This is a genomic window from Bradyrhizobium nanningense (genome assembly GCF_004114535.1).
GTDB lineage: Bacteria > Pseudomonadota > Alphaproteobacteria > Rhizobiales > Xanthobacteraceae > Bradyrhizobium > Bradyrhizobium nanningense.
In genome coordinates this window covers 1-52,091 of sequence record NZ_LBJC01000019.1, presented here as the reverse complement: position 1 = coordinate 52,091, position 52,091 = coordinate 1, and the positions used below count along the sequence as shown (strand labels likewise).

The following is a 52,091-nucleotide window of genomic DNA, read 5'->3' as shown; positions in this document are numbered from 1 at the left end:
TCCAGGATCTCAACCTCGCGGTCGAGCGCCTCGAGCACGCGCAGCCGGCGGATGTACCGGACTGGCGGCCGGGGGCGATCCTGCGCATGCCGTTTTCGGAGCGGCTGTGCCGGAACGGCGGCGTGGTCTGCGGCCAGGCCCTGATGGCGCTCGCCGACACCGCGATGGTGATCGCGAACCTCGCGGCCAATCGCGGCTACCGCCCGATGACCACGGTCGATCAGACCACGCATTTCATGCGCGCGGTGTCCTCGTCGGACGTGCTGGCGGACGCGCGCGTGGTGCGGCTCGGGCGCACCATGAGCTTTGGCCGCGTCACGCTGCTCTCGGCGACCGACAACAAGCCGGTCGCGATGGTGTCCAGCGCATTCGCGATGTTGCCGGGCTGACCTTAAGAAACGAGAGCCGCGTGAGCGCAAAGCGCACCGCGGCTCTCCATCACGATCGCGTCGAAGCAGACCAAAACGCGATTGCAGTCACGCGTCGGTCAAATTACTTGCCGAGCACTTCGTCGGCCGCGGTGACGATGCTGGATGTCGGATTCTTTCCACAATAGGCACCGAATTTCTTGGCGTTCTCGATGAACACGTCGGTGTCGATGATCGCGTTGTCCTCGTCGCCCTTGTACCAGCCGTCCATCCAGGTCAGCACGACCTGGATGTTGTCTTCGCCGCTCTCGAGGAACTGCTTGCAGCTCATGGTCGAAAGGTCCCATTTGACGGCGTGGGCAGGCATCGACGACAGCGAGAGCGCTGCGGCGAACAGAAGCGAAAGCGTGGTCTTCATCGGAATCTCCATCGGCGCCGTAACGCCATAAAAGTAAGGCTTGCGGGAAAATCGTCGGAGAAACTCTCCGCTCGAACATCGTAAACGAAGTCTGAATCGCCGTGCGAGCAGCGGCGGCATTGAGTTCAGTTCAACGTAATTTTTATGCATTACTCCACAATCATCGTGATGGATCGACGCGAATGATCGAGAAGCGTACAGCGCAGCGTCACCGTGTTTTCAAGGGTGGAACGATCACCTTCGAAAACAACGGCATCGCCTGCACGGTGCGCAACATGTCGGAAGGCGGCGCGGCGATCGACCTCGACGCTCCCGTCACGTTGCCGCAATCGTTCACGCTCTCGATCGCGCGCGACGACTTCGTGCGGAAGTGTCGCACAGTTTGGCGCAGTGACAAGCGCGTCGGCCTCGCCTTCGTGCAATAGCGCGCGCGATGTGAACGAGCGTTCGCATCGCATCCACAATACGATGATGATTGCGCGACACGACGACGCCAACGCCATCGCAGGCTTGCGATCACGCGCGCGGCGATCGCGGACGCCTCGTCGGCGATCCCGTAAGTGAGGCCGCGGCAAACGTAACGATTCGCGGGACGAAGATTGGCGCCGCGAGATCGCCGGTGCGAAATTGGAGGACCCGGGCCGGAGCGCGCCTGCCCTATTTCAGCTTCTTGGCCGGTTCGCTCGGGCGGGCCCCGCCCCATGGGTCGTACTTGTCCTTGGGCTCAGGAATGCGCTCGAGCGCAGCTTTGTAGGCTTTCTCGTCGACCTTGGGCTTGTTGTCCGCAGGCTTGGCCGCGTCCTGGGGCGGGCGCCGGCCCTGCGCCTGGGCCGAGGCGGCCGTCAGTGCCAGCACGGCGGCCGCGATGGCCAAAATCCTCATTGATGCAATCCCCTTTGTCTGGGGTACAAACTAGCCTGCAATCGCGGGATAGCAAATGCCGCGGGTCCAAGGCCCAGTTCGAGGCCTCAGCAAATCTTGATCGGCAAGGACTTCGCCGGACCGCATTCGTGCCTATCTGTTGGCCCGCAGGGGACTTTCACGGATGTTACGAATTGTTGCTCATGCGGCGCTGCTCGCCGGCGCGCTCGCGCTCGGTGCCTGCGGCTTTGCCGACAGCCGCGCGCCTGTGCCTGAGTTCATGCGCATGAAGGAGGCCGAGCAACCGCTGCCCGAAGCGCCTCCCGACGTCAAGCGTTTGGTGCGCGAGCAGATCGATGTCGTTTTCCTCACGACCTCCTATCCGCGCGAGGTGCGCGTCGCCCCGCCCCATCGCGAGGTGCGAGGACCGGGCTGGACCGCTTGCGTCCGCGCGCAGCTCACCTCCGCGACCGGCACCTCGCTCGGCGCCCAGACCTACATCGTGACGATCGCCGGCGGGAAGGTCATCGACCGCCGGCGCGCGGAAGCCGACGACATTTGCGGGACCGAGGCGTACGAGCCGATCTAGATCTCCATCGCGGAACGAAGCCACAGTCCCTTCGGTCGTTTTCGGACCTGGCCATCGGATCAAGCTGGCCCTGCGATACCGCATGGCGGGCTTACGGCCACTTTGCTCGACCGCTGCATGGGGCTGGCGATCCAGTCGACGCTCGACAAGGGGATCGGCCAGACCACGCTCGAGTTCAAGATTTCGCTGCTGCGGCCGATCACGCCGGAGACCGGCCCGATCACGGCCGAGGGCAAGATCCTGAATTGCGGCCGTCGCATTGGAACTGCCGAAGGTCGCGTGACGGATGCCAAGGGCCGATTGCTCGCCCATGGCACCACCACGTGCCTCATCTTCACGACCTGGTTAAGAGGAACAAGCACAAGAGGAACAAATCGCGGCAAGGAGCCGGTTCCGGGAAAAACGAGCATCGCGGCCGGGAACGATCGCCGCCTCCCCTTCTTGTTACCGCCGAGGGCAGTTTCGAGGAGGACATGATGAGGACATTCACGATTGCGCTGCTGGCAGGCGTCGGCGCACTGGCTGCCGCAACGGGCGCCAAGGCTGCGGATATCTATACGACCAGCGAATACATGAACCCTGATCTCGTTCAGGAAGTTCGGCTCGTCTGCGACGATGCCGGCAATTGCTATCGCACCCGCAGCGGTGCGCGCGTGATCGTGCGCGACTCCTACGCCAGGATGCCTCGCGAGCGCTATTACGAGCGTCGCACCTATCGCGACTGGGACGACGGTCCGCGTGCCGGCGTCGGCATCCGTGCTCCCGGCGTCAGCGTGGGCGTCGGTGTCGGCGACGACCGCTGGTAGTTGATGAAGCCGATAGGCTGGACCGGTCGAGGCGACTCGTCCGGTCCCGGCCGCGTGTCAGCATGCCGGACAGGGGGAAATCAGGCGACAACCGATTGCCGCTGAAACTGCTCGTAGGCCGCAATCGCATCGGCGGCGTACATCAGCGACGGCCCGCCGCCCATGTAGACGGCCATGCCTAGCGTTTCCTCGATCTCCTCGCGGCTCGCACCGAGCTTGACGAGCGCCTCGGCGTGAAAGCCGATGCAGCCGTCACAATGCGCGGCGACGCCGAGCGCCAGCGCCATCAGTTCCTTGGTCTTCTTGTCCAGCGCGCCGTCACGCGTCGCGGCCTGGGTGAGGGCGGAAAATCCCTTCAAGGTATCGGGAATGTCGCTCCGCAGCTTCTTCAGGTTGGCCGAGATGTTCCTGGTGATGTCGACGTAGTTCTTGTCCATCGGATCCTCGTTAGCTGGATTTGGCTGTGGTCGGAGCCGCCTCGCGCGGAGCGCGCAGGGCGATATAGATCGCGGGAATCACCAGCACGGTGAGCAGCGTCGACGAGGCAAGCCCGAACAGCAGCGAGATCGCCAATCCCTGGAAGATCGGATCGAGCAGGATGGTCGCAGCTCCGATCATGGCCGCAAGCGCGGTGAGCAGGATCGGCTTGAAGCGGACCGCGCCGGCCTCCAGCACCACCTCGCGAAGCGATTTGCCGTCCCCCCCGCTGTGCCTGATGAAATCGACCAGCAGGATCGAGTTGCGCACGATGATGCCGGCGAGCGCGATGAAGCCGATCATCGAGGTCGCGGTGAACGGCGCACCCAGCAGCCAGTGCCCGATCAGGATGCCGATCAGCGTCAGCGGAATCGGCGTCAGGATGACCAGCGGCAGACGGAAGCTCCTGAACTGGGCGACGACCAGCACGTAGATGCCGAGGATGGCTGCACCGAAGGCGGCGCCCATGTCGCGGAAGGTCACCCAGGTGATCTCCCATTCGCCGTCCCACAGCAGCGTGGGACGCGACTCGTCCGATGGCTGGCCGTGCAGGCTGATCACAGGCTTCGGCAGCTTGCCCCAGTCATGGGCATCCACACGATCGGCAACCGCGAGCATGCCGTAAAGCGGCGCCTCGAAGCGCCCGGCGAGCTCGGCCATCACCATGTCGGCGAAGCGGCCGTCGCGGCGGAAGATCGTCGGCGAGCCCTCCTCCATGGCCGCCTTCACGACCTGACCGAGCTCGACCACCGTCTTGCTGCCGGGCAAGGTGTTGGCCGGCACCGGCGTCGAGGCCAGCGCCTCGTCCCAGACCAGATCGCGCTTTCCGAGATGCACCGCGATCTCGATCGGGTTGCGGTCCTCGCCGCGATGCGAATAGCCGATCGAGATGCCGCCGAACAGCGCCTGGATGGTGTCGTAGACGTCGCGCTGCTCGACGCCGAAGAATTCGAGCCGGTCCTGGTCGATCGAGAGCCGCAGCCGTGGCCGCTTCTCGCCGATGGAATCGTCGATATCGACGATGAACGGCACCTCCGCGAAAACCTTCTTGAGCTCGGCCGTGACCGCACGGCGCGTGGTCGCATCGGGACCGTAGACCTCCGCGAGCAGCGTCGAAAGCACCGGGGGCCCGGGCGGCACTTCGACCACCTTGATGCTGGTACCCCCTGGCGGATCAAGCGCCTTCAGCTTCTCGCGCAGCTCGAGCGCGATCTCGTGACTCGCGCGCTTGCGCTCGCCGCGTGCGGCCAGGTTGACTTGCAGCTCGCCCAGCTCCGGCCTCTGGCGCAAGTAATAATGACGCACGAGACCATTGAAATTGAAGGGTGCCGGCGTGCCGGCATAGGATTGCAGCGAGGTGACCTCCGGTAGTTGCCGCGCGATCTCGGCCGCACCGAACAGCGTGCGCTCGGTCGCCTCCAGGCTTGCTCCTTCCGGCAGGTCGACGACCACGGCGATCTCGGACTTGTTGTCGAACGGCAGAAGCTTGACCGTCACCGACTTGGTCGCAAACAGCGTCATCGACAGCAGCGTTGCGATGCCGACACCGAGCAGGAAGATCCAGGCCGACCGCTTGCTCCGCACGATCGGCGCGGCGAAGCGCCGATAGAGCCGGCCGAGCCGGCCTTCATCGTGCTCCCCATGCGCTGAGGCAACATCGCCGCTCGGCGCGAGCTTGAGCATCAGCCAGGGCGCGACCACCATCGCGACGAAGAACGAGAACAGCATGGCGGCCGACGCGTTGGCCGGGATCGGCGCCATATAGGGGCCCATCAGGCCCGACACGAACAGCATCGGCAACAGCGCGGCGACCACGGTCAACGTCGCGACGATGGTGGGGTTGCCGACCTCCGCCACCGCCTCGATGGTGGCCTGCAGTCGCGGCCGGCCGTCGCGCATGCCCCAGTGCCGCGCGATGTTCTCGACCACGACGATGGCGTCGTCGACGAGAATGCCGATGGAGAAGATCAGTGCGAACAGGCTGACGCGGTTGATGGTGTAGCCCATCAGGTTAGCGGCGAACATGGTGAGCAGGATCGTGGTGGGAATCACGACGAAGGTCACCAGCGCTTCGCGCCAGCCGATCGCGATCGCAATCAGGACGACGATTGACACGGTCGCAAGACCGAGATGGAACAGCAGCTCGTTGGCCTTCTCGTTGGCGGTCTCGCCATAGTCGCGCGTCACCGTCACCTGGACATCTCCAGGGATCAGGCGCGACTTCAATCCTTCGAGGCGCTCCGCGATATTCTCGGACACGACGACCGCGTTGGCACCGGCCCGCTTGGCCAACGCCAGGCTGACGGCTGGCGTCCGCGCCCACTGCCCGGCGGCGTCGCGCGAATCCGTCCAGACCCGATGCTCGATGGTGCTCGGACCGACCACGACAGAGGCGACGTCCTTGACGTAGACCGGCCGGCCGTCGCGGCTCGTGATCAGCAGCAATCCGATGTCGGGAATGCCGGACAGCGTCTGCCCCGCCGCGACGCTGCGCACGATGCCGGCATCGCGAACCTGCCCAGCCAGGAACGAGCGGTTGGCGTCCTTGACTTTGGCCACGAGCTGCTGAAGCGTGACGCCGAACAGCGACAGCTTCTCCGGATCGGGCTCGACCCGGATCTGTTGCGCCGCGCCACCGGATATGTAGGTTAGACCGACGTCGTCGACCTTCATCAGCTCCGCGCGCAGCTTGTCGGCGAGCTCAAAGAAGTCCTTGTCGGTCCAGCGGCTGGCGGCCTCGGGCTTCGGGGACAATGTCAACACCGTCACCGCAACGTCATTGATACCCCGCCCGACGATCAGCGGCTCTGGAATGCCGACGGGAATGCGGTCGAGGTTGGCGCGGATCTTCTCGTGCACCCGCAGGATGGCATCTTCGAACTTGGTGCCGACCAGGAAACGCGCGGTGACCATGACGCGGTCGTCTTCGGTCTGGCTGTAGACATGCTCGACGCCGTCGATGCCCTTGACGATCGATTCCAGCGGTTTGCTCACCAGCTCCACCGCGTCCGGCCCGCGCAGGCCGTCGGCATTGACGCGGATATCGACCATGGGAACGCTGATCTGCGGTTCCTCTTCGCGTGGGATCACCACGACGGCGATCAGCCCCACGACGAGGGCCCCGAGCAGGAACAGCGGCGTCAGCGGCGATGCGATGGTCGACCGGGTCAACCGTCCTGACAGACCGAGATTCACGGCCGCACCAATTGGTCACCGGCCCGGATGCCCGACAGGATTTCGAGGCCGTCGGGAAGCGAAGGCATCGGCATGTCGCGACCGCGCTGCACCGGCACGTCGATCGTCTCGTCGCCTTTCCGGAGCTGGACGTAGTCGATGCCGAATCGGGTCGTCACATAGTTCGAAGGGACGACGAAGGCTGTTCGCGTTCCGCCGGCGACCCAGACCCGCAAGCGGTCGCCGACGAAATATTCGCCGAGCCCCTCCACGGTCGCATCCGCAATGACGCGACCCTCCTCGATCTGCGGATAGACGAGGTCGATCACGCCCGACTTGGCGGCTTCGCCGGCGAACTCCGCGCCGTCGATGCGAATCTTGTCCCCCGCCTTGAGGAAGCGTGCATGCCGCTCCGGCACGCGAAGCCGCAGTTTGAAATTCTGCTGGGCGACGGTGACGATCGGATCGCCCGCCAGCACCACGGATCCCACCGTGATGAGCTTCTTCAGCACGCGACCATCCGCCGGCGCGAGCACCTGCCCCTGGTTGAGCTGCTCGTTGATCACCGCACGTTCGGCGGTTTTGGCTCGCAGGCCGTTCTCGGCGACGTTGAGCGCGGTGCGCTGCTCGTCGAGCTTGATCCGTGGCAGGATACCGCGCTCGACCAGACCTTCGGTCCGGGTGAAGTCGAGCTGGGCCTGGTTCGCCTGCGCCTGCAGCGCCTCGATCTGCGCATCGAGCGATTTCATCTGCAGCACGAGCTTGTCGTCGCCAATGGTCGCGATCGCCTGGCCGGCGGCAACGCGATCCCCTTCCCTGACCTTGAGCTGGGCCACCGTGCCGCCGATACGTCCGCGCGCCGGAACCACGCTGATACTCTCGACAGTGGCGAATACGGCCTTTTCGTCCGTGATCGGTTGCGGCGTGACGACGAGTGTCTCGGCCGCCGTCACCGGTGTTCCAGACAGGCCGATTGCCGCGAAGACGGCCAATAAGCCCAAATATCTCGCCATACATCGCATGGAACGATTCCGTGTCATGATCAAACCATCACCACGCTGCTGCGCGGCTCATTTCATCTGCATCGGGATGGGGCGCGTTGATCTTGCTCAAGGCACCCTCCCCCGAGCGCTCCTAGGTTTCATCTGGTCCTGGCGGACTTCGGCGCGCAGAACGCTTGGTAGAGCGTCTTCAACACCTCGCGCGCCGGCTCGCTGGCGATCGAATAGAAGATCGTCTGCGCCTCACGCCGGGCGGACACCAGGCCATCCTTGCGAAGGAGCGCAAGATGTTGCGACACCGTGGAGTCCCGCAGGTTCAGGAACTCGGCCAGCTCGCCGACCGACCGCTCGCCGTCGATCAGCTGGCAGATGATCAGAAGACGGTGACGGTTCGAGAGTGCCTTCAGCAGCTCGCTCGCCTGATCCGCCGCCCGCTCCATAACTTCAGCATTCATCTTCATACTTGCGTATATACGAACTTACGCATATATAGTCAAGCGCTGCACGACGGCCGGAACTGAACTGGCGAAGCAGCCTGGTCCAACGGAGGTACCCATGGCGGAAGTTGTCGTAATCGGAGCCGGTCTGAGCGGAACGCTGATGGCCTATGAATTGCTGCCCCAGTTGAGAAAGGAGGATCGCGTCAGCGTCATCTCGCAAGGCGCCGTCTATCATTTCGTCCCATCGAACCCTTGGGTTGCCGTCGGATGGCGCAAGCGCGAAGAGATCGAGATCGATCTCGCGGATGTCATGAAGCGCAAGGGCGTGCGGCTGCTGACGCAGGGGGCAAAGGGCGTCCACCCGACAGAGAACCGTGTCGAGCTCGGCGACGGCACATCGATCGACTATGATTATCTGGTCGTGGCGACCGGTCCTGAACTTGCCTTCGACGAAATCCCTGGTCTTGGGCCGCAGGGCCATACCCAGTCGATCTGCCACGTCGATCACGCTGCACATGCCCGTGAAGCCTTCGAGAAGCTCGCGGCCAATCCCGGTCCAGTCGTGATCGGAGCTGTTCAGGGCGCCTCCTGCTTCGGCCCGGCCTACGAATTCCTCTTTATCCTGGAGACAGAGCTGCGCCGGCGGAAGCTGCGCGACCGGGTCCCGATGACGTTCGTCACCTCGGAGCCGTATATCGGCCATCTCGGTCTCGACGGCGTCGGGGACACCAAGGGTCTCCTCGAAAGCGAGATGCGCGAGAAGCACATCAAGTGGATCACCAACGCCCGCGTCGACAATGTCGCCCCCGGCTTGATGACGGTGGAGGAGTTTTCCGACAATGGCACGTCTCGCAAGGCTCATGAGCTGCCATTCGCCTATTCGATGATGTTGCCCGCCTTTCGCGGCGTCGAGGCGGTGCGCGGCATCGAGAAGCTGACCAACCCGCGCGGCTTCGTCATCGTCGACAAGCATCAGCAGAACCCCGCCTTCCCCAACGTGTTTGCAGTCGGCGTCTGCGTCGCGATCGCGCCGGTCGGCGCGACACCGGTGCCGGTCGGCGTCCCCAAGACCGGCTTCATGATCGAATCCATGGTGACGGCGACCGCGATCAACATCGGCGCCCTGCTCCGCGGCAAGGCACCGACGGCGCAGCCGACCTGGAACGCGATCTGCCTCGCCGACTTCGGCGATTCCGGGGTCGCCTTCCTCGCGCAGCCGCAGATCCCGCCGCGCAACGTCAATTGGTCGTCCAAGGGCGAATGGGTGCACTTCGCCAAGGTCGCCTTCGAGAAATACTTCCTGCGCAAGATGCGGCGCGGCGAGAGCGAGCCGTTCTACGAGCGCTTCCTGCTCGACAGGCTGAACATCGCCAAGATCAAGGAGGTCCGAACCGGCACATGAGCACGACACGCCAGATCGTCTGCGGACATTGCGGGCGCATCAACCGCCTGCCGGCCGAGCGCGCACCGGAAGGTGCGCGCTGCGGCGCCTGTCACCAGCCGATGTTCACCGGCCAACCGATCGAGGTGGACGAAGCCGCCTTCGGCCGCCATGTCGCCAGCAGCGACATTCCCGTGCTCGTCGACGTCTGGGCGCCATGGTGCGGGCCCTGCCGCGCCATGGCGCCGATGTTCGAGCGCGCGGCGCAACAGCTCGAGCCCGGCGTGCGGCTCTTGAAGCTGAATTCGGACAACGCACCCGCATTGTCGTCGCGGCTCAACATCAGCGGCATTCCGACGCTGCTGTTGATGCGCGGCGGCCGCGAGATCGCCCGCCATGCCGGCGCGATGGATACGCGCAGCCTCGTCGCCTGGACCGAAGCCAACCTGACCCGTTCGTAAAAGTTCGCAAGAAGAAGGAGCCTGCCATGAATGTCGATAAAGCCGTTCTCGCCTTTGCGGGATGCGTCGTCCTGCTCGGTCTCGCACTGGGCACCTATGTGAATGCGTATTGGTACCTGCTGACGGCCTTCGCCGGGCTGAACATGTTGCAGGCCTCGTTCACGGGCTTCTGCCCGGCGGCGATCGTGTTCAGGAAGCTGGGCCTGAGCAGCGGCTGCGCGTTCTCCTGAACGCGCGAATGCGGCCTGTGATGCGGGGGAATTTGCCATGACCGACGACACCTTTATTGAGGGACCTCTCTACGAGAAGCGTAGGAAGGTCTATCCGCAGTCGGTCCACGGGCCGTTCCGCCGCATCAAATGGGCGATCCTCTGCGTCACGCTCGGGGCCTACTATCTCTTGCCGTTCGTGCGCTGGAATCGCGGCCCCGGCCTGCCCGACCAGGCCGTTCTGATCGACCTGCCGCATCGCCGCTTCTATTTCTTCTTCATCGAGTTATGGCCGCAGGAGGTCTATTACTTCACCGGTCTGCTCATCATCGCGGCGATGACGCTGTTCTTGATGAACGCGGTCGCAGGGCGATTGTGGTGCGGCTATTTGTGCCCACAAACGGTGTGGACCGACTTGTTCTACGCCGTGGAGCGCTGGGTCGAGGGCGACCGCCGTGAGCGCATGCAGGGCGACAAACGCTACTGGACGTTCGACCACGTCCGAAAGGTCGCGCTGAAGCATTTCCTCTGGATCATGATCGCCTGGTGGACTGGCGGCGCCTGGGTGCTGTACTTCGACGACGCGCCGACGCTGGTGAAGGAGCTCGCCACGTTCCAGGCCCCGTTCATCGCCTATCTCTGGATCGGCATCCTGACCGCAACGACCTACGTCTTCGCCGGCCACGCCCGCGAGCAGATGTGCATCTATATGTGCCCGTGGCCGCGCATCCAGGCGGCCCTGACCGACGAATGGGCGCTCAACGTCACCTATCGCCGCGACCGCGGCGAGCCGCGCATGTCGGTGAAAAAGGCGGAAGCTGCCCGTGCCCATGGTGATTTCGCCGGCGATTGCGTCGACTGCCACCAGTGCATCAATGTCTGCCCGACCGGCGTCGACATCAGGCACGGCATCCAGCTCGGCTGCATCCAGTGCGGCCTGTGCATCGACGCCTGCGACAACGTCATGCGCGAGATCGGCCGGCCCACAGGCCTGATCGGCTACGACACCGACATCAACATGCAGCGCCGGCGCGAGGGCAAGCCGCCGCTCTATCGCATCGTCCGGCCGCGCACGCTGGTCTATGCCGCAGCCATCGCCGTCGTCGGCAGCATCATGGTCTACACGCTCGCGACCCGTAGCACGATGAGCATCAACGTCCTGCATGAGCGCAATCCGTTGTTCGTCCAACTGGCCGATGGCGGGGTGCGCAACGACTACACGGTGCGTCTGCTGAACAAGGGCGCAACGCGATCCTTCGCAATCGAGGTCAAGGACTTGCCGGGCGCGAGCGTGCGCATCGCCGGCGTCGAACGAAAGCCCGACGGCCGCATGATCGTCGAGGTCGGGCAGGATCAGACCCGAGAGATCCGGATGTCGGTGCAGGTCGCGCCCGCGCAGATGCCGAAGGCGGCCACCGACATCGAGATCGAGGCGACCGAGATTGCTAGCGGCCAGACCGCGACCGCGCGCGACCACTTCGTGCCGTCAGAACGATGAAGGGGTCGACCAACGAGCGATGCAGCACATAGCTGTCCATCATGTCTGGAAATCCGTGGCGGCCGGCTTGTGCGGCAACGCCGCGCACTCTGGCGTGATGTTCCTGAAGCGGTGGATGAACTGGCTTCCAACCTTCCATCCGTATCAAGATCTTCAGCTCGGCCTTGGCCATTGGCTGGGCGGCGGCCCAGTCCACCCCGCCGTGCCATGGGCGATGTCGTTCGTTAACGGCACGCTCGTGCTCGGCATCCTGTTCCGTTCCACCTATCATCTTCTGCCCGGCCACAACGCGGTCATGAAAGGCTTCCTCTTCGGCATCATGGGCTGGATCGCGATGGGATTGCTCTACTTCCCCATACTCGGAAGAGGGTTGTTCGCCTCCGACCTGGGACTAGGCGTACTTCCCGCCGCGTTCTCGCTTGCGATGGTGCTTGCCTACAGCACGTTCATGGGCATCGCGTTCTCGGCGCTGCATTCCGAACCGGGCCGGTTGTGGTCAACGCGCGGTTAACGCTATCATTCGAATTGAAACGGCGCCCCAACGGTATTTTCCATTCTTTGCGCTAGCATGACCGCGCAACACGGGCTCAGCCCGCGTGATTGGGGACGGCGGGACGTGGTCGACATCGCGCAGCAGGCGGCGATCAATCCGGCATCGGCAAAGGAAGCCGGAGCCGCGCGCGCGCGCGTCCCGCTCACGACGATCGATACCGGCCAGTGGCGCGCACTCGCGCAGCGCGCGGCCGAGCCGAATGGATATTACCTGCCCGCCTGGGAGCTCGCCGTCAGCGCCACCGCACGTGGCCGCACCGAAGCCTCGGCATTGCCCGCATTCGACGGCTCTTCGACGCCGCTGATCGGGCTGATGCCGGTGATCTCGCTGTGGCGTGCCCTAAAGATTCCCCTGCCCGCGCTGGTGAGCGCGCATCCCTACGGCACGCTGTGCAGCCCGCTGATCGATCGCGACGCCCCGATCGAGGCGGCCACGGGCCTGTTGCAGCGCGCGCGCGAGGCCGGTGCGCATGCGCTCGTGCTGAACGATGTCGCGCTCGACGGCGCCGCGATGAATGCGCTCGAGCAGGCCTTGAACCGCGACGGCCTGAAGCCGCGCGTACTGTCCTCCTACCTCCGCGCCAGCCTCGATGCGACGCAGGATGACGAAACGCTGCTGCGCGATGCACTCGGTGCCAAGAAGCTCAAGGAGCTGCGCCGTCAGCGCCACCGCCTTGGAGAGCAAGGCCCTGTTACGTTCGACGTCGCACGCCGGCCCGGCGAGATCGGACCCGCGCTCGAAACATTCCTGCAGCTCGAAGCCAGCGGCTGGAAAGGCGAGCGCCGCACCGCGCTGGTTCAGCATGCGGGCGATGCGGCTTTCATTCGCCGCGCCGTGCCGGCGCTGGCAGAGACCGCGCAGTGCGAGATCATCACGCTTCGCGCTGGCACGACGCCGGTCGCTGCCGGCATCGTGCTGCGTCACCAGGACCGCGCCTTCTTCTTCAAGCTCGGCATCGACGAGCGCTTTGCAAGATATTCGCCGGGCGTGCAGCTCACGCTCGACCTCACCCGCCATCTCTGCGCGGATCCCGCCATTGCCAGTGCGGATTCCACCGCGAGCGCCGATCACCCGATGATCAACCCGATCTGGCGCGGACGCTTCGCGGTCGGCGACGTGCTGATCCCGCTGCGGCGGAACGATCCGGTCGTCGCGCTCATTCACGGAGCGCTGGTCGGCCTTAACGCCGCGCACGAGACCGCGCGACGCCTGGTTCGCCGGCTCCGCAAATCAGCGAAAGCTACTCCGCCGCCTGGGCGTTGATCTCCGCCGACACCTGCCGAATCGCCTTCGCGAGCAGGGTCGGATCCTGCGCGCCGGAGACCGCGTATTTCTGCGCGAACACATAGGTCGGCACGCCGGAGATGCCCTTTTCGGCGGCTTCCTGCGCGTCCGCCGAAACGCGCGCGACGTCCTCGTCGGTGGCGAGGCGCTTGCGCACGTCTTCGGCATCGAGGCCGACATCGGCGGCCGCCTGCACCAGCACGTTCACGTCGGTGAGATCGCCGCCGTCGCGGAAATACAGCTCCATCAGGCGCTGCTTCATCTCGGGTGCTTTGCCGATCGCCTCCGCCCACAGGATGAGGCGATGGCAGTCGGTGGTGTTGGGCTGGCGCGCGACCAGCTCGGGCCTGTAGACGAGGCCCTCCTCGCTTGCGGCCGCAACGACGCGCCCCGCAATGCCCTTATAGGCCTCGACCGAGCCGAACTTCTGGGTGAGATAGGCCTCGCGGCTGATGCCCTCGCGCGGCACCCAGGGATTGAGGAAGAACGGGCGGAAATTGAGCTTGACCGGGACGTCCGGAACTAGTGCCAGCGCGCTCTCGATCCGGTGCTTGCCGATATAGCACCAGGGGCACACCACGTCGGAGACGACGTCGATCTGGAGCGGCTTCAGCGTGCTCATGGCAGGCACCTCCTTCGGGCAATACGGGTTGGTTCGAAGATAAGCCGAACCCGCTCCGAGGCAAGGGCGCTAAGTCATGGCTGCTGCCATCTGCCTGAGCCGCTCGGCGGTGCGCTCGTCGGCCGGAAAGAACGTCTCCAGCGCCAGCTCCGACAGCGTGATGTCGACCGGCGTGCCGAACACCATGGTGGTGGAGAAGAAACTTAGGATCTCCCCCTCGTGGCGCAGCTTGAAGGGGATCGCGACATTGTCGCTCGACAGCGGCCCTGCACGCGCCGGAATGGGGTAGCTCTTGAGATCGTTGTAGAGCCTGATCAATTCAGGATCGGCCGTTGCTTCACATTGCCGGTGGAGCCGCTCCAGGAGGTGCCCGCACCACTCCGCGAGATTGACCGTGCGCGGCGCCAGCGCCTCGGGATGGAAGGCGAGCCGCAGCACGTTGAAGGGCTGGCCGAGCAGATGCTGCGGAATGCCGTCGAGCAACGGCGCCACCATGCGGTTGGCCGAGACCAGGTTCCAGTGCCGGTCCACCGCGAGCGCGGGATTGGGCTCATGTGCCCTAAGCACGAGATCGATGGCCTGGCGGGCTGATTTCAAGGCGGGATCCTCCAGCGGCCGCTGCTGGAATGCCGGCGCATAGCCGGCCGCGACCAGCAGCACGTTGCGTTCGCGCAAGGGCACGTCGAGGCGTTCGGCGAGCCTCAGCACCATATCGCGCGAGGGGGCGGCGCGGCCGGTCTCGACGAAACTCAGGTGACGCGCCGAGATTTCGGCTTCGCCCGCCAGATCAAGCTGGCTCATGCGGCGGCGCTGCCGCCATTCCCGCAAATGGTCGCCGATATGGACCGGTTGGCTGCGTTCGGTACGTGCCGTGGATGCATGTGCGTTCATGGCCGAAAATCTAGCACGCAGATATCGGCCCTTCCATTACCTGGGAGGTCATGATTTCCGTCCCTTTTGACCGCCGGCACGGAAATGCTAATGAAACACCGTCATGCGCCGAATGAACACCAGCGAACTCGAAAGGCAGGCAAAGGAGGTAGCCACCCTGATGCGCATGTTCGCCAATGAGCATCGTCTGCTCATCGTCTGCAAGCTGGTCGAATATGGCGAAATCAGCGCGAGCGCGCTCGCCGAGGATGTCGGCCTTTCCGCGTCGGCGCTATCGCAGCACCTGACGAAGCTGAAGACCGAACGCATCGTTGCCTGCCGGCGCGACGGTCAGACGATGTGGTACCGTATCGCAGACCGGCGGATCGAAGAGCTGTTTTCGACGCTGCACAGGCTATTCTGCAAGACGCCAAGACGGTGACCTGCGGCCCGGACAATTCCGGATCGCAGTGACTTGCACCATTCACTTCCGCCTGGCTTCCGCGGATTCGACCCACCAGAAGAACAACGCGGCGCCGACGGCAAGTGCGGCGAACCAGGCGATGTCGGGAACGTGCGTCACGTCCGGAAGACGGACTTTGCCCAGCGCCCAGACGTTGAGCACGTGCGCCTTCAACCAATCGAAGCTCAGGGCGTAGAGGATGGCCCCGGCGACCATGCCGAGCGCACCGACCAAGGCATGAACGCTGCCGGTTGCGATGGCGCCGAGCGCCGTTCCCGGGCAATAGCCGTAAACCACCATGCCGACGCCGAACAGGGCGGCGCCGAGCGCGACCGCCAGCATGTTGGCATCCTTCACGTAGTATTTCGTGTTGCCAGTATCGACCAGCAGCAGCACACCGATCCCGCCGACCACGATCGCGGTGCCCATCACCTTCAGCACGGTGAAATCCCGCAGGCGGAACTGGTTCTCGATCACATTGCAGTTGGTCACCTTGCCGCGTTGGAGCAGGAAGCCGAAGGCTGCGCCCATCACGAGCGGACCAAGGATTGTCATCATCGCTGTCACCGGAGGTCCCTCACTGCTTGCGGAACATGAGCGCGGAAATTCCGAGCCCGGTGGCGAACATCACCGCCAGGAATAGCCAGCTCGACACCGCGAGTTGCAACCCGCCGGAGATACCGTGTCCGCTGGTGCAGCCGCCCGCAAGCCGCGCACCGTACATGATGACGGCTCCGCCGAGGAACGCGCCGATGAAACGCTTTGCGATCGACGGTCCGAATCGTTCCTGCCAGACTTCAGGCACGAGTTCGAGCCGCCACGTCCCCGACATCACCGCGGAGATGAATGCGCCTGCGGGAATGCCGACGAGGAACCAGACGCCGTAGTCCCACTTCAGCGGCATGCTCTTCCAATAGGCGTTCTGTGCCACAGCCTCAGGACCGATCACGGGAATGGCAAACAGGGAGGCGATGCGCGAATAGGCCGTGGTGACGCCGAGCGGATCGCCGAACACGGCGAAGGCGATCCAGCTCAGCAGGCCAATTCCCGCACCGACCAGATAAGGCGACCAGTCAATCCGCGCCGTGCGCGGCGCTTCGCGAACGTAGCTTTCCGTGATGGTGGTCATGTGCGTTTCTCCGGAAGCGTCGGGCCAGCATCGTTGCGACGCAATCAGCCTGCACCAGCAAATATCATATTCAGAAATTACAATTTAGCAATCTCTAAACTATTTTCAGATTCCCGGCGCAGGCGAGCTCGTCGCCGGTCGGGCTTGCGGTATGCCGCCGCGGTCGACGATCAAATCCGTGAGACCCGCCCCCAGCCACATGCCGCCGAGCACGAGCCAGGCGGTGAGCGCGAAGACCGAGGCACCGGTCACGCCGGCACCGACCGCGCAGCCGCCGGCGAGCATCGCCCCGAACCCCATCAGCACCGCGCCGAGCAGGTAACGGCGCATGCCGAGCCCGTCCGAAAATCCTTCCAGCTTCAGCTCGCCCGCGTGCGCCGCTGCGGCGAACGAGCCGAGGAACACGCCCGGAATAATGCCGAGGTCGAAGCCGAGCCGGAGCTGCGAGCTGTTCAGGACCAGCATCAGCAATTCGGCCGACGGTCCGCTGAAGGTGAGGCTCTTCAGCGTCACCGGCGCGAAGGAGGCCTGCGACAGCTGGTAGGTGAAGAACCAGCCGGCGACGACGGCTGCTCCGGTTGCAAGCGCAGCAAGGATCAGCCGGCGCGGCAGCCGGCTGCGGAAGGCGAAGGACAGCCCCGCAATCAGCCACACGCATCCGAAGGCGAGCTTTTCGGGCGTGCCGGCCCCGAACATCGCCATGATGTCGCGTGACGGGCCACCGTCGACCAGCCACAGATTGGTCACCCACTCGCGCGCGGGCGACAGCAAGCCACGATAGGAAGCCTGAGCGGTGACCGCGAACACCAGGCCCGACAGCAGCGCCCTGAGATTGCCGTTGGCCGAGAGCACCAGCAGCCGGCTGGCGCAGCCCCGCGCCAAGATCATTCCGCAGCCGAACATCACTCCGCCGAGCAGCGCACCGGAGATACTTCCCTGCTGCGCGAGTTGCCGCGCCTCGGACACGTCGAGCCAGCGGAGCGCGACCAAGCCTTGCGTGCCCACCAGCGCGGCGGCGAAGGTCAAAAGCCACACCGCAAGGCGCGGCCCGCCCGCGCCGCGGGAGAATTCGACGGCGGCTGCGCGCAGGCAAAAGCGGCTGCGCTGGGCGAAGAATCCAAAGAGGCCGCCGACCAGGAGGCCGCCCAGCCATGACAGCCGGTCTTCCCCCATGAGATCGATGAGTGTCGTCAGCACGGCCGCCTCGGTATTCCCTGGACTTGCCAATCTATCGCCAGGCGCGGCCGCGCTATATGAGCGAGATCAAGCCCCGGGGCGCAGCCCACGCCTATTCAGGGACGCAAGTACGCAAATCCCTGCTGTTGCAGCTCGGCGAGCCGCACCACGCCGCCCTTCTCGGCGACGACGAAGCCGGGCGTGAGATCGTCCAGCTTGACGCCCTGAGCCTTCATCGTATTGGCGCAAGCATCGAAGCCGACGCCGGCGTCGACGAGCTTCGTCATCATCGCAACAATGTGGTCCTGGGCCGCGAGGGCGTGGAAGGCGCGCAGCGCCGGTCCATGCACGACCAACCTGATGTCGGCCTTGCCGGGCCCGCCGACGCCGTCGACATGATTCTGCAGATTGCCCAGAACGAAGACGACACGATCGGCATCGGCGAGGTGATAGGCGACGCGCTGCCGCGCGGGCGTTTCCGTCGCCGCGGACGCCTGGCGCACCGCGAAGGCACCAAATAGTCCGGCAAAGCTCGCGCGAAGCATGGATCGACGCTGCATGGTCCCCCTCCTATCGTGTCTGCTTGATGAACTCGGCGATGCGGTCGGCAACATCTTCCGCGAACAGGTCGCGGAAGAAATGATCGGCATCCTCGATTGTGTCGAGCTGCACCCTGCCGCCGCTCGAACCGGTCAGCGGCGCAAAGGCGGTTGCCACGTCGGGGACGACGCTATCCTTGGTCGCGGCGAACACCAGCACCGGCAGCTTTGTGCGCGCCACCAGCGCGGCGGTATCCTGGCCAGCATCGGCGGCATAGAATGACGCAAAGGCGCGTGCGGTCACCACGGCGTTGCGGCAATAGATGAAGCCAGGCACGTCCATCCACTCCCCGCCGCGGCCCGCCGCGACCGCCTTGGTCGCCTGCTCCAGGAACGGATCGAGCGGCTTGCCATAGGTCTTCGCGTAGGAGGCGCGCAAATCCGCCTCGGCTTCTGCGGTCACGGGCGCCAGCAGCACCGCACCCGCCACCGGCGGGGTCTCGCTTGCTGCGAGATACCGCGCGACCTGGTTGCCGCCGCGCGAATGACCGAGCGCGAAAACGAGTCGCGACATGTCTTTCGCACGTGTCACCCACGCACCAATCTCGGCAACCGCATCGTCGGTCAGGTGGTCGTGCCGCACCGCACAGTCATACATGCCCTTGCGGCGATCGAGCCCGAGCGACAGCGTATGGGCGAGCGAAGCGATGCCGCGCTGCTCCAGCGCCTTGGCAACACCCTGAATGACCTCCATGTCCTTGTGCGCGAGCGTGCCGTGGGTCATCACGACGAGTGGTGTGTCCGGCCCCATCGAGGCTGGCGTGCGCAGCGTCGCGAGCGTCGTGCGGCCCTCGACCGACAGTTCCAGCTCCTGCTCGGCCGCACATGCGGGCCCTGCGAGCGCGAGCACGATAGCCAGTCCCATCAACCATCGCATCGTCGGCTATCTCCCCTACGGCCGGACAATCGTCCAGTTCTTCTCGGCAAGATCCATCAGCGCGGCAACCCCGACCTGCGTGACGCTGACGCCTTCGAGCAGCGGAGGCCGCCTGCCTTCCTTCACCGCCAGCGTCTCCAGCGTATTGCCGCAGGCCAGAAAGCTTACATTGGGCATCGATTTCAGAAAATTCACCAGGCGCTCCCTCACCGGCGAACGGTCCTCGAGCAGCATGTCGAGGCCGCCATTGAAGGCAACCACTGCGATTTCGACGTCCTCGCCCTGCCCGGAATAATGCCGCGAGACGTTGGCCGCAACATCGAGAACGGCGCGCATCTTGACCGGATCGTCGTCGCTGATCTGCAGCGCGAGCCTGTGAGGTTCGGCCGCCTGGGTCACGGTCGGATGGATTGTGGCGAGTAAGCCGGCAGCGAGGGCCGCATGCAGCAGCGTGCGGCGGCTCGCCCGGCCGGTTCTCACTCCACGCCCCGCGACTTCTTCTCCTTGCCTTCCTCTGGCGTCACGTCGACGGCGGCAGCGCGCCCGGTAATCTTCACCGGCGCGATGCAATCCTTCATGCAAGGGTCCTTCTGCCAGAACGACTTCTCGCTGGTGGCGCGGTCGTCCATCACGAAACCCTGCTCGTTCGGCATCTTGATCGTGGCAAGGGTCTTCTTGTTCAGCTCGAAGTTCTGGTCGGTAATGACGTCGTTCAGATAGAGGACGTAGGCGACTAGCGCATAATATTCATCGACGGACAGGGAGCTAGTATTGCCATAAGGCATGGCGTGACGGACGTAGTCGAACACGGTGGAGGCGTAGGGCCAGTACGAGCCCACCGTCTTGACCGGATTGTCTGATGTCAGCGAGCCCTTGCCGCCGGCCAGCACCGGCCAGCGGCCGTTGCCCTCGCCGAACTCGCCATGGCAGGTCGCGCAATTGTCCATGAACAGCTTTTCGCCTTGCGCGACCGTGCCCTTGCCGTCCGGCAGGCCCTGGCCGTCGGGACGCACGTCGATATCCCAGCCGCGGATCTCGTCCGCGGTCGGCGCGCGTCCGATGTGGTAGCGCGGCCCGCTCTTGGCATCCGCCTTCTGCTGTGCAAGCGCCGGCGCGCTCAGCGCGCAGGCGGTCAGCGCGACTGCAATGAGCTTAAGCGACTTCGACATTCTCGACCTCACCATTGGCCTGCACATGCCAGGTCTGGATGCCATTGTTGTGATAGATGGAGTTGACGCCGCGGATCTTGCGCAGCTCCGCCTTGCTCGGCTGCACATAGCCGGTCTCGTCCTGGACGCGCGATTGCAGCAGCAGCGGCTCGCCGTTCCAATCGAATTCGTAGTAGAAGCGCGTCAGCGCCTTGTCGAGAACGGGCCCATCGAGCCGTGCCGGCCACCAGTTGCGGCCGCCGTCGAGCGACACGTCCACGCGTTTGACTTTTCCGGCGCCGCTCCAGGCGAGCCCCGAGACGATGGTAAAGCCCTTGCCATGCCTGATCGGTGCCTGCGGGCTCGGGCACGTGATCACCGATTTGGCGTCCATCGCCCAGGTGAAGCGGCGGGCCTTGCCGTTCGGCATGAGGTCCGTGTACTTCGACGTCTCCTCGCGGGTGTGCCAGGGCTGATCGCCGACCTTGATGCGGCGCAGCCACTTGACCCAGAGATTGCCCTGCCAGCCCGGCACGACCAATCGCATCGGATAGCCCTGCTCGGGATAGAGCGCCTCGCCGTTCATCTTGTAGGCAATGATGCAATCGTCGAGCGCCTTCTCGATCGGCAGACTGCGGTCCATCGCCGCTGCATCGGCGCCTTCGACCAGCAGCCACTTGCCGTTGGTCTTGACGCCGGCCTCTTCCAGCAGCGTGCGCAGCGAGACGCCGGTATATTGCACGCAGTGAATCATGCCGTGGGTGAACTGGCAGCCGTTGAGCTGGGCGCCGCGCCACTCCATGCCCGAATTCGCCGCGCATTCCATGAAGTGGATGCGATTGACGCGCGGATAGCGCTTCAGCTCGTCCAGCGTGAGGATCAGCGGACGGTCCACGAGGCCATGGATCATCAGGCGGTGATCGGCCGGATCAATCTCGGCGATGCCGCCATGATGCCGCTCGAAGCAAAGACCGTTCGGGGTGATGATGCCTTCGAGCTCATGCAGCGGCGTGAAACTCACCGAGGATTCGCGCGAGGCGGTCAGCCATTCGACGTCGCGGCGGATGACATCCTTCTCGAACTTCGACGGCTTGCCATAGGGGCGCACGGCCACGCCCTCGCCCAGCGACTTGGTCCATTCCGGCACGTTGGGCGGCTGGTTGGCGGGATTGCCGGCGCCGGCCGCGGCCGGCTTGGCGAGCACGGAGGCAGCAACACCGGCGCCAGCGGCCAGGAAACTGCGTCGTGATTGCCGGGAACTGTCCATCTTCGACATCGCTTACGCTCCGGTAACTTTGACGGCCCGGTTGGGCTCGAGCCGAACGGTTTTCTGTCGCGTCAGGTAGTTCGCGACGACGTCCCAGATCGGCGGCCCTTCGGTACCTTCGTTGACGCTGGCCCAGCCCGCGACCTGATATTCCCTGGCGGGATCGATCGGCGCGCCGGTCTTGAGCATCTGCATGTCCGAGATGCGGCTGCCCTGCGGCTTGGTGACGTCGATCGCGTAAGCGAGCCCGCCGATCCGCACCATGTCGCCGCCCTGCTGGTAGTACGGATCGATGTTGAAGAGATTGTCGGCAACGTCCTCGATGATCTCCTTCAACCGCGCACCTGTCATGCCCATGCGGTAGACCGCGGGATAGGTGATCGCGGTTGCGTTGGTGACGTCCTCGAAGGTGATGTCCTGCCCCGGCAGCACGCTGGTACCCCAGCGAAAACCGGGCGAGAGCGCGATCTCGGCGTCGCGCTCCTGCAGCAACGCCTGACAGATCAGATCGTCGAACGTGCCGTTGAAATTGCCGCGCCGGTAGAGCAGCGAATCCGTCTTGCCGAGCACTTTGGAAAGATCGGACGCGAAGGGCTTGCGCACTTCGGCGATCTTCGCCGCCATCTCGGCGTCCGCCGTGATCACATCGGAGAACAGCGGAATGAGCTTGTAGCTGTAAGCCTTGACCTCGCCGTCACGGACGTCGAGATCGAGCCGCGACACGAACTTGCCGGACGAGCCGGACGCGATCAGCAGGGTCTTGCCCACCTTCACTGCCTCGGGCAGCGCGTCATGGGTGTGTCCGGTCAGGATGACGTCGATGCCCTTGACGCGGCTTGCAAGCTTGCGGTCGACGTCAAAACCGTTGTGCGAGAGCAGCACGACGAGCTGCGCGCCGCTTTTGCGCGCCTTGTCGACCTGCGCCTGCACGTCCTCCTCTCGCACGCCGAACGACCAGTTCGGAATCATCCAGCGCGGATTGGCGACCGGCGTATAGGGGAAAGCCTGGCCGAGCACCGCGATCTTGACGCCGCCGCGCTGGATCATGGTCGCGGCGTCGAACGCCGCTTCGTTCCATTCGGTGTCGCGGATGTTGAGGCCAAGGAACGGGAAGCCGAGGCCTTCGATCGCCTGTTTGACCCGCTCGGTGCCGTAGGTGAATTCCCAATGGCCGGTCATGGCGTCGGGCTTGAGCAGCGCCATGCAGTCGATCATGTCCTGGCCGCGCGTCTTCAGCGACGACCACGAGCCCTGCCAGGTGTCGCCGCCATCGAGCAGCGCGACCTTGTCGCCGCGCTCGGCGCGGATCGCCTTGATCACGGTCGCGGCGCGATCGAGGCCACCGATCCGGCCATAGCTCTTGGCCAGCGCCTCGAAATCCTCCGAGGTCAAGGCATAGGCCGCCGACGAGCCGGGCGCGATGCCAAAACGGGCGAGGAACTCCTTGCCGGTCACGTGCGGCGGAAGACCCTTCGCCTCGCCCACACCGAGATTGGTCGAGGGCTCGCGGAAATAAAGCGGCATGAGCTGACCGTGAATGTCGGTCACATGCACCAGCGTGACGTTGCCGAGCGGCTCGAACGCGAGCAACTCCTTCTCGGTCAGGCGCTGCTGGGCGACCGCCCGGGTCAGGCCAGAGCCAACACCGGTCGAGAGCGCCGCCGTTGCCGCAGCAACCTGAATGAACTCGCGTCGAGAGATCATGCGCAATACTCCTGCAAGCTCATCGTTTCAATTGCGCACCGACGGCGTCTCGACCGGCAGACCGATGCCGCGCCAGGCGACATAGAGCTCGAGCGCGAGGAACTCGTCCGAGAGCGGCTTGAACGGTTCGGCGCGCACGTCGAACATGCAGCCTTCGAAGCGCTCGTGCAGCGGCACCAGGCGCTGGTCGCGCAGCCGATAGGTGGGAAAGCCGTTGGTCTGGCCCTGGCTCAGGAAATCGGCGCGCATGAACTTACCGTTGTTGCGCTCGTGGCAGGATTCGCAGGCAAGATCGAGCTGGCCGTAGCGCGTGTAATAGATCTGCTTGCCGCGCTCGAACCAGGGCGACATCGGGCCGTCGGTCTTTACCGAGACCTTCATGCCGTGCGACTGGTAGCGCACGAACGTGGTCATGTCGGTCAATTCCCCGGATTTGAACTTCCAGGGCTCCGCCTTCATGTGCTCGGTGCGGCAGATGTTGATGCGCTGCTCGAGATTGACCGGCCTCTTCAGCTTGTCGTCCCATTTCGGCATCGCGGCGCCGACGCCCTTCATGCTGGTCTCGGCTTCGCCGTGGCAGCTCATGCAGGACTTGCCCTCACTGCCCTCGACCTTCTTCCAGGCGTCCGCCGCGCGCTCCACGGCGAGGAATCCCGGATTTTCGAGATCGTCGTCCTGCAGCGCGCGGGTTTCCTTGCTGCGGAACTCGTACCCGGAGATGATGGTCTTGAAGACGTGGCCGGGCGGCGCCGCGATGCCCTTGCGCTCGGCGTCCTCTGCGCATGCGAGCGTCGCAACCGACGCGGCGGCCGCGACCATAGCGGCCAACCCAACATATCGTGGCGCCATTCGAGCCTCCCTCAATGCGCGAGGCGCATCATGCCTTGAGCGCGATCTTCTCTTCGGCCGTGATCACCGTGCCGTCGTCGTCCGTCCAGGAGAACTTGAACGTGCCGGCCTCGTCGATCCTGGCATCGAACTGGATGTAGGGATTGGCCGAGATCGCCGGCTCCAGCGCGCACGCGAACACCGGCTTGCCGTTGAACTCGCAGGCGAACTTGTTGATGATCTTGCGCGGAATGGTCTTGCCCTGCGCATCCTTGCGCTGGCCCGATTCCATCACGTGCGAAACCAGGGTCTTGATCTGGACGACCTCGCCCTTGGCCGCTTCCTTGGGAAGCTTGATGCGCGGTTTGTCTGCCATCTGTTTTCTCCTGAGCCCTTAGCCGCCGCAGCCGCCGATGGTGACCTTCACGGTCTTCTGCTCCGTGAACAACGAACCGTCGCTCATCTTCGCGATCGCAATCACGTTCTGCGTGGACGCGAGCCGGATCCGGATCGAGGCTTCCGCCTTGCCAGACAAGGGGGTGAACGAGAGTGTCGCCACGCCTGCATTCGGGTTGCCGTCCGCAATGATCATGACGTCCTTGACGTAGGAGTCCGCGGTCATCGGGCTCTCGACGTTGATCGACAGCGGCACGGTGTTGCCGTTCTCCGCGATCTCCGGCAGGTCGAGCGAAATCTTGCCCTTGGCCGGCTGCTTGCCGCCGGTGAACTTCTCGATCCACTTCGCCGCGTCGTTCGTCACTTCGGCATCGGCTGCCATGGGCAGCAGCGTCAGCATGACGAAGCCGCCCCCGAGCGCAAATGCCTGCCGTCGATTGATGGCCTTCATTCCTGGTCCTCCTCGCCGTCAGTTCAGCGTCTTGAGAAAAGCGATGACGTCCTCGACCTGCGCGGGCGTCAAAATGGACTTGCCGACGAATTCCGGGCGCACTCGGCTGAGGCCGTCGTTCTTGAAGAACGCGGGCATGACCGTATTGGTGAAGATGCGCTTGGGATCGGCGACGATGAGGCGCAATTGCGCCTCGCTATAGCGGCCGGCGACACCGTCGAGCGACGGACCGAACTCGCCGTGGAACTCTTCGGACTTGAGGCTCGTGACCTGATGGCAGGCCAGACAATTGCCGAGCGTGCGCGTCAGAAACACCTTCTTGCCGGCGGCGGCATTTCCAGGCGTACCGGTCAGGGATTTCGGCAGGGAGTCATCGGCGACGTCGAGCTTGATCGGCTCCTGCGCGTAAGCGCTACCGACCATGAGACACAACGCAAACGCAGCAGCAAGCGAGCGCCGCATGTTTCCTACCCCAGGGATGGCGAGGTGACGCCCGCCTCGTTCATGATTGATCCGACGATCCATCACATTCATTTATTATGATATGTTGATGTCTTCGACAACGTCAAGACATATTTTGCGCGCGACGCCTGGACTAGCCGCTGGCGGCGAGGAAATCCCTGAACGAGCCGCGCTCATAGGCGCGCTCCCGCACGAACCGAAACATCGCGAGAAAATGCGGCGGCTTCAGATAGCCGGGCGCCCGGGCGACTTCTCGCGCCATCGGCTCCTGCTTTTCGATGCCGCTGGACGATGGCGGAAAGAACTGGAACGTCGGGGTGAACCTGATCCCGTATTTCTGGGCAAGGTCCTTCTCGGACAATTCCTGGCGATCGAAGTCCGTAACCTTGCGGGATCCGATCAGATTGAGCTGGAGAACCTCGAAATTGTCGCGGATGTAGTTTGCAATGCCCGTATCGGCGAAATTCACCAGATGGGTTTCGCGGCAATAGGGACAGCCGCGCAGCTCCCACATGATGGCGAGGCGCTTGCCGCCAGCGGCAGAACTATCGAGGTCCTCGCGCAGATCGAGAAAGCTCTGCAGAAACCAGGGCTCGCGATAGAGCCCGTCATCTCCAAGCGCGGGCTCGGCCACAACCTCGCCGCAGCTCGCGGCAAGCGCCGCCCCCGGAGCCAATGCCAGAACATCTCGCCGCGTCGGCCTACGGAGGTGCATCGGGAATTTCAACCTTGGACAATATTGCGGGTCGCGACCGCTTCATTATAATATTCGAATACTCGAATGTAACAAGGATTTCCGATCTTGCGCTGCATCATGGTCCTGTTGGCGTGGCTGATCTCCGGCACCCTCGCTCTGGGCGCCGAGAGTGACAGCGCGAAGGATTTCGCATCGGCGATGGAGCCGGTCATGGCCAATTTGCGCACCGCCGCGAGCTATGCGCGGACGGGAAACATTGCGCTGGCGCAGATGGAAATCGAAGAAGCCGCGGCGGCCTGGAAGCAGCTCGCGACACATACGCCACCTCCCCACTCCCCTTACGCGGCTGTCGCGCTGACGCAATTTCTCGGCCGAGGCGGCGAGCGGCTTGTCGGCGTCGCGCACGCGCTCGACGGCGGAGACATTGTCGCCGCGGGACGAGAGCTGCTCCAGCTCCGCCAGTCATTTCACGACCTCAGGCGTCGATCCGGCCTCTACGATCTTGCCGATTGCGTCTTCGAGACCGCACCCGCGATGGACAAGCTACGCGTTGCGGCCACGCATTATGGCGAGCATCCCGCCCCGGCACAGGCCGAGGATACCATCGCCAGCGCAAGCGCGTTCCGCGACCGTCTGCAACGCTGCAACGATTGGGCGCGGGCGGACGTCGCGGAAACGAGCGAGTTCCGCCGGCTGATCGACGGTGCGATCGCCAGCAGCAGCGAGATCTCCCATGCGGCGATGGCTGGAGACGGGCCGCTCGTCCATCGCTACCTGATCGAGTTGCAGTCTTACGCGCAGCTCCTCGATTTCCGCTTCGGCTAAGGCGTGCCGGTCAACCGATGCTGGTCAATGCAGGGAAATGCTCCAGCAGCCACTCCGAGACGGCTGGCATCAACCCGGTCAGGAACATCAATCCAGTCGCAACCAGAAAGGCGCCCATGGTCTTCTCCACCATGGCCAAGTGCCGGCGGGCACGGCCTAGCGCGGCGACGAAGCGACCGGTGAAGGCGGCGGCGATCAGGAAGGGAATGCCGGTCCCTGCCGAATAAGACAGCAGCAGCAAAGCTCCCCTTGCAGTGGTGTCCTCGGAGCCCGCCATGAACAGGACAGCCGCGAGGATGGGACCGGCACAGGGTGTCCAGCCGAACGCGAACGCCAGACCCATGACGAAGGCGCCGGCAACACCGGCAGGCCGATTCTCGACCTGCAGCGTTGCGCTGCGATAGAGCAGCGGAATCCTGAGCACGCCGAGAAAGTGCAGACCCATCAAGACGATCAGGCCGCCTGCGATGATGCCGAGCGTCGAAATATGGGCGGAGATAAAACGTCCGGCAATCGACGCGGTCGAACCCAGTGCCACGAAGACCAGGGAGAAGCCGGCCACGAAGGCCAATGCAGAGACCAGGATGCGCGGCCGCAATTCAGGCCGGCCGTCGGAAATATCCGAGACTGAGACGCCGGCCATGTAGCACAGGAACGGTGGAACCAGCGGCAGGATGCAGGGTGACAGAAACGACAACAGGCCCGCGACAAAGGCCGCACCGAGCGTGACATCCAAGGTCATCGCACCCTCCCTATTACATATCCGAATTTAATGATATAAAGGACCGAGGAAGTCCAGAGACCAGAAGTCCGGAGGTCATTGCGCGGGATGAACCGACATGTCGCATTGCTCTTGCTCGCGACCACGCTCGCCCTGCCGGCGACGGGATCCCGCGCGGCCGAACTGGTCATGTTCGAGCGGGCCGGTTGCGTATGGTGCGCGCGCTTTGACTCCGAGATCGCGCCGATCTACGGCAAGACCGAGGAAAGCCAGGCCGCGCCGTTGCGCCGCGTCGACCTGGGCCGCCCCCTGCCCGCCGATCTCTCCGGAATTGATCCGGGTGCCTTCACGCCGACCTTCGTCGTGGTAAAAGAGGGCCGGGAGATCGGCCGCATTCGCGGCTATCCGGGGGATACCTTCTTCTTCGGCCTGCTGAACCGCATCCTGACGGGTTCGGGATCGGCGCCGGACAGGTCGTGACCAGAGATGCCTATGAGGAATTTGACGCGATGCCGCTGCCTAAGTTGAAGGAGATCGAGGGATCCGCCGAACTCGAGCAGATGATCGAGAAGGCGCGCGAGGCAAGCGACATGCTCAAGGCGCTGTCGCATGAATCCCGCCTGCTGCTGCTTTGCATCCTCGCCGAGGGCGAGAAGTCCGTGACCGAGCTCGAGCAATTCCTTGGCGAGAGGCAATCGACCGTATCCCAACAGCTCGCACGGCTGAGGCTCGACCGTCTGGTCACCACTCGCCGCGACGGCAAGACCATCTACTACAGCCTCGCCAGCGAGGATGTCCGCAAGATACTGACCGCCGTCTACGACGTGTTCTGCGAGCCAGTGCGCCGGCGGCGCAGGTAGTTTTCCGCTCTGGATTTCCGCAACCCTCCGGCGCAAACTGCCCGAAGGCAGAATAAACATCTCCGGGAGGAATGCTGGACCCGTCGACCATAGCGTTTGCATGCGGGCTTGCAGCCGGCGCCATTTTGGGTGTCGCGGGTCGCGCGGGACGATTTTGCACACTGGCCATGCTCGAGGATGCGTTCTTCGGGTCGGATTTGCGTCGGCTCAAATCCTTTGCGCTGGCTGCGGCCGTGGCGCTGCTGGCGACCCAGGCGCTCGCCGAACTCGGCATCGTCGATCTGTCGCGGTCGATCTACCTGACATCGTCGATCGGACTTGGCGGCGCGATTCTGGGCGGACTGACGTTCGGCATCGGCATGGCGCTGGTCGGCACCTGCGGCTTCGGCACGTTGGTCCGTGTCGGCGGCGGAGATCTGCGGGCCATTGTGGTCTTTCTCGTGCTCGGCCTCTCGGCGCTCGCAACCATGCGCGGGATCACGGGCATGCTGCGCGTGATGCTGATCGAGCCGCTGGCTCTGCTGCTCCCCGAGGGCAACGACCAGACGCTGACCTCGCTTCTGGGCGCGGGAGGCGCGGTGCGCGCGCTCCTCGTCGTGTCGATCGCCACGGCGCTCGCCGTCTGGGCTCTCGCCGACGGCAGGCTGGTCCGATCACCCCGACTGCTGGCCTCCGGCCTTGCCGTCGGCGGCGCGATCGCATTCGGCTGGTTCGCGACCGGATGGCTTGCCGACGACGAATTCGATCCCGTTCGCGTCTCATCGCTCAGTTTCGTCGCGCCACTCGGCGACACCATCCTCTACATTGCGACCTTCTCCGGGGCGCGGCTGAATTTTGGTATCGGCTCCGTCGCCGGCGTCGTGGCAGGCTCATTTGTCGCCGCGATGCTCGCGCGCGGCTTCCGTTGGGAGGCTTGCGACGACGCGCGCGAATTGAAGCGTCACATGACCGGCGCGCTTCTGATGGGCATCGGGGGGGTCATGTCGATGGGATGCACAATTGGCCAGGGATTGACGGCTTTCTCGACGCTCGCCGTCTCAGCGCCGATCACCATGCTGGCGATTGCCTGCGGAGCCCGGCTCGGGCTCGAATTCACGATGACCGGCGAGTGGTTGCCGGCACTGCGCAGGCTGTTCGGCGTCTCGACGTAGCCAAGACCACCGGGATTTTCGAATCGCGAATGGCCTCGAGCATCCCAAGACTGTCCTGAATAGCGATCTGCCTTACCCCTGAGGTAATCGAATTGGCCCGCGGGCCGGCGCATCTTCTGTCGCAACAGGAGATGACCATGATCGCGCTGTTGCTCTACCGGACCGTCGCCGACCACCTTGTTCCCTGGGCCATGACGCTCGCGACCCGTCTGCTGGCGCGCAGCCTCAACATGCCCGAGCCGCTGGTGCATTCGACCGGCGATTACGTGGTCGCACAGGTCATCGCCTTCGAGCACGGCGTCGGCAGGAGCCTCTGTCCGTTCCGCCTCACCCGCCTGCTCCGCGCCTGGTGGCGCGGAGGGCACTGACTTCCACGCCCAAGCAAGGAGACTACGATGATCGACGCCTCCACCTTCCTGCGCCGCGCCCTGCTCGCCGATGCCATCTTCAGCGGCGTCGCCGCCCTCGGCTTCAGCTTCGGCGCCGGCACGTTCGCTGCGCTGTTCAACCTGCCCGAAGCGCTGCTGCGCGAGACCGGCCTGTTCCTGATTGCCTATGCCGCGCTGGTTGGCTGGCTGGCGTCGCGCGCCGCGGTGGCGAAGGCGCTCGTGCTGCTGGTCGTGGTCGGCAATGCGGCCTGGACCGTCGGCAGCATCGTGCTGCTGCTCTCCGGCGCGGTGTCGCCGAACCTCGCCGGCGAGCTCATGGTCGTCGCGCAGGCGATCGCCACGGGCGTGTTCGCAGAGTTGCAATATGTAGGATTGCGGAAGAGCGGGCGTGTAGCGGCGGCGTGAGGCTGCGCTCGCCCCCTCACCTCGCGCTGTCGTCGCCCGGCTTGACCGGGCGACCCAGTATTCCAGAGACGGCGGTGGTAGAATCGAGAAGGGGCGGCGTACTGGATGCCCCGGTCAAGCCGAGGCATGACAGCGGAGCTAGAAGCGCGAGCTACGCTCGCGCGCGGCCGTTGGCCTTGGCAACGGCGTGACCGTTCAACTTCTTCTTTTTGGCCGCCTTGGCGCCCGCCTTCTTGGCCTTGCGCTCGCCGCGCGCCTTCACCTTGGCGGCTTCCGCCCGTGCCTCGGCGCGCAGCTTCTTGCGCTTCTTCTCGCAGGAGTCGCATTTGCAGCCGATCGGCTTCAGATAGGCTTTGAAATAATCGGTGCCGTAATCGTAGTTGATCTCGTCGCCCGGCTCGATGTTCCTGATGGCGCGGATGAAGACCTTGCGCTCGCGCGGCCGGACGTCGGACTCGGCGTTGGGCCGGCAGGAATGGTTGATGTAGCGGGCGAGATTCTTGCGCACAGAACCGTCGATGGTCCAGCGGCCGTTGAGCTCGAACAGGTACTTGTTCTCGATCTCGTCGTGCTCTGGAATCCGCGAATCCAGGATCGGTCCGAAATAGCGGATGATCCGGGTGCCCTTCTTGATCGGCTTGGTGGCGAAGAGGCCGAGTCCAGTCTTGGAGCGGCCGACACGATAGGGTTTGTTCGACGATGTGGCTGGCATGATCAGGGAAACGAGGACGCGAAACGAGGCTGGAAAGGCCCAAGCGAAGCCGCTCTTCTAGAACGATTCCGCGCCGCTGTCAGGTATATCCCACCCCTGTTTGAACCTTGCCCACAATCAAGACGTCTGATGGGACGAAGTTCCCACTGCAACGAAGTCTCATGATGAAGCACATCGCCGGCATAGGCCTCGCTGTCTTGGTGATCTGCATTGGCCTGAACAGCGCCGACGCCCAATCCGTGGGCAGCACCTACACCTCGACGGCGCCAAGGGATTGCCGCCAGATCGGCAAGCCCAACGAGCTCGACGGCAGCACCACGCGGGCATGTCCGGGCAAGGCGGGCTTCCTGGTGCTGATTGCCGAGGACGATCTGCGCGAGAGCGTCTCGGTCGGCCGCAATCGCAGGGAAGCGGCCGAGGAACCGGCTGCCAAGATCTGGTTTGCCCCATTCAATTCATCCGAGACGACGATCGAATGGCGCGCCGCGGGCGCAAAGCCGTTTGCGATCATCCAGCGCTGGCACATCGCGGACAATAGCGATCCCGACAAGCAGGGTCGGCCCAACACCAAGGCCATGCTGGTCGTGACCCGGCTGCCGCCGGGCTCGGTCTGCCACGTCGCCTATGTCGATGCGATCGCCAACCCCACCGCCAATGAGCTTGCGCGCAAGGCCGCGGACGATTTCGCCCGTGGCTTCGCTTGCGGCAAAGACGAGGTGAAGATCATCGGCACGCGCGGCCGCGCCGTCGGACTTGCGACGATGCGCTAGGCCTTGGCTGCTCAAACGGCCGCTATGCGGGATGCTTCGGGGTCACGGGCGCCGTCAGCATCGCCTCGAGCAGGCGTTCGGCCGTCGTCCCCTCGGGCAGCCGCCCGAGAATGTCCTCGAGCCGTCCGTCGAGCAGCAGTGTGGTGAATCCGTGCACCATCGACCAGGCGCGTGCAATCGCCGCGCCCTGGTTCAGCGTCAGCGCATCACGGCTGATCTGCTCCTGCCGCATCATGCCGACGGCATTGGCGAGCCCGGCAAAAGAGGCTTCGGCCGCCTCGTGCAACGAGGGTCTGGAATAATCCAGCCGCTCGGTGCGAAACATGATGCCGTACATGCCGGGATGGGCCTGCGCATAGGCGACATAGGCCTTCGGCCGCGCCAGCGCGGCTTCGAGCGGCGTGGTGGCGGCTTCGCAGGAGGCGGCCATCGCCGCGTTGAACTGGCGGAAGCCCACGGCTGCAAGCTCGCTAAGGAGGCCGGTAAGATCGCCGAAATGATGGGTGGGCGCGGCGTGCGAAACACCGGCCTCGCGCGCTACCGCTCGCAAGGTGAGGCCCGCGAGCCCGTCGCGCTCCAGCACGCGTTCGGCGGCCTGGAGCAGCGCTTCGCGCAAGGCACCGTGATGATACGGCGTCTCGGTCTTCGCGCTTCCCGCACGGCGCGAGGTGCGCGATGCCGCGGTCGACGTCGTCTTTCTGGGGGCACGCGGGCTTCGCGCGGTTTCGCTCTTGGTGTCGGTCTTGGCCATTTACAAGCTATATGACGCAATATTGACAGTGTAAAGATTTCGCTTGACCGAAACCACAACCGGCGCTATCTGATCTTTACGATGTAAAGATAGAGAGGGAGACGCCGTGCAGCACGACGCCATCGCCGAGCGCCGCAACAATATCGCGCCGATCCCGTTCGAAGCCGACGCACCATTCCTGAAGATCATCGGCGAGTTGCCACGCGATCTGAACGGCACGCTCTATCGCAACGGTCCCAATCCGCAATTCTCTTCGCCCGGCGCGCACTGGTTCGTCGGCGACGGTATGCTGCACGCCTTCCACCTCGAGAACGGCCGCGCCAGCTACCGCAACCGCTGGGTCCGCACGCCGAAATGGCTTGCCGAGCACGATGCCGGCCGCGCTTTGTTCGGCGGCTTCGGCCGCAAGCTGCCGGATGCCCCGGCGGATCTCGCCGACGGCGGGGTCGCCAACACCAATGTCATCTTCCATGCCGGCAAGCTGCTGGCGCTGGAAGAAGCGCATCTGCCGACCGAGATCGAGCCCGGCACACTGGCGACGCGCGGCTATCACAATTTTCAGGGCCGCGTCGCCGGCAGTTTCACCGCTCACCCGAAGATCGATCCCATCACCGGCGAGCTGGTGTTCTTCGGCTACAACGCGGCGGGTCCGCTGACCCCTGCCCTCTCCTACGGCTCGATCGATGCCTCCGGCAAGGCGACGCGCTTCGAACGGTTCGAAGCGCCCTATGCCAGCATGGTGCACGACTTCATCGTCACCGCGAACCATGTGCTGTTTCCGATCCTGCCGATCACCGGCAGCATGGAGCGCGCAATGAGCGGGCGGCCGCCCTATGCCTGGGAGCCCGACAAGGGCGCCTATGTCGGCGTGATGAAGCGCAGCGGAACGGCGAAGGACATCGCCTGGTTCCGGGCCGAGGCTTGCTACGTCTTCCACGTCATGAATGCGTGGGAGGATGAGAACCGCATCATCGCCGACGTCATGCAGTTCGAGGAAGCGCCGCTGTTTCCGCATCCCGATGGACGGCCGACCGATCCGGAGAAGTCGCGCGCCCGCCACTGCCGCTGGACCTTCGACCTCGCAGGCAATACCGACCGCTTCCAGCAGACATACCTGGACGATCTCACCGGCGAATTCCCGCGCATCGACGACCGCCGCGCCGGCCTGAAAAACTGTCACGGCTGGTACGCCTGTGCCAATCCGAAACTGCCGGTGTTCGGCGCGCTCTCCGGCCTTGCCCATGTCGACGGCGACGGAAGGCGGCTCGGCCATTATCTGCTGCCCGCCGGCGACACCATCTCCGAACCGGTGTTCGTCGAACGGTCACAGGATGCGGTCGAAGGCGATGGCTGTCTGCTCGCGGTGATCTGGCGGGCGCGAGAGAACCGCAGCGACCTCGCGGTGTTCAACGCCACTGATATCGAAGCAGGTCCCGTCGCGCTGGTGCAGCTTGGCCACCGCGTGCCCGACGGGTTTCACGGCAATTGGGTGGGCGCGCAGTAGCGCCCGTCATCCCCGGGCGCGGCCCCTTGGCGCCCCGAATCCACAGCACGGACGTGTCACCAAAGAGGCCCCCAATGCAGACGCTCTCACTCACCGCAGACGTCCTTGCCGTTCTCGCCCTGATCTGCGTTGTCATTGCCGTCCATATGATCCGGTTGCGGCGGAACGGCCAGGTCATCTTCAACGGCGGCATCCTGCTCGCTCTCGGCCTCGCCATCGCCTGCGCGCTCCCCATCCTGTCGCGCCTGCCCTGGACCGAATTGGCCGACGAGGCGTCCGAACAAGCCGTTGCGACTCTTCAGCTTTTGCATGCTGCCTACGTTATTTTGACACTGTAAAGATTTCGCTTGACCGGGAGCGCCTCCTGAATTATTGATCTTTACATCGTAAAGATCGGCCTGACCGAGGCGGCCCATGACAATTTTCCTGATCCTCGCGCCTTACGGCGCTTTCACGTTTCTGATGCTGGTGACGTCAGCCACAGCGAGCGTGTTCGCGGCCTCCGCGATCTGCCTCGCCACGGTCGCGATCGATGTCGTGCGTGGCCGCTCGGTGAAGACCCTGGCCGCGGGTTCAGCGGTCGTGTTCGCCGCAATCGGACTCTACCTTACCCTGCTCGATCCGCAGCTCGGCACGCTCGGCGTCAAGCTGGCGGTCGACATCGGCATCTTCGTCATCTCGCTCGGCTCAATGCTGGTTCGCCGTCCCTTCACGCTGCAATATGCGCTGGAAGCGGTGCCGGCCGAGACCGCGGCGATGCCCGGCTTTCTCCGTGCCAATTACGTCATCACCGGCGCTTGGACCGTGGCCGCGCTGTTGATGGCAGCCGCCAATCTCGTGCTGCTCTACGTTCCCGGCCTGCCGCTCTGGTCGAGCCTTGCGGTGGCCTTCGCCGCCCGCAACAGCGCGATCTACTTCACAAAATGGTATCCTGAGTATCGCCAGATCAAGTACGGTACGCCGGCCCGCGCGTTGCCCAATGCTCGCTGAACAGGATTGACGATGAAGGACGTATTCGCCCGCCTCGCCTCCGACTTCCTCTCTGCCATCGTCTTCCTGGCTATCTACCTCATCACCGACAACGTCGTCTTGGCTACCTCGGTGGCGGTTGCCGGAGCGATCGCGCAGGTGATCTATGCCCGCATCAAGGGGCGCCAGCTCAACTACATGACCTATGCGAGCCTCGCGCTCGTCGTCGTGCTGGGCACCATCACGCTGCTGACCAACGATCCTCGCTTCATGCTGGCAAAGCCCTCGATCGCGCATTTCGCGATCGGCGCGATCATGCTCAAGCGCGGCTGGATGCTGCGCTACATGCCGCCGATCGTCGTCGAGACCGTTCCGGAATACGTGACGGCCGCGGGCTATGCCTGGGCAGCGCTGATGTTCGTGATCGGCGTCGGCATGATCGCCGTCGCCTCCACGGGCGATCTGAAGCTGTGGGCGTTCTACCTCACGGTGGTCGCGGGCGGCGCCAAGATCCTGGCCTTCGCCGTGCAGTACGTCGTTCTCAGGCTCATCGTCACCAGCCGCCGGCGCGCCGCCGCCCGCGCCTAAATGCCCTATTCGAGGGTTAGGCAGGAGCTGCGAGTTGGGTTATAGGCTCGCTCGGGACTGGCCGCGGATCGTCGCGGTCCGCCGGGATTTGTTCGGGAGACGGGAATGGCTGTAGACGGCAACTGGAATCTGACCACGACGACGCCGATGGGCGAACGCCAGACGACGCTGAGCCTGAAGGCCGCGGGCGGCACTCTCACGGGCACGCAGAGCGCGGAAGGCAATACCGCCGAGATTTTCGACGGCACCGTCTCCGGCGACAACGTCTCCTGGAAGGTCTCGATCGACAAACCGATGCCGCTCACGCTCGAATTCACCGGCGCCGTCTCCGGCGACAGCATGAGCGGAGAGATGGGCATCGGCCCGATGGGCAGCTTCCCGTTCACGGGCGCGCGCGCGTAAGGTCCGCACGGCATCCATGCGCGTGCTCCGTCTCATCGCGGCGACGATCCTGTGTGTCGCGACACAAGCGGCGCGCGCGGATGACATCGAACCGACGTGGCGCGAAAGCGCACTCGCCACGGTGCCGGCGGGTTATGTCGCCGGCACGGCGTACCGCACCGAAGCCTCGACCGGTTACCTCGCCGTCTATCCGGCGACGTCGAATGACCCGAAGTCGCCGGCCAGCGTGTTCGCTGCGCGCCAGACCCTCGTGGTCGCGCTGACGCCGGACGAGAAGCGCGCGGTATCGGCCGAATTGAAACCGCGCGTCGAGGCCGATCCAGCCGATGACGACGGCGATTATGCAAAGCTCCACGCCGAGCTGGCGGGCAAGCGCGCGACCCTGCCCGAGGGCACCGAGCCCTGCGATCTCGGCGCCTGGTCCATCGACAAGGATCCGAACGGACTCAACGTGCGTGCCGAGCCATCGGTCAAGGCGCGCGTGCTCGGCACCCTGCCGCCGCCGTATCGACTAAAGCTTGGCGGCAGCGAGAACACGCCCGATGGCGGCTGGCTCACCGAATTCCGCATCATCGGTTTCAAGGACGGTTGGTTTCTGATCGAAGGCGCGAAGCCGCCGGGCAAGGATTACGAGGACGAGAAGCGGTATCCGCGCAACGCGCCAAAACCCTATGCCGGACGCGGCTGGGTCGCCTCCAACAAGGTCGGCGCGAATTTCGCCAACGGCTACACGCGCGCGGGCGGGCTGTTCCAGGCCCCCTTCGTCGACGCCAAATGGATGCCGGCGCAGCGAGAGTTCGGCGGCCCGATCGACGGCGATGGCGGCCCGAAGCGCCTGCTCGCCTGTAGCGGATATTGGGGTCTCGTCGAGAGCCACGACGGTGTGCGCGGCTGGTGGCGTTCGCTCTGCTCTAACCAGGTCACCAATTGTAGTTGAAGCTTCCGCATCGTCATGGCCGGGCTTGTCCCGGCCATCCACGTCTTGTTCGCCGTACCAAGAACGTGGATGCCCGGGACAAGCCCGGGCACGACGATCTTTCGTAAAGCACAGGTGCGATCACCCGCACGCAAGTGCGGATGAAGCAGCTAGCCCAAATTCAATTCCTTGAAGAAGTCGTTGCCTTTGTCGTCGATGATGATGAAGGCCGGGAAGTCGACGACTTCGATGCGCCAGATCGCTTCCATGCCGAGCTCGGGATATTCGAGCACCTCGACCTTCTTGATGCAGTGCTCGGCGAGGTTCGCCGCGGCACCGCCGATCGAGCCGAGATAGAAGCCGCCATATTTCTTGCAGGCCTCGCGTACGGCCGGGGCGCGGTTACCCTTGGCCACCATCACCATCGAGCCGCCGGCGGCCTGGAACTGGTCGACGAAGGAATCCATGCGGCCGGCGGTGGTCGGACCGAACGCACCGGAGGCATAGCCTTCAGGCGTCTTGGCAGGGCCGGCGTAGTAGACCGGATGGTTCTTGAAGTAATCCGGCAGCGGCTCGCCCTTCTCCAGCCGCTCGCGCAGCTTGGCATGAGCGCTATCGCGCGCGACGATCATGGTGCCGGTCATCGAGACCCGAGTCTTGATCGGGTGCTTCGAGAACGTCGCCAGAATATCCTTCATCGGCTGGTTGAGATCGATCTTGACGACCTCGCCGCCGAGCGACTGTTCGACCTGCGGCAGATATTGCGCCGGATTATGCTCGAGCTCTTCGAGATAGACGCCGTCCTTGGTGATCTTGCCGAGCACCTGGCGGTCGGCCGAGCAGGACACACCAAGCCCGATCGGGAGCGATGCGCCGTGACGCGGCATGCGGATCACCCGCACGTCGTGGCAGAAATACTTGCCGCCGAACTGCGCGCCGACACCGAGCGACTGCGTCATCTTGTGAATTTCCTTCTCCATCTCGACGTCGCGGAACGCGTTGCCGTCGGGCGAGCCGTGGGTCGGCAGCGCATCGAGATAGCGCGCCGAGGCGAGCTTCACCGTCTTCATGCAGAGCTCGGCCGAGGTGCCGCCGATCACGATGGCGAGATGGTAGGGCGGGCACGCGGCGGTGCCGAGCGTCAGGATCTTTTCCTTCAGGAACGCCAGCAGTCGGTCCTTGGTCAGCACCGAGGGCGTCGCCTGGAACAGAAAGCTCTTGTTGGCGGAGCCGCCGCCCTTCGCCATGAACATGAACTTGTAGGCGTCATCGCCCTCGGCATAGATCTCGCACTGCGCCGGCATGTTGTTGGCGGTATTCTTCTCCTCATACATCGAGAGCGGCGCAACCTGCGAGTAGCGCAGATTGCGGCGCAGGTAGGCATCGCGCGCGCCTTCCGACAGCGCCGCCTCGTCGTCGCCGTCGGTGATGACGTTGCAGCCCTTCTTGCCCATGATGATCGCAGTGCCGGTGTCCTGGCACATCGGCAGCACGCCGCCGGCGGCGATGTTGGCGTTCTTCAAAAAGTCCAGCGCGACGAACTTGTCGTTCGGGCTCGCCTCGCCGTCCTCCAGGATGGCACGGAGCTGCTTCAGATGGCCAGGGCGCAGATAATGGTTGATGTCGCCGAAAGCCGCCTCCGACAGCGCCCGCAACGCCTCGCGCGACACCACCAGCATGTCCTTGCCCAGCACCTTCTCGACCCGGACGCCCTCGGCTGTGATCTTCTTGTAGGGCGTCTCGTCCTTGCCCAGCGGGAACAGCGGGGTGTGCTTGTAGGGCGGAACGGGCTTGGACTGGTCGGGAAAGGCGGTGGGAGCGTTCATGGGGCAAATCTCGGGGTTTTGGAGCCCAGGCGGGCCTCGAAGCATAGAAGCGTTCTAAGCCCATTTTGAGCGGAAAAGAAAGGGAGCGGTGCGCATGGGAAAGGTGGCCCGGGCTCGGGAAGGCATTGGTACAGCTCGTGGAAATGCCTCCCCGACCCTTGCGCTTCGCGTCCGCCGACGCTTGAATGCGCGCCCTAAGGGGCTTTTCATCATGACATTGAACTTGAACGTCCGCGGCGCGATCCTGGTCGCCGCCGCCATCACCGGTCTTGTGACCCTCACCTCGCCCGCGCGCGCCGATCGCTGCGATGACAGCGCCAAGGAGCTGGCGAACCAGATCGACCGCATGAAGGTGAATTTCCGCGCCGCCAACGTCGTTTACCTCTCGCATCCGGCGGCCAAGGAGCTGTCGGTCGCTTGCCGCGGCGACAAATATTCCATCGAGCTCTATGCCAAGGGCGATCGCAAGCCCAAGCCGGAGTTCTATGGGCTGGTGGGGTCGATGGCGGCGATCGTCTTTACCGTGACCAAGGACGACACCACGACGGGCGCGACACGCTGCCTGAAGCGGATGGGCCTGCTCCGCGGCGACAAGATCAACATGCGCTACCGGCGCCTCAACATGGAATGCACGCGCACCAAGACGGACGCGTCGATCGCGATCACCCGCGGCAAGGACGAATAGGCGGAGGCTCTCCTCCACACTTGCTGCGGATCCGGTGGACGTGCAGCGCGACGCTGCCTGCACGTACTCCGTCATTGCGAGCGGAGCGACTTGTCCGCCGAAGCCTCGGCGAAGGCGGAAGCAATCCAGTCTGTCTCCGCGGAGGGACTCTGGATTGCTTCGTCGCAAGAGCTCCTCGCAATGAGGGGGAGAGGTTTGCGATCGCCCACTTCCAGCGGGGATGAGAGGCAGCCCGCCAGCTCACCGCACCTATTCCCTCGCATTTTAACGATCGCCTTGAAGGAATTTTCGCTCCTCGCAGCGCAGGCTCAATTGTTTCCATGTGTGAGGATTTGCGGATGAAGGTTTCTACCGTCGCACCGCCGCCGATCGCGATCGTGGTTCCGAGCTACGACACGACCAAGCAGCAGGACGATCAAACCAAGACCAAGGACGCCGACCCGACCTACGAGCCGCCGCCGCCGGCGCCGCTGCCGCCGGGTCAGGGCACGCGGATCGATCAGCTCGCCTGATTCGGCCTGTTTCGCATTCGGCCGCATCTTTGCCGGAGAGCGGGATCAAATTCGTGCGCGGCCACTCGGGATCTGCGCATGATCGCAAGACTGCAATTGCCGAACCCCACTCCAGTCGCCGCCATCGGCGCGCGGCTGGTTCCGTTCGCGCGGAAGTCGCACTGCCCCTCCGCACTCCCTGCCTTCACGAGGCCCCGCCGCGGCCATGTCCCGCTCGCGCACCATCGGCACGTAAACCGCCCGCCTCCCTAGGAGGGCGCCGTCAAGTGTGATCCGGCTCATCAAATTTCCGCATCCGGCGTGCTCATGTGCGGGGCAGAACGAGCCGATCCAAGCCTCTGTGGCGTCTGTGGGACAAGCCGATGGAACTGAATGAACAGCTGCTATCGCTGGTGGCGGACATCTACGATGCCGCGCTCGACGATTCCCGATGGTCGGCGACGCTTCGTTGCATCGTCGAGCTGGCGGGCGGCCAGAGCGGCGGTCTGGTTCGGATCGGGGCAGCCGGCGAGCCCGTGATCTCGCATGCCGTCGGCGTCGACCCGGCCTATATTCAATCCTACATCGAAACCTACGAGCCGTTCGATCCGTCGCGCGGCGTGCTTCACGCGCCGATCGGCCAGATCCAGACGATCAGGGACTGGCTCGACGTCGACGAATTCCGGACCACCTTGTTCTACAACGAATGGACGCGCCCACAGGGTCTCGAGGACGCCGCCAATATCCTGCTCGACAAATCGGCCGAGGGAATATCCCGCCTCTCGATCATGAAGGCCGGCGGTCCTGTCGACCGTAGGATGCACCAGGTGATCTCCCACCTCACGCCGCACCTGCAGCGGGCGATGCTGGTTAGACAGAAGCTGCAGCAGCAGAACGAGTGGGAGACGACGTCGCTCAGCACGCTCGACGCGTTGCGAACCGCCGTGCTGCTGCTCGATGCCGAGGGTCATATCACGCATGCCAATGCGAGCGCGCGCGACATCCTGGACGAGGCTGAAATCCTTCGTTCGGTCCGTGGCCGGCTGGTGACGTCCGACCCGAATGCCGATCGTGTGCTGCGGCAGGCGCTGGCGGGCACGATTCTCGGTGACCGCGCGATGACGGGCGCGAGCATCTCGCTGCATCTGACCGCGCGCGACGGCTCGCATTATCTCGGGCATCTCCTGCCGCTGACCGCCGGCCGCCGGCAACGATTCGGGGCCAGCTACGACGCCTGCGCGGTCCTGTTCGTCAGCAAGGCAGCGCTCGACACGATCGTCGCGCCCGACCTCATCCGCAAGCTTTTCAAGCTGACGCCGACCGAGCTGCGGGTGTTCCTGTCCATTGTCGAGATCGGCGGGGTTCCTGACGTCGCCAGAAGCATGGGCCTCGCCGAAACAACGATCAAGACTCATCTCGCCCGGATCTTCACCAAGACCGGAACCAAACGGCAGGCGGATCTGGTTCGGCTCGTGGCGGCCTTCACACCACCGATCAAGGTCTGACACCCATCCCTGTCGCGTCGCGGCCGCATGTTTGCCGGAAAGAAGCGCCATCAATACGGCGGCGTGGGATGGAGAACGATCGACCATGATCGCCAGACTGCTGCTGCAGAACACGATCACCACCGTCGCGATGGGCGCGCTGCTGTTCGCGTCCGCAGGGACCTTGCGCTGGCCCTCGGCCTGGGTGTTGCTCGCGACCTGCACCCTGCTCGGCCCGCTCTGCGGCTGGTGGCTCTACCGGATCGATCCGGCGCTGCTCGCCGAGCGTCTGCGGCCGGTCCTGCAAAAGGATCAGCCCACCGCCGACAAGGTGTTCATGGGTGTCCTCATCGTTGCGATGGTGGCCTGGCTGGCGCTGATCGGCGTCGACCGGCGCATTCAATCATCCGACATGCCGGTCGCATTGCAGACGGTCGGCTTCGCGCTGTTCCTGCTGTCGACGCTGATCAACCTCTGGGTCTTCCGCGAGAACTCGTTCGCGGCTCCCGTGGTGAAGCTGCAAGCCGAGCGCGCGCAACGCGTGATCTCGACCGGGCCTTACGCCCATGTGCGTCATCCCATGTATAGCGGCATGGTGCTGTTCTTCACGAGCCTGCCGTTGCTGCTGGGCTCGTGGTGGGGACTTGTGATGGTCCCGATCTTCGTCGCCTTGTTCGCAATCCGCATCGGCATCGAGGAACGCACCTTGCGCGACGGCCTGCCGGGCTATGCCGACTACGCGGCACGGGTGCGCTATCGCCTGCTGCCGGGTGTCTGGTGAGAGCGACACTGGACAGAAAGGAGACTGCCGCCAGCCTCCCTCCGGACCGGCTAGAGCTACTTGTTTGACGCGTCTTCTTGACGCGAACCGGTATCCACTTCGCTCGAAAACGCTCTAGCCATCCAGCTCGCGATAGCGACGGAAGATGCCCTGCTCGTTGAAGGGAATGCGGCGCGGGCCGGCGAGATAGGCCTTGATGTTCGGCCGCTGGGCGACCCGGTCGTGCAGGGCAACGAGGCCCGGAATATCCGTCTCGAACGCCTTCATGCGCCTGGGAAAGGCATAGCGCAGCCCCGCGACGACTTGGAACAGCGAGAGGTCGACATAGGTCAGCCTCCGGCCGGTGACATAGGTGTCGCCATTCGAGGCGAGAAGCTGCTCGAAATAACCGAGATATTTCGGCACCCGCTCGTCCCAGAACGCAGCCGTGCGCTTCTTCGCCGGCGGCTTCTGGTCCTCGTAGTAGAGCGAGGGTCCGAGCGGATGATGGGTGTCGTGGATCTCGACCACGAGGTCGGTGATGGTGAGCTGGAGTTGATGCACCCAGAGTTTTCCGGCCTCCGTCTTCGGCGCAAGCCCATGGCGGGCGCCGAGATAGAGCAGGATGTTGGCGGTCTGGCCGATGACGAGCTTGCCCGCTTTCAGGAACGGCGGCGCAAAGGGCGGCGTGCCCTTCTGCGCGTCCATCATCTTCATCATCGCAGCCGTGCCGCGCGCTCCGCGCGCGACATCGACGTAAGCAGCTCCCGCCTCCTCCAGCGCCAACCGCACATATTCGCCGCGGCCCTGGATCTCGGGCCAGTAATAGAGCTCGTATTTCATGGGAGGGGTCCGTCAACGTGAGCGTACGGACCAATGTAGCATGTGGCTCGGAGTTCCGGCAGGTGAGACGGATTGGCGGTACGACATTCGCCGTCATTGCCAAGAGGGGCAAAAGAAAAGGCGCCGTGCCGAAGCACGACGCCGTTCCCTGTTCAATCGTTTGCGATCAGTTGGTCTGCTGGATCGCCGACAATTCCCAGCCGCTGCCGGGCCGGCGGGCGAACGTCCAGACCTCGGTGACTTCGCCCGGCTGCTCGCTACCGGCGACGAGCGCGCCGCTGTTGCGGTCCAGCGTCTTGTCGGTGAGCGCAAAGCGCAACGCCACCGTGGCGTAGTCGGTCTCGCCTTCGCGCCAGGCTTCGGCGAGGTCGCCCTGCAGCAGCTTGACGTTGGTCACCTTGTTGACGACGTTGCGCGCACGGTTCTGGGCGAGGTCCTGCTCGAAATAGGAGACCATTTCCGGCGTCGCGAGCGTATGCAGCTTGGCCACGTCCTCATTCGACCAGGCCGCCTGGATCTCGCCGAGCAGGCGCTCGAACGCCTCGTAATCGTCCGGCTTGATCTCGAGTGGCGCGGTATTCGCATTGGCGCCGAAACCGAAGCCGCCAAGACCACCGCCTAGACCTCCACCGAGGCCGCTGCGCTGGTTCGGCTGCGGTCCGGAAGCTGCGCCCGCATCGGCATTGGCATAGGCCGCCTGCGGCGAGTGACGGCGCTGCCACCAGGACATCGCCAGCCGCACCACGAACACCACGAGCACGATCTGGATGATCAGACCCAGGATCGAGGACAGACCGCCGAGGCCGCCGAACAGGCCGCCGCCGAACAGCATGCCGAGCAGGCCGGCGCCGAGGAAGCCGGCCGCAAGGCCGCCCAGGAAGCCGCCGCCACGGCCGAACAGGCCGCCGCGCGCGGGCGCGGACGCAGCCGAGTTCATGCCTGCACCCGGCTGGGTGTAGGTGCGGTTGAATTGCGAGGCCGAGCCCGGCGCCGTCGTAGTCGAGGGCGGGGCCGAATAAGTGCGCGAGCCGCGCGAACCTGACGACATGCCGCCACCCACGCGCGCGTCGGCGGACGAGATCGCCAGCGCCGTCGGCAGCGCGAGCGCCAGCACGACGGCAAGCGTCTTGAAGAGAGTGCGGGAGCGTAACGAGAAATTCATGTGCGTTTCCCAAATCCCCGGCATGGGGACGTGCGCTTAAGATGGGCAGACTTCCCGAAAAGTGAAGCCGGTTTCGGAACTTGTGGCTGCGGCCCTCAGTCGCGGGGATGTGGCAAAAGCCCATGTTTGGCGGGGATTTGGCCGGTGCTGGGGGAACTGCGGTCGCGGGTTACCGGCGGTTTTGCGATGGGTTTCCCGCTTTTTCCGCGTCATTGCGAGCGCAACCCTCTCACCACCGTCATTGCGAGGAGCCCTTGCGACGAAGCAATCCAGGATCTTTCCACGGAGGCAGCTCTGGATTGCTTCGCTTTCGCTCGCAATGACGGAGAATGCAGGTGCGGCGTGCCGCTCCTACCCCTGCTTCGTCATCGTCTCCTTCACCGCCGCCACGAGCTGGCTGAGCGTGAACGGTTTCGGCAGGAAGTCGAATTGCTGCCCCTCGGGCAGGCTCTTCTCGAAGGCGTCCTCGGCGTAGCCGGAGACGAAGATGAACTTGATGTCGGGGTTCTTCTCCCGCATCGCCTTCAGCAGCGTCGGGCCGTCCATCTCGGGCATGACGACGTCGGAGACGACGAGATCGATCGCCCCGCTCTGCTCCTCCAGCATCTCCATGGCTTCGACGCCGTTCTCGGCCTCGACCACGGTGTAGCCGCGCGAGCGCAGGCCGCGTGCGTTGAGCGCGCGCAGGCCCTCTTCGTCCTCGACCAGCAGGATGGTGCCCTGTCCCGTGAGATCGGTGCGCGGCTTGGCCTCGACGGCCGCGGCTTCCTTCGCGGCGTCATTTGTCGCGCTGGCGACAGGCGGCGGCTCGACCTGCACCTCCGGCTCGGCGTGATGGCGCGGCAGGAAGATGTGGAACGAGGTGCCCCGCCCCGGCTCGGAGTCCACGTAGATGAAACCGCCGGTCTGCTTGACGATGCCGTAGACCGTCGAAAGGCCAAGGCCGGTGCCTTTGCCCACTTCCTTGGTCGAGAAGAACGGCTCGAAGATCTTGTCGCGGATGTCGGCGGGAATGCCGGTGCCGGTGTCTGCGACCTCGATGCGGACATAATCCGCCGCCGGCATTCCCTTATAGGCGAACTTGCCTGCTTCCTCGGTGGTGACGTTGGCGGTGCGGATGATCAGCTTGCCGCCGTCGGGCATGGCGTCGCGCGCGTTCACCGCGAGGTTCACGATCACCTGCTCGAACTGGGAGACGTCGACCTTCACCGGCCAGAGATCGCGGCCGTGGACGAGGTCGAGCTTGACCTTCTCGCCGATCAGCCGGCGCAGCAGCATGGTGAGATCGCTCAAGGCGTCGCCGAGATCGAGCACCTGCGGCCGCAGCGTCTGCCGCCGCGAGAACGCGAGCAGCTGCCGCACCAGGGTCGCGGCCCGCGTCGCGTTCTGCTTGATCTGCATGATATCCTGGAACGACGGGTCGGTCGGCTTGTGCGCGTTCAGCAGGAAGTCGTTCGCCATCATGATGGCGGACAGCACGTTGTTGAAGTCGTGGGCGATGCCGCCGGCGAGCTGGCCGACCGTCTCCATCTTCTGCGACTGATTGATCTGGTTCTCCAGCGCGCGCCGCTCGGTGGTCTCGAGCATGTGCACGATGGCGGCTTCAGCGTCGTTCTCGGCCGAATCGACCGGCGTGACGAAGAACTGGCCCCAGCGCTCCTTGGTCCCTTCCAGCGCCACCTCGACCGGCGCGATGTCGGCCTGGCCTTCGGCGGCCTGGTTGATGGCCGCGATCAGGAGGTGCCGGTCGCGCGAATTGACCGCGCGGAAGATCGACTTGGAGGCGCTGTCGAGCCCCAGCGCCTGGCCAAGCTTGGCGTAGCGCGCATTGGCGCGCACGACGTTGCCGGCACGGTCGACGGTCGCGATCGCCATCGGCGTATGGTCGAAGAAGCGCATGAAGCGCACTTCGGCGGCGCGGTCCGGATCGCTGCGCTCGTCGCGGGCGCGACTGATGACGAGGGTGCGCGAGGGGCCCGGCGCGCCGTCGGCACCGAAGGCAAGCTTGTGATAGAGCCGCACCGGCATGGTCTTGCCGGTCCGCATGCGCAGATCGATGTCGAAGACCTCGGTCTTCACCTCGCCCGGCACCGCCACGATCGACGTCAGCAGCGAGGCGCCGTCGCCGGAGACGATGTCGGTCAGCTTCAGGCCACCCGAGCCGATCTCGGCGAGGTCATAGTCGAGCCAGTTCGCCAGCGTCGCATTGACATAAGCGAGCTCGCCGGCCGGATTGACCGAGAAGAAGCCGCACGGCGCGTGATCGAGATATTCGATGGCGTGCTGGAGCTCCTGGAACACGTCCTCCTGGCGCTCGCGGTCGCGGGTAATATCGGCGATCGACCATACCGCGTATTTCGCCTCGCGCTTGCCGGTGCCGAGCGGGCGCACGCGCATGCGCAGCCAGCGGCCCTGGCTGCCGTCATGGCCCGAAATGCGCACCTCCTCCTGTTGCCGCTTGCCCTCGCGGGCGGCCTTCAGCAGCCGGAACACGGCTTCGGAGACATCGGGGTTACCGATGAAGACGCGTTCCACCGGGCGCACGTCCTGCGGCCCGCTGGCGCCCGTCAGCGTCATATAGGCGGTGTTGGAATAGACCACGTGGCCGCGGGCATCGGTGACGGCGAGCCCGTCGAAGGCGTGATCGGAGATGCGGCCGATCACGGGATCATCGAGATTGCGGTCGGCAAAGCGGATGATGCCGGCGGCGAAGGCGAACAGGTTGAACAGGCCGACCATCGCCAGCACGGCGAGGATGCCGAGGATATAGGGCTGCGCCTGCGCGCGGCCGAGCGTCATCAGCCCGACGGCGACGGCGACGAGGCCGGCCGCCACCAGCAGCACCAGCGCAATGCTGCCCGAGCGCGGCGACGGCTCGTGCGCCGCAACGGGCTCGCGTGTGAGGTCGTGGTCGGTCTCGGCGGTCATTCTCGAGCTGGCGCAGCCTGTCGGCAGAGAATCAACGCGCTCCGGGGCGCGTGGGGTCCTCCCTGCCTGAATCGGACCCTGAGGTGCAAGGGCAGCCGGAGCGAAAGGTATGCTGATTCCCAGATTACGGCCATTTCCGGTACTTTTCGGGGGCTTTATCCCCGCCCCGCGCCAAATCCACGCTTCAGCCGCATGACGTAGCCGATCACTTCGGCGACCGCATGATAGTGCTCGGTCGGGATTTCCTGGTCGATCTCGACAGTGGCGTAGAGCGCGCGGGCCAGCGGCACGTTCTCCACGATCGGGATGTCGTGCTCGCGCGCGATCTCCCGGATCTTGAAGGCGAGGTTGTCGACGCCCTTGGCGACGCAGATCGGCGCCGACATGCCGCGCTCGTAGGACAGCGCCACCGAATAGTGGGTCGGGTTGGTGATGATCACCGAGGCCTTGGGAACCGCCGCCATCATGCGCTTCTTGGCGCGCTGCTGCCGCAATTGCCTGATCTTGCCCTTGATGTGCGGATCGCCTTCGGACTGCTTGAACTCTTCCTTGATCTCCTGGAGCGACATCTTCTGCCGCTGGAACCAGCTGCGATACTGGAAGAAATAATCGGCGATGGCGACGACCGCGAGCGCTGCGACCACCGCGCCGAGCAGATGAATGGTCAAGCTGGTGCTGGCGCCGAGCATGGCGGCCGGATCGAGCTTGACCATCGCCTCCATGCGATGGTGCTCCGGCCAGAGGATCATGGTCATGACCACGCCGAGCCCGATCAGCTTGCCGAGCCCCTTCAGGAAGTTCGCCGCCGCCTGCTTGCCGAAGATGCGCTTGAAGCCGGCGCCGGGCGAGATCTTGCTGAATTTGGGTTTGAGGGATTCGGCCGACCATACCAGGCGGTGCTGGAGCATGTTGCTGGCGATCGCCGCCAGCACCAGCATCAACAAGGGCACGCCGACGGCTGCCAGCAATACGAATTCGATCTGCTGCATCAGCGCGAGCAGAGCCTTGCCGTCGGTCTTGATCATCCAGGAATTGGCGAGCAGGTTGCGCATCGGCGTCAGCAGCCCGCTGCCCACCGAGCCCGAGAAGGTCGAGACCACGAGCGTGCCGCCCGCCATCATGAACCAGGTGTTGATCTCCTGGCTCTTGGCGACGTCGCCGCGTTCGAGCGCATCGTCCAGACGCTTTTGCGTCGGGTCTTCTGTTTGGCTCTCTGGATCGTTGTCTTCTGCCACGTAGCGCCCGCTTTCCGAAGTTCGTCACTCTCGCGGCCTCTGTGCACGAACTTCAGAAAGCACAAGGGCGCTACAAGACACTTAGTTTTGCTAGTGCCGCTGATCGATTTGAAGTTCCTGGCCGGACTCGCGGCTCGCACTGCAGGAACTTCAAATCGGCGGCACTAGCTCTATCGCGAGCTCAGCGGCATCAATTGGTGCATGACACCGATGAAGTAATCCAGATACGTGCCCATCATCGCCGTGAGCACCACGGCCAGCACCAGAAAGCCCGCGAAGATCGAGAGCGGAACACCGACGAAATAGACCTGCATCTGCGGCATCAGCCGCGCCAGCACCCCTAACCCGATGTTGAAGACCAGGCCGAACACCAGAAACGGGCCCGAGAGCTGCAGGCCCAGGCGAAACGCGGCGGCAAAAGCACGCGTTGCGAGCGAGGCGACGTCGCCGCTCGACACGGTCTCGCCCGGCGAGAAGATCGTATAGCTGTCGTTCAGCGCCGCGATCACCAGATGATGGCTGTCGGTGGCAAACAGCAGCGTCACCCCCAGCATGGTCAGGAAGTTGCCGACCAGCACGCCCTGCTGCCCCTGCGTCGGATCCACCGAGGTGACGAAACCGAGCCCCATCTGCTGCGCGATCACCGATCCCGCGACCTGCAGCGCCGACAGCGTCACGCGCGCGGTCGCGCCCAGCACGATGCCGATCGCGATCTCATGCAGCATCAGGACCAGGAGCGGCGCTAGCGAGCCCATGTCGACCTGGTAGGCGTTGCGGTGCAGCGGCAGGATGATCAGCGTGAGCAGCAGCGCGATCGACAGCTTGATCCGCGTCGGGATGTTGGTCTCGCCCAAACCCGGCAACAGCATCACCATCGCGCCGACCCGGGCGAAGGCGAGCATGAAGGAAGCCGCAAGCGCCGGCAACAGCGAGACGTCGATGCGCATAATTGACGCATCTTGCCTCAGCCGCCGATGATTCGCGACGAGATCCGCAGCATGTGGGCATGGAGCGCGTCGGCCATGAACGGCAGCGCCAGCAGCATCGTGGCAAAGATGGCCAGTATCTTCGGCACGTAGATCAGCGTCTGCTCCTGGATCTGTGTCAGCGCCTGGAACAGCGACACGATGACGCCGACCACGAGCCCCACCACCATCAGGGGGGAGGACACGATCACAATCGTCCAGATGGCATCGCGCGCGACGTCGAGGGTTTCGGGGCCGGTCATTTGCAAGATTCCTTATTCAAGCTTCATCCTGGCCACCTTGGCGAGGATGTCCGGCCCCTCCCCGTCATTGCGAGGAGCCCTTGCGACGAAGCAATCCAGACTGCCGCGTGGCGAGATTCTGGATTGCTTCGCTACGCTCGCAATGACGCTTGGAGCGAGCGCCAGCGTGCCCCAAAATCAGATCGGCATCTTCATGATGTCTTCGTAGGCCGCGATCACGCGGTCGCGGACTGACACCAGCGTGGACACCGCGACGTCGGTGTCGGCGACCGCGGTCACCACGTCCATCACATTGGCCTTGCCGGAGGCCATCGCGACCGTCTGCGCATCCGACTTGCGGCCGGATTCCATGACGCTGCCGACGGCGTCCTTCAGCAGCGAGGCAAAGGATTGCCCGCTGGCCTCGGTGCCTTTGCCGGCACCGCTGTTCTCCAGCACCCGGGCAAGGTTGGCATAAGCGTTGGCGGCAATTGTGGGTGATGCCATGGCTTAATTGTCCTGTTCAGCTCTTGAGGATGTCGAGCGTGCGCTGGATCATCCGGCGCGTCGCACTGATGATGTTGAGATTCGCCTCGTAGGACCGCTGCGCGTCGCGCATGTCGGTCATCTCGACCACTGAGTTCACATTGGGGTATTTGACGTTGCCGCTGGCGTCCGCGACCGGATTGCTCGGTTCGTATTTGACGCGGAAGTTCGACTGGTCGGGCTTGATCCTGCCGAGGGTGACGACCTGCGCGTCGAGCGAGCGATCGAGCGCGGAGGAGAAGGTCGGAACCTTGCGCCGGTAGGGGTCGCCGCCGGGGGTCTGCGCGGTCGAATCCGCGTTCGCGATGTTTTCCGAGATCACCCGCATGCGGCCGGCTTGCGCCCGCAGACCGGAGGTCGCGATCGCCATCGAGCGGGCAAAGTCGCTGCTGTCATTGGCCATGATGCGCCTCCTCTAGCTGTTCTGTTCCCGGACCATGCGGCTAGCCCTTGCCGATCGCGGTCTTGAGCAGATGTAGGCTCTTCGAATAGAGCGAGGTCGCTGCCGCGTAGTCCATCTGGTTGCTGGCGGCCTTCATCATCTCTTCTTCGAGATTGACGGCGTTGCCCGCAGGGCGGGTTTCGAAGCCCGCGTTCTTGTTCTGGTCGAATCCGGAAGCCGCGCCTGACGGCGTCATGTGAGAACCGCTGGTGCGGGTCAGCGCCAGGGGCCCCATCGAGCCGGTGACGGCCCCAGCCTTGTCGAGTTTCGGCTCGACCAGGTCGCGCGGCCGGAATTTGGGCGTGTCGGAATTGGAGACGTTCTCGGACAGGACGCGCTGGCGTTCCTGGTGCCACTGCATCTTGGTGCGAAGCGCCGACAGTACCGGGAGGTCGTTGATGGACATCGTCGCGGCTCCTTCCGCCTGTTACGGACCTCTAAGGTCCGCAGCTAGGCAGAATTTGCCGCGTGTATGGTTAACAGCTGGTTAAGGGACCCGCGACGCATGTTCCCGAGCGGGACACGATTCCGCGTCCCCGTGATGCTACGCCTCCAAAAGTAGCATTAACCCAACCGTTTGGCGGCGCATGCACAGGCCAAGAAGTCGTTTTGGATCGAGCGATTCATGGGTTATTAAGAGTTGGGGACGGCAAATCTTGCCGTGGGACGTTAAGAAATCGCAGTTTGGGGCATCGTAGGCCGGTGGTTGGCGCATCCGACCATGGGCACGAGAGAAGCGCCATTTGTCGGGGACAAGTATGCAAGGCAGCCCTATCACCTTCATCGTCGCGTTCATCGTCGTTCTGGCGTTGATCGGCGTCGCTGCTTGGCTGGTTCGCCGATTCGCCAGCAGCCGGCTCGGCGCCAACACCCAGCGCGGCAGGATGCCGCGCCTTGCCGTGATCGATGCCGCCGCGGTCGACGGCCGGCGCCGCCTGGTGCTGGTCCGGCGTGACAATGTCGAGCACCTCCTGATGATCGGCGGCCCCACCGACATCGTCGTCGAGCCCAACATCGTTCGCGCCGGGCATGGCCGCGATCAGCTGCCACAGCGTCCCAACGCCGCCGAGCCGCCACGCCTTGCCCCGATGCCCGACGCCGGCGGCTGGGCCGACGAAGCGCCGCGGCCCGAGCTGCTGGATCATCCCGAGCCGCAAATGCCCGAGCCGCCGCCGCGGCCGTCGCGCCCGTCCTTCGCCGACGAGGTGCGCCGGCCCGCCCCTGCGCTGGCCGAACGCCGCAGCGATCCCCTGGCCGGCTTCACGGCGGAGCCGATCGCGCCCCGTCCCGAGCGCGAACCGCGGCCCGAG

64 protein-coding genes and 1 pseudogene (1 of these 65 running past the window's edge) are annotated in these 52,091 nt (G+C 64.5%); 29 read left to right on the top strand and 36 right to left on the bottom strand.

What is annotated here, in order from left to right; translation table 11 throughout:
• Nucleotides 1-389, top strand: partial view of a PaaI family thioesterase gene (locus XH84_RS11850; protein ID WP_128920793.1) — the 3' portion only. 76 nt of this gene lie to the left of the window's left edge; 389 of the gene's 465 nt are visible here — the last part of the coding sequence; its start codon lies beyond the left edge, outside the window; it ends in the stop codon at nucleotides 387-389.
• 103 nt (nucleotides 390-492) lie between these two features.
• On the opposite strand, the gene XH84_RS11845 is transcribed toward XH84_RS11850, so the two are convergent.
• Nucleotides 493-786 (bottom strand): HdeA family protein, encoded by a 294-nt coding sequence (locus tag XH84_RS11845; protein ID WP_164936425.1) that lies wholly within the window; start codon nucleotides 784-786, stop codon nucleotides 493-495.
• A 182-nt stretch (nucleotides 787-968) separates the two neighbouring features.
• On the opposite strand from XH84_RS11845, the gene XH84_RS11840 reads away from it, so the two are divergent.
• A complete protein-coding gene (locus tag XH84_RS11840; protein WP_164936424.1) occupies nucleotides 969-1,211 on the top strand; it encodes a PilZ domain-containing protein in 243 nt (80 codons plus the stop codon).
• A 232-nt stretch (nucleotides 1,212-1,443) separates the two neighbouring features.
• Here the strand turns inward: XH84_RS11840 and XH84_RS11835 are convergent, their stop codons facing one another.
• Nucleotides 1,444-1,668: a hypothetical protein gene (locus XH84_RS11835; RefSeq protein ID WP_128920790.1), complete on the bottom strand. Its 225-nt coding sequence runs from the start codon at nucleotides 1,666-1,668 to the stop codon at nucleotides 1,444-1,446.
• Nucleotides 1,669-1,831: 163 nt separating this feature from the next.
• Between XH84_RS11835 and XH84_RS11830 the strand changes: the two genes are divergently transcribed.
• The 3 genes and pseudogenes from XH84_RS11830 to XH84_RS11820 all read left to right on the top strand — a co-directional run bounded on the left by XH84_RS11830 (nucleotide 1,832) and on the right by XH84_RS11820 (nucleotide 3,042).
• Nucleotides 1,832-2,236, top strand: a complete 405-nt coding sequence (locus tag XH84_RS11830) for a hypothetical protein (protein WP_128920789.1) — start codon at nucleotides 1,832-1,834, stop codon at nucleotides 2,234-2,236.
• 81 nt (nucleotides 2,237-2,317) lie between these two features.
• Nucleotides 2,318-2,572, top strand: a pseudogene (locus tag XH84_RS40725) (PaaI family thioesterase); the annotation flags it as partial.
• Nucleotides 2,573-2,709: 137 nt separating this feature from the next.
• The gene (locus XH84_RS11820; RefSeq protein WP_128920788.1) at nucleotides 2,710-3,042 is read left to right on the top strand and encodes a hypothetical protein; all 333 of its coding nucleotides are present in this window, start codon (nucleotides 2,710-2,712) and stop codon (nucleotides 3,040-3,042) included.
• Nucleotides 3,043-3,122: 80 nt separating this feature from the next.
• Here the strand turns inward: XH84_RS11820 and XH84_RS11815 are convergent, their stop codons facing one another.
• The 4 genes from XH84_RS11815 to XH84_RS11800 all read right to left on the bottom strand — a co-directional run bounded on the left by XH84_RS11815 (nucleotide 3,123) and on the right by XH84_RS11800 (nucleotide 8,134).
• Nucleotides 3,123-3,479, bottom strand: coding sequence for a carboxymuconolactone decarboxylase family protein (locus tag XH84_RS11815; RefSeq protein ID WP_128920787.1), 357 nt, complete (start codon nucleotides 3,477-3,479; stop codon nucleotides 3,123-3,125).
• A 10-nt stretch (nucleotides 3,480-3,489) separates the two neighbouring features.
• On the bottom strand, nucleotides 3,490-6,714 hold the full coding sequence (locus XH84_RS11810) for an efflux RND transporter permease subunit (RefSeq protein WP_128920786.1): 3,225 nt from the start codon (nucleotides 6,712-6,714) through the stop codon (nucleotides 3,490-3,492).
• Nucleotides 6,711-7,706, bottom strand: a complete 996-nt coding sequence (locus XH84_RS11805) for an efflux RND transporter periplasmic adaptor subunit (RefSeq protein ID WP_430641892.1) — start codon at nucleotides 7,704-7,706, stop codon at nucleotides 6,711-6,713. Before XH84_RS11805 ends, XH84_RS11810 begins: the two co-directional genes overlap by 4 nt.
• A 128-nt stretch (nucleotides 7,707-7,834) precedes the next feature.
• Nucleotides 7,835-8,134, bottom strand: coding sequence for an ArsR/SmtB family transcription factor (locus tag XH84_RS11800; protein ID WP_430641897.1), 300 nt, complete (start codon nucleotides 8,132-8,134; stop codon nucleotides 7,835-7,837).
• A gap of 115 nt (nucleotides 8,135-8,249) precedes the next feature.
• On the opposite strand from XH84_RS11800, the gene XH84_RS11795 reads away from it, so the two are divergent.
• From XH84_RS11795 to XH84_RS11770, 6 genes are all read left to right on the top strand, one after another.
• Nucleotides 8,250-9,536 (top strand): NAD(P)/FAD-dependent oxidoreductase, encoded by a 1,287-nt coding sequence (locus tag XH84_RS11795; protein WP_128920784.1) that lies wholly within the window; start codon nucleotides 8,250-8,252, stop codon nucleotides 9,534-9,536.
• Nucleotides 9,533-9,976 carry a thioredoxin TrxC gene (trxC, locus tag XH84_RS11790; RefSeq protein WP_128920783.1) on the top strand — a complete coding sequence of 148 codons (444 nt, stop codon included), beginning with the start codon at nucleotides 9,533-9,535 and terminating at the stop codon, nucleotides 9,974-9,976. The genes XH84_RS11795 and trxC overlap by 4 nt, the downstream gene beginning before the upstream one ends.
• A gap of 26 nt (nucleotides 9,977-10,002) precedes the next feature.
• On the top strand, nucleotides 10,003-10,206 hold the full coding sequence (locus tag XH84_RS11785) for a YgaP family membrane protein (protein WP_097658086.1): 204 nt from the start codon (nucleotides 10,003-10,005) through the stop codon (nucleotides 10,204-10,206).
• Between the two features lie 37 nt (nucleotides 10,207-10,243).
• On the top strand, nucleotides 10,244-11,683 hold the full coding sequence (gene ccoG / locus XH84_RS11780) for a cytochrome c oxidase accessory protein CcoG (RefSeq protein WP_128920782.1): 1,440 nt from the start codon (nucleotides 10,244-10,246) through the stop codon (nucleotides 11,681-11,683).
• 19 nt (nucleotides 11,684-11,702) lie between these two features.
• Nucleotides 11,703-12,194: a DUF6789 family protein gene (locus XH84_RS11775; protein ID WP_128920781.1), complete on the top strand. Its 492-nt coding sequence runs from the start codon at nucleotides 11,703-11,705 to the stop codon at nucleotides 12,192-12,194.
• A gap of 105 nt (nucleotides 12,195-12,299) precedes the next feature.
• Nucleotides 12,300-13,499 carry a GNAT family N-acetyltransferase gene (locus XH84_RS11770; RefSeq protein WP_128920971.1) on the top strand — a complete coding sequence of 400 codons (1,200 nt, stop codon included), beginning with the start codon at nucleotides 12,300-12,302 and terminating at the stop codon, nucleotides 13,497-13,499.
• On the opposite strand, the gene XH84_RS11765 is transcribed toward XH84_RS11770, so the two are convergent.
• Both XH84_RS11765 and XH84_RS11760 read right to left on the bottom strand, forming a co-directional pair.
• Nucleotides 13,477-14,142 carry a DsbA family oxidoreductase gene (locus XH84_RS11765; RefSeq protein ID WP_128920780.1) on the bottom strand — a complete coding sequence of 222 codons (666 nt, stop codon included), beginning with the start codon at nucleotides 14,140-14,142 and terminating at the stop codon, nucleotides 13,477-13,479. The two genes, XH84_RS11770 and XH84_RS11765, sit on opposite strands and share 23 nt — an antisense overlap.
• A gap of 69 nt (nucleotides 14,143-14,211) precedes the next feature.
• Nucleotides 14,212-15,033 (bottom strand): helix-turn-helix domain-containing protein, encoded by an 822-nt coding sequence (locus XH84_RS11760; protein WP_128920779.1) that lies wholly within the window; start codon nucleotides 15,031-15,033, stop codon nucleotides 14,212-14,214.
• Nucleotides 15,034-15,136: 103 nt separating this feature from the next.
• Between XH84_RS11760 and XH84_RS11755 the strand changes: the two genes are divergently transcribed.
• A complete protein-coding gene (locus XH84_RS11755) occupies nucleotides 15,137-15,454 on the top strand; it encodes an ArsR/SmtB family transcription factor (RefSeq protein WP_128920778.1) in 318 nt (105 codons plus the stop codon).
• 42 nt (nucleotides 15,455-15,496) lie between these two features.
• On the opposite strand, the gene XH84_RS11750 is transcribed toward XH84_RS11755, so the two are convergent.
• The 14 genes from XH84_RS11750 to XH84_RS11685 all read right to left on the bottom strand — a co-directional run bounded on the left by XH84_RS11750 (nucleotide 15,497) and on the right by XH84_RS11685 (nucleotide 26,227).
• A complete protein-coding gene (locus XH84_RS11750; protein WP_128920777.1) occupies nucleotides 15,497-16,042 on the bottom strand; it encodes a YeeE/YedE thiosulfate transporter family protein in 546 nt (181 codons plus the stop codon).
• A gap of 10 nt (nucleotides 16,043-16,052) precedes the next feature.
• On the bottom strand, nucleotides 16,053-16,604 hold the full coding sequence (locus tag XH84_RS11745) for a YeeE/YedE thiosulfate transporter family protein (RefSeq protein ID WP_128920776.1): 552 nt from the start codon (nucleotides 16,602-16,604) through the stop codon (nucleotides 16,053-16,055).
• Nucleotides 16,605-16,709: 105 nt separating this feature from the next.
• Nucleotides 16,710-17,801, bottom strand: a complete 1,092-nt coding sequence (locus XH84_RS11740; protein WP_128920775.1) for a YeeE/YedE family protein — start codon at nucleotides 17,799-17,801, stop codon at nucleotides 16,710-16,712.
• A gap of 95 nt (nucleotides 17,802-17,896) precedes the next feature.
• Complete coding sequence (locus XH84_RS11735; RefSeq protein WP_128920774.1) at nucleotides 17,897-18,340, bottom strand: DsrE family protein; 444 nt, start codon at nucleotides 18,338-18,340, stop codon at nucleotides 17,897-17,899.
• A 10-nt stretch (nucleotides 18,341-18,350) separates the two neighbouring features.
• Nucleotides 18,351-19,256, bottom strand: coding sequence for an alpha/beta hydrolase (locus XH84_RS11730; protein WP_128920773.1), 906 nt, complete (start codon nucleotides 19,254-19,256; stop codon nucleotides 18,351-18,353).
• Between the two features lie 15 nt (nucleotides 19,257-19,271).
• Entirely contained in the window at nucleotides 19,272-19,706 is a 435-nt protein-coding gene (locus XH84_RS11725; protein WP_164936455.1) for a DsrE family protein, read from the bottom strand.
• A gap of 26 nt (nucleotides 19,707-19,732) precedes the next feature.
• Nucleotides 19,733-20,425 carry a c-type cytochrome gene (locus XH84_RS11720; protein ID WP_164936423.1) on the bottom strand — a complete coding sequence of 231 codons (693 nt, stop codon included), beginning with the start codon at nucleotides 20,423-20,425 and terminating at the stop codon, nucleotides 19,733-19,735.
• Nucleotides 20,409-21,680 carry a sulfite dehydrogenase gene (gene soxC / locus XH84_RS11715; RefSeq protein ID WP_128920770.1) on the bottom strand — a complete coding sequence of 424 codons (1,272 nt, stop codon included), beginning with the start codon at nucleotides 21,678-21,680 and terminating at the stop codon, nucleotides 20,409-20,411. Before soxC ends, XH84_RS11720 begins: the two co-directional genes overlap by 17 nt.
• A 3-nt stretch (nucleotides 21,681-21,683) precedes the next feature.
• The gene (gene soxB / locus XH84_RS11710; RefSeq protein ID WP_128920769.1) at nucleotides 21,684-23,375 is read right to left on the bottom strand and encodes a thiosulfohydrolase SoxB; all 1,692 of its coding nucleotides are present in this window, start codon (nucleotides 23,373-23,375) and stop codon (nucleotides 21,684-21,686) included.
• Nucleotides 23,376-23,402: 27 nt separating this feature from the next.
• A complete protein-coding gene (gene soxA, locus XH84_RS11705; protein WP_128920768.1) occupies nucleotides 23,403-24,224 on the bottom strand; it encodes a sulfur oxidation c-type cytochrome SoxA in 822 nt (273 codons plus the stop codon).
• Nucleotides 24,225-24,252: 28 nt separating this feature from the next.
• Entirely contained in the window at nucleotides 24,253-24,579 is a 327-nt protein-coding gene (gene soxZ, locus XH84_RS11700) for a thiosulfate oxidation carrier complex protein SoxZ (RefSeq protein ID WP_128920767.1), read from the bottom strand.
• 18 nt (nucleotides 24,580-24,597) lie between these two features.
• Nucleotides 24,598-25,050, bottom strand: coding sequence for a thiosulfate oxidation carrier protein SoxY (gene soxY, locus XH84_RS11695; protein WP_128920766.1), 453 nt, complete (start codon nucleotides 25,048-25,050; stop codon nucleotides 24,598-24,600).
• Nucleotides 25,051-25,068: 18 nt separating this feature from the next.
• Nucleotides 25,069-25,512 (bottom strand): sulfur oxidation c-type cytochrome SoxX, encoded by a 444-nt coding sequence (gene soxX / locus XH84_RS11690; RefSeq protein WP_128920765.1) that lies wholly within the window; start codon nucleotides 25,510-25,512, stop codon nucleotides 25,069-25,071.
• 133 nt (nucleotides 25,513-25,645) lie between these two features.
• Nucleotides 25,646-26,227 carry a SoxW family protein gene (locus XH84_RS11685; protein ID WP_128920764.1) on the bottom strand — a complete coding sequence of 194 codons (582 nt, stop codon included), beginning with the start codon at nucleotides 26,225-26,227 and terminating at the stop codon, nucleotides 25,646-25,648.
• An 87-nt stretch (nucleotides 26,228-26,314) separates the two neighbouring features.
• Between XH84_RS11685 and XH84_RS11680 the strand changes: the two genes are divergently transcribed.
• Nucleotides 26,315-27,034 (top strand): hypothetical protein, encoded by a 720-nt coding sequence (locus tag XH84_RS11680; RefSeq protein WP_164936422.1) that lies wholly within the window; start codon nucleotides 26,315-26,317, stop codon nucleotides 27,032-27,034.
• 10 nt (nucleotides 27,035-27,044) lie between these two features.
• Here the strand turns inward: XH84_RS11680 and XH84_RS11675 are convergent, their stop codons facing one another.
• Entirely contained in the window at nucleotides 27,045-27,776 is a 732-nt protein-coding gene (locus tag XH84_RS11675; protein WP_128948305.1) for a cytochrome c biogenesis CcdA family protein, read from the bottom strand.
• 87 nt (nucleotides 27,777-27,863) lie between these two features.
• On the opposite strand from XH84_RS11675, the gene XH84_RS11670 reads away from it, so the two are divergent.
• The 5 genes from XH84_RS11670 to XH84_RS11650 all read left to right on the top strand — a co-directional run bounded on the left by XH84_RS11670 (nucleotide 27,864) and on the right by XH84_RS11650 (nucleotide 30,560).
• Nucleotides 27,864-28,235, top strand: coding sequence for a thioredoxin domain-containing protein (locus tag XH84_RS11670; RefSeq protein WP_128920763.1), 372 nt, complete (start codon nucleotides 27,864-27,866; stop codon nucleotides 28,233-28,235).
• Between the two features lie 29 nt (nucleotides 28,236-28,264).
• Nucleotides 28,265-28,615, top strand: coding sequence for an ArsR/SmtB family transcription factor (locus tag XH84_RS11665; RefSeq protein WP_028137430.1), 351 nt, complete (start codon nucleotides 28,265-28,267; stop codon nucleotides 28,613-28,615).
• Between the two features lie 71 nt (nucleotides 28,616-28,686).
• Entirely contained in the window at nucleotides 28,687-29,766 is a 1,080-nt protein-coding gene (locus tag XH84_RS11660) for a YeeE/YedE family protein (protein ID WP_128920762.1), read from the top strand.
• Between the two features lie 137 nt (nucleotides 29,767-29,903).
• Nucleotides 29,904-30,134 carry a hypothetical protein gene (locus XH84_RS11655; RefSeq protein WP_181769424.1) on the top strand — a complete coding sequence of 77 codons (231 nt, stop codon included), beginning with the start codon at nucleotides 29,904-29,906 and terminating at the stop codon, nucleotides 30,132-30,134.
• A gap of 27 nt (nucleotides 30,135-30,161) precedes the next feature.
• Nucleotides 30,162-30,560, top strand: a complete 399-nt coding sequence (locus tag XH84_RS11650; RefSeq protein WP_128920760.1) for a hypothetical protein — start codon at nucleotides 30,162-30,164, stop codon at nucleotides 30,558-30,560.
• Between the two features lie 151 nt (nucleotides 30,561-30,711).
• Here XH84_RS11650 and XH84_RS11645 read toward each other — a convergent pair whose 3' ends face one another.
• The gene (locus tag XH84_RS11645) at nucleotides 30,712-31,272 is read right to left on the bottom strand and encodes an SET domain-containing protein (protein WP_128920759.1); all 561 of its coding nucleotides are present in this window, start codon (nucleotides 31,270-31,272) and stop codon (nucleotides 30,712-30,714) included.
• A gap of 164 nt (nucleotides 31,273-31,436) precedes the next feature.
• On the opposite strand from XH84_RS11645, the gene XH84_RS11640 reads away from it, so the two are divergent.
• Nucleotides 31,437-32,042: a hypothetical protein gene (locus XH84_RS11640; RefSeq protein WP_128920969.1), complete on the top strand. Its 606-nt coding sequence runs from the start codon at nucleotides 31,437-31,439 to the stop codon at nucleotides 32,040-32,042.
• A gap of 22 nt (nucleotides 32,043-32,064) precedes the next feature.
• Here the strand turns inward: XH84_RS11640 and XH84_RS11635 are convergent, their stop codons facing one another.
• Entirely contained in the window at nucleotides 32,065-32,793 is a 729-nt protein-coding gene (locus XH84_RS11635; RefSeq protein ID WP_128920758.1) for a TetR/AcrR family transcriptional regulator, read from the bottom strand.
• 106 nt (nucleotides 32,794-32,899) lie between these two features.
• Between XH84_RS11635 and XH84_RS11630 the strand changes: the two genes are divergently transcribed.
• The gene (locus XH84_RS11630; RefSeq protein WP_128920757.1) at nucleotides 32,900-34,297 is read left to right on the top strand and encodes a carotenoid oxygenase family protein; all 1,398 of its coding nucleotides are present in this window, start codon (nucleotides 32,900-32,902) and stop codon (nucleotides 34,295-34,297) included.
• An 86-nt stretch (nucleotides 34,298-34,383) separates the two neighbouring features.
• On the opposite strand, the gene XH84_RS41645 is transcribed toward XH84_RS11630, so the two are convergent.
• A complete protein-coding gene (locus XH84_RS41645) occupies nucleotides 34,384-34,713 on the bottom strand; it encodes a hypothetical protein (RefSeq protein WP_164936421.1) in 330 nt (109 codons plus the stop codon).
• On the opposite strand from XH84_RS41645, the gene XH84_RS11620 reads away from it, so the two are divergent.
• The 4 genes from XH84_RS11620 (at nucleotide 34,712) to XH84_RS11605 (ending at nucleotide 37,193) form a co-directional block, all read left to right on the top strand.
• The gene (locus XH84_RS11620) at nucleotides 34,712-35,287 is read left to right on the top strand and encodes a hypothetical protein (RefSeq protein ID WP_128920755.1); all 576 of its coding nucleotides are present in this window, start codon (nucleotides 34,712-34,714) and stop codon (nucleotides 35,285-35,287) included. The two genes, XH84_RS41645 and XH84_RS11620, sit on opposite strands and share 2 nt — an antisense overlap.
• A 12-nt stretch (nucleotides 35,288-35,299) precedes the next feature.
• Nucleotides 35,300-35,854, top strand: a complete 555-nt coding sequence (locus XH84_RS11615) for an inner membrane-spanning protein YciB (RefSeq protein WP_128920754.1) — start codon at nucleotides 35,300-35,302, stop codon at nucleotides 35,852-35,854.
• Between the two features lie 105 nt (nucleotides 35,855-35,959).
• Nucleotides 35,960-36,256 carry a hypothetical protein gene (locus XH84_RS11610; RefSeq protein WP_128920753.1) on the top strand — a complete coding sequence of 99 codons (297 nt, stop codon included), beginning with the start codon at nucleotides 35,960-35,962 and terminating at the stop codon, nucleotides 36,254-36,256.
• A 16-nt stretch (nucleotides 36,257-36,272) separates the two neighbouring features.
• The gene (locus tag XH84_RS11605) at nucleotides 36,273-37,193 is read left to right on the top strand and encodes an SH3 domain-containing protein (RefSeq protein WP_128920752.1); all 921 of its coding nucleotides are present in this window, start codon (nucleotides 36,273-36,275) and stop codon (nucleotides 37,191-37,193) included.
• 149 nt (nucleotides 37,194-37,342) lie between these two features.
• On the opposite strand, the gene XH84_RS11600 is transcribed toward XH84_RS11605, so the two are convergent.
• Nucleotides 37,343-38,998 (bottom strand): fumarate hydratase, encoded by a 1,656-nt coding sequence (locus XH84_RS11600; protein ID WP_128920751.1) that lies wholly within the window; start codon nucleotides 38,996-38,998, stop codon nucleotides 37,343-37,345.
• A 211-nt stretch (nucleotides 38,999-39,209) separates the two neighbouring features.
• Between XH84_RS11600 and XH84_RS11595 the strand changes: the two genes are divergently transcribed.
• From XH84_RS11595 to XH84_RS11585, 4 genes are all read left to right on the top strand, one after another.
• Entirely contained in the window at nucleotides 39,210-39,683 is a 474-nt protein-coding gene (locus XH84_RS11595; protein WP_128920750.1) for a hypothetical protein, read from the top strand.
• 338 nt (nucleotides 39,684-40,021) lie between these two features.
• Nucleotides 40,022-40,195, top strand: coding sequence for a hypothetical protein (locus tag XH84_RS39660; RefSeq protein WP_164936420.1), 174 nt, complete (start codon nucleotides 40,022-40,024; stop codon nucleotides 40,193-40,195).
• 362 nt (nucleotides 40,196-40,557) lie between these two features.
• On the top strand, nucleotides 40,558-41,679 hold the full coding sequence (locus tag XH84_RS11590; RefSeq protein WP_128920749.1) for a helix-turn-helix transcriptional regulator: 1,122 nt from the start codon (nucleotides 40,558-40,560) through the stop codon (nucleotides 41,677-41,679).
• Between the two features lie 85 nt (nucleotides 41,680-41,764).
• Nucleotides 41,765-42,439, top strand: coding sequence for a methyltransferase family protein (locus XH84_RS11585; protein WP_128920748.1), 675 nt, complete (start codon nucleotides 41,765-41,767; stop codon nucleotides 42,437-42,439).
• 114 nt (nucleotides 42,440-42,553) lie between these two features.
• Here the strand turns inward: XH84_RS11585 and XH84_RS11580 are convergent, their stop codons facing one another.
• The 9 genes from XH84_RS11580 to flgB all read right to left on the bottom strand — a co-directional run bounded on the left by XH84_RS11580 (nucleotide 42,554) and on the right by flgB (nucleotide 51,187).
• Nucleotides 42,554-43,261 (bottom strand): glutathione S-transferase, encoded by a 708-nt coding sequence (locus XH84_RS11580; RefSeq protein ID WP_128920747.1) that lies wholly within the window; start codon nucleotides 43,259-43,261, stop codon nucleotides 42,554-42,556.
• Nucleotides 43,262-43,427: 166 nt separating this feature from the next.
• Nucleotides 43,428-44,447: a Tim44 domain-containing protein gene (locus XH84_RS11575; protein ID WP_128920746.1), complete on the bottom strand. Its 1,020-nt coding sequence runs from the start codon at nucleotides 44,445-44,447 to the stop codon at nucleotides 43,428-43,430.
• 327 nt (nucleotides 44,448-44,774) lie between these two features.
• Nucleotides 44,775-47,351, bottom strand: coding sequence for a cell cycle histidine kinase CckA (cckA, locus tag XH84_RS11570; RefSeq protein WP_128920745.1), 2,577 nt, complete (start codon nucleotides 47,349-47,351; stop codon nucleotides 44,775-44,777).
• 155 nt (nucleotides 47,352-47,506) lie between these two features.
• Entirely contained in the window at nucleotides 47,507-48,586 is a 1,080-nt protein-coding gene (gene flhB / locus XH84_RS11565) for a flagellar biosynthesis protein FlhB (protein WP_128920744.1), read from the bottom strand.
• A 170-nt stretch (nucleotides 48,587-48,756) separates the two neighbouring features.
• The gene (gene fliR, locus XH84_RS11560) at nucleotides 48,757-49,533 is read right to left on the bottom strand and encodes a flagellar biosynthetic protein FliR (protein ID WP_128920743.1); all 777 of its coding nucleotides are present in this window, start codon (nucleotides 49,531-49,533) and stop codon (nucleotides 48,757-48,759) included.
• Nucleotides 49,534-49,550: 17 nt separating this feature from the next.
• Nucleotides 49,551-49,814, bottom strand: a complete 264-nt coding sequence (gene fliQ / locus XH84_RS11555; RefSeq protein ID WP_018321865.1) for a flagellar biosynthesis protein FliQ — start codon at nucleotides 49,812-49,814, stop codon at nucleotides 49,551-49,553.
• Between the two features lie 177 nt (nucleotides 49,815-49,991).
• Nucleotides 49,992-50,300, bottom strand: a complete 309-nt coding sequence (fliE, locus tag XH84_RS11550; RefSeq protein WP_128920742.1) for a flagellar hook-basal body complex protein FliE — start codon at nucleotides 50,298-50,300, stop codon at nucleotides 49,992-49,994.
• A 16-nt stretch (nucleotides 50,301-50,316) separates the two neighbouring features.
• On the bottom strand, nucleotides 50,317-50,742 hold the full coding sequence (flgC, locus tag XH84_RS11545) for a flagellar basal body rod protein FlgC (RefSeq protein ID WP_128920741.1): 426 nt from the start codon (nucleotides 50,740-50,742) through the stop codon (nucleotides 50,317-50,319).
• A 40-nt stretch (nucleotides 50,743-50,782) separates the two neighbouring features.
• Nucleotides 50,783-51,187: a flagellar basal body rod protein FlgB gene (gene flgB / locus XH84_RS11540; RefSeq protein WP_097658028.1), complete on the bottom strand. Its 405-nt coding sequence runs from the start codon at nucleotides 51,185-51,187 to the stop codon at nucleotides 50,783-50,785.
• A 352-nt stretch (nucleotides 51,188-51,539) separates the two neighbouring features.
• Between flgB and XH84_RS11535 the strand changes: the two genes are divergently transcribed.
• The coding region (locus XH84_RS11535) for a flagellar biosynthetic protein FliO (RefSeq protein ID WP_208757073.1) at nucleotides 51,540-52,091 on the top strand (552 nt) is incomplete at its 3' end.

Bases quoted from the DNA above. Each gene is read 5' to 3' on its own strand.
- XH84_RS11845 (WP_164936425.1), bottom strand. From the start codon at position 786: ATGAAGACCACGCTTTCGCTTCTGTTCGCCGCAGCGCTCTCGCTGTCG.
- XH84_RS11840 (WP_164936424.1), top strand. From the start codon at position 969: ATGATCGAGAAGCGTACAGCGCAGCGTCACCGTGTTTTCAAGGGTGGA.
- XH84_RS11835 (WP_128920790.1), bottom strand. From the start codon at position 1,668: ATGAGGATTTTGGCCATCGCGGCCGCCGTGCTGGCACTGACGGCCGCC.
- XH84_RS11830 (WP_128920789.1), top strand. From the start codon at position 1,832: ATGTTACGAATTGTTGCTCATGCGGCGCTGCTCGCCGGCGCGCTCGCG.
- XH84_RS11820 (WP_128920788.1), top strand. From the start codon at position 2,710: ATGATGAGGACATTCACGATTGCGCTGCTGGCAGGCGTCGGCGCACTG.
- XH84_RS11815 (WP_128920787.1), bottom strand. From the start codon at position 3,479: ATGGACAAGAACTACGTCGACATCACCAGGAACATCTCGGCCAACCTG.
- XH84_RS11805 (WP_430641892.1), bottom strand. From the start codon at position 7,706: ATGGCGAGATATTTGGGCTTATTGGCCGTCTTCGCGGCAATCGGCCTG.
- XH84_RS11800 (WP_430641897.1), bottom strand. From the start codon at position 8,134: ATGGAGCGGGCGGCGGATCAGGCGAGCGAGCTGCTGAAGGCACTCTCG.
- XH84_RS11795 (WP_128920784.1), top strand. From the start codon at position 8,250: ATGGCGGAAGTTGTCGTAATCGGAGCCGGTCTGAGCGGAACGCTGATG.
- trxC (WP_128920783.1), top strand. From the start codon at position 9,533: ATGAGCACGACACGCCAGATCGTCTGCGGACATTGCGGGCGCATCAAC.
- XH84_RS11785 (WP_097658086.1), top strand. From the start codon at position 10,003: ATGAATGTCGATAAAGCCGTTCTCGCCTTTGCGGGATGCGTCGTCCTG.
- ccoG (WP_128920782.1), top strand. From the start codon at position 10,244: ATGACCGACGACACCTTTATTGAGGGACCTCTCTACGAGAAGCGTAGG.
- XH84_RS11775 (WP_128920781.1), top strand. From the start codon at position 11,703: ATGCAGCACATAGCTGTCCATCATGTCTGGAAATCCGTGGCGGCCGGC.
- XH84_RS11765 (WP_128920780.1), bottom strand. From the start codon at position 14,142: ATGAGCACGCTGAAGCCGCTCCAGATCGACGTCGTCTCCGACGTGGTG.
- XH84_RS11760 (WP_128920779.1), bottom strand. From the start codon at position 15,033: ATGAACGCACATGCATCCACGGCACGTACCGAACGCAGCCAACCGGTC.
- XH84_RS11755 (WP_128920778.1), top strand. From the start codon at position 15,137: ATGCGCCGAATGAACACCAGCGAACTCGAAAGGCAGGCAAAGGAGGTA.
- XH84_RS11745 (WP_128920776.1), bottom strand. From the start codon at position 16,604: ATGACCACCATCACGGAAAGCTACGTTCGCGAAGCGCCGCGCACGGCG.
- XH84_RS11735 (WP_128920774.1), bottom strand. From the start codon at position 18,340: ATGCAGCGTCGATCCATGCTTCGCGCGAGCTTTGCCGGACTATTTGGT.
- XH84_RS11730 (WP_128920773.1), bottom strand. From the start codon at position 19,256: ATGCGATGGTTGATGGGACTGGCTATCGTGCTCGCGCTCGCAGGGCCC.
- XH84_RS11720 (WP_164936423.1), bottom strand. From the start codon at position 20,425: ATGTCGAAGTCGCTTAAGCTCATTGCAGTCGCGCTGACCGCCTGCGCG.
- soxC (WP_128920770.1), bottom strand. From the start codon at position 21,680: ATGTCGAAGATGGACAGTTCCCGGCAATCACGACGCAGTTTCCTGGCC.
- soxB (WP_128920769.1), bottom strand. From the start codon at position 23,375: ATGATCTCTCGACGCGAGTTCATTCAGGTTGCTGCGGCAACGGCGGCG.
- soxA (WP_128920768.1), bottom strand. From the start codon at position 24,224: ATGGCGCCACGATATGTTGGGTTGGCCGCTATGGTCGCGGCCGCCGCG.
- soxZ (WP_128920767.1), bottom strand. From the start codon at position 24,579: ATGGCAGACAAACCGCGCATCAAGCTTCCCAAGGAAGCGGCCAAGGGC.
- soxY (WP_128920766.1), bottom strand. From the start codon at position 25,050: ATGAAGGCCATCAATCGACGGCAGGCATTTGCGCTCGGGGGCGGCTTC.
- soxX (WP_128920765.1), bottom strand. From the start codon at position 25,512: ATGCGGCGCTCGCTTGCTGCTGCGTTTGCGTTGTGTCTCATGGTCGGT.
- XH84_RS11685 (WP_128920764.1), bottom strand. From the start codon at position 26,227: ATGCACCTCCGTAGGCCGACGCGGCGAGATGTTCTGGCATTGGCTCCG.
- XH84_RS11675 (WP_128948305.1), bottom strand. From the start codon at position 27,776: ATGACCTTGGATGTCACGCTCGGTGCGGCCTTTGTCGCGGGCCTGTTG.
- XH84_RS11670 (WP_128920763.1), top strand. From the start codon at position 27,864: ATGAACCGACATGTCGCATTGCTCTTGCTCGCGACCACGCTCGCCCTG.
- XH84_RS11665 (WP_028137430.1), top strand. From the start codon at position 28,265: ATGCCGCTGCCTAAGTTGAAGGAGATCGAGGGATCCGCCGAACTCGAG.
- XH84_RS11660 (WP_128920762.1), top strand. From the start codon at position 28,687: ATGCTGGACCCGTCGACCATAGCGTTTGCATGCGGGCTTGCAGCCGGC.
- XH84_RS11655 (WP_181769424.1), top strand. From the start codon at position 29,904: ATGATCGCGCTGTTGCTCTACCGGACCGTCGCCGACCACCTTGTTCCC.
- XH84_RS11650 (WP_128920760.1), top strand. From the start codon at position 30,162: ATGATCGACGCCTCCACCTTCCTGCGCCGCGCCCTGCTCGCCGATGCC.
- XH84_RS11645 (WP_128920759.1), bottom strand. From the start codon at position 31,272: ATGCCAGCCACATCGTCGAACAAACCCTATCGTGTCGGCCGCTCCAAG.
- XH84_RS11640 (WP_128920969.1), top strand. From the start codon at position 31,437: ATGAAGCACATCGCCGGCATAGGCCTCGCTGTCTTGGTGATCTGCATT.
- XH84_RS11635 (WP_128920758.1), bottom strand. From the start codon at position 32,793: ATGGCCAAGACCGACACCAAGAGCGAAACCGCGCGAAGCCCGCGTGCC.
- XH84_RS11620 (WP_128920755.1), top strand. From the start codon at position 34,712: ATGACAATTTTCCTGATCCTCGCGCCTTACGGCGCTTTCACGTTTCTG.
- XH84_RS41645 (WP_164936421.1), bottom strand. From the start codon at position 34,713: ATGGGCCGCCTCGGTCAGGCCGATCTTTACGATGTAAAGATCAATAAT.
- XH84_RS11615 (WP_128920754.1), top strand. From the start codon at position 35,300: ATGAAGGACGTATTCGCCCGCCTCGCCTCCGACTTCCTCTCTGCCATC.
- XH84_RS11610 (WP_128920753.1), top strand. From the start codon at position 35,960: ATGGCTGTAGACGGCAACTGGAATCTGACCACGACGACGCCGATGGGC.
- XH84_RS11605 (WP_128920752.1), top strand. From the start codon at position 36,273: ATGCGCGTGCTCCGTCTCATCGCGGCGACGATCCTGTGTGTCGCGACA.
- XH84_RS11600 (WP_128920751.1), bottom strand. From the start codon at position 38,998: ATGAACGCTCCCACCGCCTTTCCCGACCAGTCCAAGCCCGTTCCGCCC.
- XH84_RS11595 (WP_128920750.1), top strand. From the start codon at position 39,210: ATGACATTGAACTTGAACGTCCGCGGCGCGATCCTGGTCGCCGCCGCC.
- XH84_RS39660 (WP_164936420.1), top strand. From the start codon at position 40,022: ATGAAGGTTTCTACCGTCGCACCGCCGCCGATCGCGATCGTGGTTCCG.
- XH84_RS11590 (WP_128920749.1), top strand. From the start codon at position 40,558: ATGGAACTGAATGAACAGCTGCTATCGCTGGTGGCGGACATCTACGAT.
- XH84_RS11585 (WP_128920748.1), top strand. From the start codon at position 41,765: ATGATCGCCAGACTGCTGCTGCAGAACACGATCACCACCGTCGCGATG.
- XH84_RS11580 (WP_128920747.1), bottom strand. From the start codon at position 43,261: ATGAAATACGAGCTCTATTACTGGCCCGAGATCCAGGGCCGCGGCGAA.
- XH84_RS11575 (WP_128920746.1), bottom strand. From the start codon at position 44,447: ATGCCGGGGATTTGGGAAACGCACATGAATTTCTCGTTACGCTCCCGC.
- cckA (WP_128920745.1), bottom strand. From the start codon at position 47,351: ATGACCGCCGAGACCGACCACGACCTCACACGCGAGCCCGTTGCGGCG.
- fliR (WP_128920743.1), bottom strand. From the start codon at position 49,533: ATGCGCATCGACGTCTCGCTGTTGCCGGCGCTTGCGGCTTCCTTCATG.
- fliQ (WP_018321865.1), bottom strand. From the start codon at position 49,814: ATGACCGGCCCCGAAACCCTCGACGTCGCGCGCGATGCCATCTGGACG.
- fliE (WP_128920742.1), bottom strand. From the start codon at position 50,300: ATGGCATCACCCACAATTGCCGCCAACGCTTATGCCAACCTTGCCCGG.
- flgC (WP_128920741.1), bottom strand. From the start codon at position 50,742: ATGGCCAATGACAGCAGCGACTTTGCCCGCTCGATGGCGATCGCGACC.
- flgB (WP_097658028.1), bottom strand. From the start codon at position 51,187: ATGTCCATCAACGACCTCCCGGTACTGTCGGCGCTTCGCACCAAGATG.